This is a genomic window from Pseudomonas sp. FSL R10-0399 (assembly GCF_009600165.1).
In the GTDB taxonomy this organism is placed as follows: Bacteria; Pseudomonadota; Gammaproteobacteria; order Pseudomonadales; family Pseudomonadaceae; genus Aquipseudomonas; species Aquipseudomonas helleri.
The window spans coordinates 1-42,020 of record NZ_WIWK01000047.1 but is presented as its reverse complement, the minus strand read 5'-3'; the positions used below and the strand labels follow the sequence as shown (position 1 = coordinate 42,020).

Below are 42,020 nucleotides of genomic sequence, written 5' to 3'. Positions count from 1 at the left end.
CGCTGAGTTCGGAATAAGACATAGGGGCAGCACCGTACCGGAAAGGTCAGGTGTTGCACTCAGTTTTTGCCGCCGCCTAGGCTTTCGATATCAAGACCCTCACACGAGCTTGGTCTCTACTGAGATAAAATTACAATTTAGTAAGAAAATCTCCAATGTAACTGGCTCACCACAACGATCTATTTTTACGATTGAGTCAGAGGCTGGTTATCGCCTTAAGCAGGGAATTGTTTCAAATCTAATTTACGCGATAGATAAAGCATACCAATCTCGAAATAAAGATGAATACCTACCCCTTATAGCCTGCTCTATTAGATGCATATTCGATGTTTCATGGATAAAAATATCCAAGACTAGAAAAAATTGGTTTAGCAACATTAATAAAAACAATTTAAGCGCCGGATTGAAGAAAGAGCTACAGTCGTCGTTGATGCTTGGCGTCATGCATGTCCTAATTCTTCTAAAAAAGAATCAAAATCTTTTAGGCGAAGTATCAAACATTTCTGGCATCACGTTTACTACATTTAACAACCTACTAGATCTGGCTGCTTTTGAAAGCGCCGTCAGACTTTCCAATGTCGGCGCCCACTCATCCTCTAGCTATTTATCCAAGCCCAAACTAGAGGAGTGTGCCGACAAGTGCGGCTTGTTTGCGGTCATATGTGATATATTAATTGACTTGGACGCCGACAAGGTAAGCTCGCTAAATATTGTGAAACTCGAAGAAAGTGATTTTGAGAGTTACATGGGGTGATAGCACTGGCTAGTGGAGTGTGCCGACACAACATTGGCCAGTACAGATACCATTGCCCTGCCTTCTTCATAGGGGGTGCCGTCGAGGCTACCTATGCTACTGATTTCGTTGAGTTGGCGACCCAGCGCGTCATCAATGTGTACGAGTAGGACCAGCTTTGCAATTCCATCCATGCGGTTCGCCTTTCGATGTTAGGACACAAAGCGGTACATCTCTACCAGCGTTGCCTACCATGTGGCCAGGCTTGAGCGGCTCCCTAGATCGCTTAATCCGGCTCAGGAGCAGAAATTTATACTGCATCTTTTTCTTTCATGCGTCCAGGCATTCCTACATGGGGAACAAGTCGATGGCTAATATACTGCTGTTAGGTACTCTATAAGATTCATTATAGTGCTGTCGCCTAGTAATTTTTCTATGTCTCCCGACACTGAAGCTATCACTGTTACTCGCCACAGGAATCTTCATTATAAAAACCAAAGTTGCACTGCAGGTTTTTTGGGGACATCAACTTAAAAGTTTAGATTTTAACTCGAGATGCATACAGAAGGGCCTTTCTCGCTGCAACAATAAAGCCAAATAACAAACCCGCCTTAGCGGGTTTTAATATCAGGACCTATTCCTGATTAGTAAATAGCTCGATAATAGTGTCTCGTTTGTTGAGATAGGTATGTACGTCAGTAGTTAAATAGGTGCATGCGGTATCGACGGATATTAGTTTCTCGCGCTCTGCACGTGCGACCCATGCAGAAAACTCACCGCGCCTGAGAGCAGGTAAGTCATCAATAACGTAAAACACATCAGTATAAGCTTCGCGACCTTCCCAATCATCTGTAGGTGTTTTGTCAAAGCTATGGGGCTGATCGGAAATTGTAATGCCTTTGATATTGTTTAAGTGATACTTGGCTGAGGTATAGCTAATACCAAACTTAACCATTACTGCGCGTAGCCCCTCACTTTCGTCGTTATAGGCTTCGAATGTTTCCTGGACGGCATTAGGTGGTGCAAGAAAAGCAATTGCAAAAGCATTCGCCCTAGCTTCTACTGGATCAAATTGTGCTGTGCGTTTTTCCTCGATCTCAAAGTAATTTCGGTGGCCGTCGATTTCTTTATAATCGTCGACGCGAACTTCAGTGAGTCGATCCTCTGGCTCCCAAAGTAGATGCCCCAACTCGTGCGCAATTGTAGATCTTCTAATCCAAACGTTAGCATTATTGCCTTCGGTGTTGACTACAATACCCCGATGTCCATCAACATCAACTGTAGCGCCCGCTATACTTTTTGAAAGTGAAGCTTGCAACAAAGGGATTCCAGCAGACTCACAAAGTGCGCGTAACGATGGTATTGCATCATTTGCTGGGATGTTAAAAATCCGCCTCGCTTTTTCTGCCAGGTAGTACCCTTTTTTCCAAGTCGGAAAATTGTAGTCGGAATCTTTTAGGAAAATTTTTGTGACATCTGAGTGAGCCCCTAATGCCTTACGCAGCCTTAATTGAGTCCGAATAACCCAAGAGGCCTCAGCAAAGGATTGAACAGTTTCAGCGCCAAGTTTTATGTTGTTTTTTAAAGCTTTCAGGCGTGCTGCAATATTGTCCGTGACATCAGTTGCATTTCGGGTGGATATGAATCTTTCGTCCAAGCCTAATGCGATAGCTAACTTTTCAAGCGTTTGTATTGGTAGTATACTTGAAGGGTTTTCGCTATTAAGTACGTCGACTTTAGAGATTTTTGCACGTTTGGCAACTGTCTCATGCTTCAAACCAAGGGCGCTTATTTGATTCTTGAAAGTTCTCGACGGCTCAAACTTGTTCATGGGTAAAATTGCACTACTGTAGTCTGCAAGTTCAGCCAGCTTTTCAATGCCGAAATTTTCAAGTGCTTCATATGCTGAAAGTTTACGACCAGTCGCGCCTTCTTTAAAAAACGCAAGGTGGTCTTGACTGCGAACGAATGTAGTATTCGAACGTCGTGCTCTTTCAACTACATCGGCGCCTTTGGTCTCGAAGCCGAACAGGAAGTCTAATGTAAAGTCGTCTACTTTATAGGTGCTAGTCATGGTCATATCCTACGAAAGCGCGCTGGAGCATTAGTCCCGTTGTCCCAGCCAGCTGACTGGACTACGTATCCGCTTTCACGGAATGAATCGACAATCGTTTCAAGTTCTTGCTCGCTCCGGGGAGTATATCGGCTTGAACCACCATTAATACAAATGTAATTACTGTCACTAAACCAAAGTTCTCCACCTGCGAAAGCGTCTTTCCCTCCTGTAAAGTTAGAGTGGGAGAGACGCTCTCTTTGGGTATTTTTACCCGCATCGCCGTATTCTTGCGCGATTTTCACGTAGTCCCCACCGATCACCCACAAGTACTTCTGCTCCTCCGGCAGCTGCTCTACGTCAGTTGCATAGGACGCCTCAGGTAGTGGCGTCGATGCTTCCAGAAGATCCGAGAAGCACGGAAGGTGCGTTAGATTGGTTAACTCGTCGTCGTATCGCTTCCGACTCAGATCAGGGGGCTGCAACGTAAATGCCTCACGGTAGGTATCGAAGCGGGGGGAGGCGAGAATGGTCACGTTCAGCTCTGTAGGAATGTGGTGCGTCATGCTGTATCCCCCCTTCCGTGGGGCTGATTTGATTGGTTTCTTGGGGCGCTATGAGAAAAGGTAAAGCTGTGCCACCAAAATTGATACGTAATCGTATCAAAGTGCCATCGTTTGATCCAATTGTTGCGGTGGCTCTCAATCTCTTTGCCAAGCCTTTGAGGCTACATTGGCAGAACACTTTGATGTGGTAGACGGCACTAGGTTCCCTTTTCTACCGATGCGCCTCCTTTTCCTCACAAGTTAGACAAAAAGGTCTGTCGAATTTATTTCGTTTTTTCGCATTTAATTCGAGAGGCTACAACAATAGCGTTCTGGTTTTGTCGAATGTCGTCGAGTAGCCGACAATCGAGCGCTACGAATTTCGGCTTCTGGCCGGCTTCTGCCTGTCAGCACCTTCACGTAACCTATGTCCCAGTTGTTGCAAGAAGATCACCCCGTATCACAGATGAGAGGCAGGGGTGTCAATCAATTACAAGCTACGAGCCAGGGCATGGCTATCTCGTGTGGTATTCCAATTGGTATTCCAATCAAAATAGAACACGAAATTTAACGATAATAATCAATTGGATAGGATGCGGAATCAGATTACCCCTGCCCACCAAATCCGAAAAAAACGCCCTAGGCCGTCTTTTTTGTGGGTGGGATTTGGTGCTCTCTCCTGCCTGCTCTACCCCCCCCCTCCTCCGACCACCAGTTCAAGGCAACTTAGTCAAACTCAGGATTTCATCCTCAGTGATGGTGACGGCATCTAGTTCCTAGCCAGGAGCAACCCCTCGATGCTATGAAACGTCAACCACCTCGAGCCGGCAATCTAAAATCTCATCTGCATGAGCTTCTATACGTACCCAGAGATCACGCTTCATGTATTTCCTACACCAAACAATACGCCGCTCTCGAAAATCATCCCACCGATGTTCATCAAACTGCTCCCCAAATCGAGGCCTAAGGCAGTCTTAAGACAGTGCAGCGATTGAGCAAACGGCTCAATCAGCCTTCCATTGCTTCCAACCGCTGCTTCAGCCGCGCATTCACCAATGCTCCGAGCACTCCAGAATGAATTTCCCGATGGCAACTCGGGCACACAGCCCCCACATAACGTGGATGATCTAATCCTCCATCCGAGAGTCGGTTTACATGATGCGGCTCTAGATAGGGCGTGCCGTCTTTTTTCAAAAATGGCGCCGGTTTCTCACAGCTTTCGCACACTCCCTTTGCGCGCATAAGTACATAGTGGGTGACCTTTCGGCTTCTCTGATAGATTTTTCGCGGTGCAGATTCGCCTATCTCATCGCTACCGGGCTTACATGCAGCCAGCGCCGCCAACCGAGCAGCAGCCAGGGAGTCGGGAAGGTCAACTTCATCGTCTACTTCGGCCTCAATGATTCCACTAGAAATACCCACAGGCACTAATCGAAAAACAAGAGCCGCACGATCTTTTCCGCCCACATCCGGCTGGGTGCGGGTAAACATGTCGGCGCATGAAAACTCGCCTACGTAGGCGTAGCCATTCCCTTTACCGAGAGACTTAAACAAGTACAGCGCACGGCCATCCTCGGCATGCTTAGCAATAGACCGGTTGCCGCGGGTCAAGGTCATTGGCCCCCGTTGCCCTTCACCTGTGTAAAAGTAAGCGCCCCCCTCCCAATGGTCTGAATATCCGTATTGCTCGCCGGTATCGCCTGTAAACAAGAAAATCGCGGGGTATGCAGCGGATGCTGCAATACCACTCTGACGACTTCCACCAAACGGCCCGTTGATTTCAGTTTTTCGATCGTACACAGCTCCCGACGTGAACTGCAGGACTTGCTCGCCCTTACCTCGCGGCAGCGCCACAGTGGTGAAGCCTCGCTTCGCTAGGTAACTGTTAGTCGGGTGCCCACCGGAAAACTCACCTACGGCAATGCCGGTAGCCAGAGAGACGATTTTCTTCGCGGGATACAGCGCACCATCAACTTGAACAGCGTAACGGTGGGTCTGATTATTTTCCCACCCCTGCCACTCGCGCTTATTTCGATATTTACTGTCAAAGTCCAGCAAGGCTTTGTTAATTCGTTCCTTTGAAACCGCTTTTATCGCCACGAGCCCTACCCTTTGTCGTCGAGCGTTGTAGGAAAACTCCTATCGTCGCCAAAGCACAAAAAGGTTTCAACACGTTGCAGGGCTGAAAGCCACTATCTGAAGAAATTGAGCTCTAGCCTGCCCAATCCTCACGGCATATACATTTCACTGAAAAAACAAAATCCCAAAAACCCTCCTCATAGCCAACAGCCACTAGCCCATCCGCCCTAATTGCCCTCCCCCCAACCACCCCCAATACTCCCAACCTCTACTCCAACTCAAACCCAAAAAAACACCCACGGCGGGCGCGGCCTTTAAACCTTGAACGGTTAGCCAGTAGCTAAAACAGGGCCTGCCCCTTCGATGTTCGGTGCGCCTCATAAAGCCCCGCCAATCCAAAACCCCATCAAAAAACAATCAGCACTCCCCAGAGGTTGCCATGAAGCTTTTTCACTCAATGACGGTTTTTACACTATTCAGCACCTTGGCTATCGCCATGTCCGGGTGCCAGGTGGTCAAGCCTGCGGAAGGTGATCTTAAGAGTCGCGCTCAAACCAGTATTGGTAAGCCGGTTACGGATATTTCGAACATCCGCAACGATTTCAATACCACTTACTTCAGCGTTAAAACCGCTGACGGGGAATATACGTGTGAGTTGCCTAGCGGCCCGATGGTGGCTCTCGCGTCCATGGGGATGGGGGCGGGCGCGCAGTGCATTAAGCAATAAGCTCGCACTTGCTCTGACGGCTGGTTAACCCGTTTGTGTGCGCGCGAGTTCTCGCAATGTTGTGCGTAATTCTGTCGGGCGCACGGGTTTGGAAAGGATGGCGATATCGTTTTCTCGTAGCTGTGCCTGGATTTTATCGGTGTCGTGCCCGCTGAGTATCAACGCGGGCACCGCCCAGCCGCGTTGTTGGCGCAGGGTGTTGATGCACTCGATGCCGGTTGCGTGCTTGCCCAGGTCATAGTCGGCGATGATGACGTCGCAGTCGCTGCTCAGGTTTTGCCCGGTCAATTCGGCCTGCACTGTGCAGCCCCAGCGCTCCAGCAGTGCGCGGGTGGCCATTAATACGTTGTGATCATCTTCGATCAGGCAGACTTTCAAGCCTGTGAGCAGCCAGGCTTTGTGCTCGCCTTCTTGAGGGGCAAGGGTTGGCGGCGGCACTGTCGGCGCTAAACCATTCAAGCAGACTGACGTGCCGTGGCCGATGCGCGAGCGGATAGCAACTTCAAGGTTCATCAAGTGGCCCAGGCGCTTGACGATGGAAAGGCCCAGGCCCACGCCTTCAACGTCTTTGTCGCGCTGATGGCGCACGCGATAAAACTCTTCAAACACTTTTAGCAGGTGCTCTTTATGGATGCCCCGCCCTTGGTCATGAACCTCGATCGCAAGCCCTTGGCCGCGTTTGCGCACGCCGATCAGTACCGGGCGCTGGGCACCGTATTTGAAGCAATTGGACAGTATGTTTTGCACCATGGTTGTGAGCAGCACAGGGTCGATCTGGGCCCAATGCGGGCAAGGCCGCAGGCGCAATTCAACACCGGCCCAACGCGCAGCTTCGGCATTTTGTCGCATCACGTCGGCCAAAAACTCCCCCAAGTGCAGGGGCTGACAGGTGGGCAGTACGCGGCCGTTGTCCAGGGTGTAGAGGTCGAGTATCGAGCGAAAGAGTTGCGAGACGTTGAGGAGCGAGCGGTCGATGCTGTCCACCAGGCGTTGCTCGTCATCCCCTAGGCGGGCTTCGCGCAAGCACGCGGTAAAAAGGCCGATGGAATGGATGGGCTGGCGCAGGTCATGGCTGGCCTGGGCCAGAAAGCGCGATTTTTCCAGGTTGGCAGCCACGGCCTCTTCAGAGGCTTTGCGCGTGCGCTCCAGCAAGAGGTGCGCATACACCGGAATCACCGTGCTGGTGATCATCAGCATCAGCACCATAAACGGTTGCGTCCGCCACCACGGTGTCAGCCAGTAGACGATCATTAACGCCAGCAGCGCCAGCGCGGTGGCGATGGCCAGGTAGCGCGAGCCATAGCGCATGCCGTTACCCAGGTTGATCCAGACCATCACCGCGTAGAGAGGCAGCGCCGCTTCAGCGCCGACGATCAACCCGAACGAGGTCCCGGTGTAGTCGTGAACCATCCCCAAAATCCGGCGCACAGGGTAATGCCCGGGCCAATGAGAAATGGCGTAACGAAAGCCAATGGACGCCAGCAAGAACAGCACGTAATAAAGGATGACGGGGAGATAACGCTCTACCTGGTGCCCAGGCAGAAAGCCCAGCACGCTGATATAGCCAATGGCGCAGAGGGTCACAATGATGCGCAAGTTGGCCTGGTCGAGTTCGGTGTTCTTCTGAAACGTCATACAGAGCATCCTGAACTGAGCATCTGGCAGGCCGTGATGGGCCCTGCGGGTTATCAACAGGCTCGATGCTAAAGCCATCCTTATAAAAAGCCTGACTCAAGGTAAAACACGATATGTCATGCAGAATCATTATTGCCGACGATCACCCCATGTTCCGCGAGGGGATGTTGCGCACCGTGCAACGCCTGTTACCTGAGGCGACGGTCGAGCAGGCGGGCGACTTTCAGACGGTCAAGGCGTTGATACAAACGGGCGAAGAAGTCGACACGCTGATTCTCGACCTGCGCTTTCCCGGTTTGACCTGCATGAGCCTTTTGCATGAGCTGAGACAAACGTTGCGGCGCACCACGCTGATCGTCGTGTCAATGGTCGATGACCCGGCGCTGATTGAGCAGGTGATGGCTTTGGGCATCGACGGCTTTATTGGCAAAAACATCGCCCCAGACGACATCGGGCAGGCGCTGCTGGCCATTCGGGAAGGCAATGTGCTGGTTAAATGTGCGCCCTCGGGCTTGCTGCCACTGCACACCCATGTGCTCACCACTCGCCAGCAAGAAGTACTGCGCCTGATTGCGGACGGCAAGACCAACAAGGAAATTGCCAAAGAACTCTCTATCTCGCCCTTTACCGTGCGTATTCATGTGTCGGCACTCTTGCGCGCCTTGAATGTGCCCTCTCGGGCAGCAGCGGCGGTGAAGTATTCAGGCATCCATTGAGGCCTGACTGTATCAGTGCGCAAGTACGGGGTAAGTAATACAGATGAGCTAATGGCCGATTGATAGGCCGCGCAGAAGCCAACGCCCAAAAAGCATATTCCTGGCGGCCATACGAACTTGAGCGGATCTACGCTGGTATATAAAAGTAAGTTAACGGGACCAAGCGCTTTGTCTCCGGATCAGTCATTGGATAATGCGCCATCAATGTCCGCGCTAACTCATCCAATGTCCACATGGTCAAGTGAACATTGGCTCTTTCGCCTTCATACAGTGCATCTTTGGTAAATCCGCCGGTACTGACGTATAGCCCACGATCATCTTTATGTCGTCCACCGAGAAAACTGCGAATCTCGCTGCTACCCATTCGAGCATTTCGATGTTTGACCTCAACAACGATACGAGGCGGCTCGAAACCGAAGCCATCCGGCGAAGCAATGATGTCTTTGCCTCGATCAGCACCGGCAGGGGAAACCAAAGTTTTATAGCCCATAGCTCGCAGAATACCGGCAACCAGATCCTGCATTTCGGACCAATCCAAACTGTTGATCTGATCTTTAATGCGCTCAAAGGCAATTTCCTGAACACCTTTGAGCGGGTCATCCACTACCTCAGCTTCGATTACGGTGTCATCAGGCACCATAGGTACAGCCTTTCCGGAAGCCAAAGCGAGCAGTTCCTTCTGAGCATCTTCAGCCACGTTAAAGACTGTGAGTGTAGAACCGAGGCTGTTTTTGCTGAGACTACTAAGTTTATCGCGATCAACCTCCTGCCCCAGCCAATGTACCGGCCTGGTCAGAGCCATACCGTCCTCCGCCATATCCTCACGGTATTGGCATGGGCCGGAGAAATGCCCAACAAGATAGGTGCGATTGGCGGGCGAGTATGTAACGACAGCGTCCCCGACCTTAACTTCATTGACGAACCGAAACACTTGGGAGGCGCCCGATACAGCTGTACCGTCTTTTATACCAGGCTGTACTTCTTTATAGGCTTGGATCAAAGCTGCCCGAGAGACTCCGGGCTTAGCTAGAGGAGCTAGTTGGGCCCAGCCGATGGCTGCCAGGTTTCGCTCTCTGAAGTCGTCATAAAGACGACCTCCGTCACCTCGAATCATCCACATGGTTGGCATATTGGCTCGTGCATTGTCCTTAAATTGGGGTAGAAATGTAGCAAGGGTACTGGCCTTTTGAAATGCCGAGAATCAACACTGGCACGCCAAAAGCCAGCAATTAGCCACTATGCACAGGCATTGCTCACCCTTGGGGGGACGCACTGATCTTACTAACCCAAACAAACAGTTAATAAATGTCGACACTCGCACCTTCCATCAATCCCCTGCCCCTATGTCTAGCTAGCAAATCTCCCCATGATCAAACCGCCCTCTCCCCCAATAAAATCGTTTAAGCAAACGAATCTGCTCGATCCCTCTAGAAAATCACACAATCACAGATGATGGCGCCCCCCCATATCCTCCATCAAAACCGCCAACCTAAAATGTTAAATAATGTCCGACACTGCGTTTTACCACCTCTACCCACCCGTCTACGCTCCAACCTCAAAGCGCCCTGGCGTCGATCAAAGCCGCAGTTTCCACCATTAGGAATTAAGCATGGAGTGAAGTAACTCGCCCGTTTAGTGTGCGACGGACCCAGATCGAGGGACACCCAGGGTGCTGATGACCCTGTAAGAACAATCGGCATTCATAAAAGTGTCACACGATTGTTGCAAAGTTCTCGGGCCCGATCTCACACGGAATTTCTTTGATGAAAAGCTTAATGAAGTCTGCTGCACTGGCTGTTGCTGTTTCTCTCTGCGCTACGTCAGCGGCGTTTGCTGCTGAGAGCGTACGTCTGACAGGTTCCGGTGCCAGTTTCCCGGCTCCGATTTACCTGACCTGGTTTAAAGATTTCAGCAAGAAAACCCCTGGTGTCACCGTGGACTATCAGTCCAAGGGCAGCGGTGCGGGCGTTCAGGACTTTTTGAACAAGACCGTTGATTTCGCTGCAAGCGACTCGGCAATGAGCAAAGAAGACATCGCCAAAGTGGCCGAAGGCGTGCAATTGCTGCCAATGACCGCCGGTGAAATCGTCTTGGCGTTCAACCTGCCAGGCAACCCGAAAGAGCTGAAATTGCCACGTGATGTGTACTCCAACATCTTCCTGGGCAAGATCACCAAGTGGAACGACCCACTGATCGCTGCCGCCAACCCTGGCCTGAAGCTGCCTGATCTGCCGATCACTGTGGTGGTACGTGCGGACTCCAGCGGTACCACCGCGGTCTTCACCAAGCACTTGGCTGCCATCAACCCTGAGTTCAAAAAAGACCTGGGTGAAGGCAACACCGTTAACTGGCCTGCCAGCGACAAGTTCATCAAATCGCCTAAAAACGATGGTGTGACTGCCACCGTTCGTCAGACTCCAGGCGCCATCGGTTACATCGAATACGGCTTCGCCAAGTTGGCCAAAGTTGACTTCGCTCAACTGCAAAACAAGGCCGGTGAGTATGTTGTGCCTAACGCTGAAAGCGGCGCCGAAGCCTTGGCTGCGGTGAAGATGCCAGAAGACCTGGTGGCCTGGCTGCCAGATCCGGACGGTGCCAAGTCTTACCCGATCACCACGTACACCTGGATGATCTTCCGCAAGCACAACGAAAACCCGGCCAAGGCCAAAGCCATGCGTGAAATGGTTGAGTACGGCCTGACTGAAGGTCAGAAAATCTCTGACTCGATGGGCTACATCCCGCTGCCACCGTCGGTTGTTGATCAAGTTCGCAAAGCGTCTGCCAACATCCAGTAACACGCGTGAGGTCTCTCCCGGCAGGCGCTTGCCATGCCGGGAGAGTGTCCCCCTAGCTCCGGAATTAGCCAATGAATACACCATTTGTCGTACCGGTTAATCCGGATTCTGCTTGCCAACCACCGTCCACGAAGGACTTTCTGGTTGATCGCACCTTCCGTGCACTCGCTCGCATAGGGGTCGTTTTGATTCTGGCGTTGGTCTTCGCCTTGGTATTCGAGGTAGGACGCAAGGCCCTTCCCGGCATGGAAAAGCACGGCTTTGACGTGATTTTCGGCAGTGTCTGGGACGTTAACCAAGGCAAATACGGCATTCTGCCGGCTATTTGGGGCACGCTTTACAGTGCCTTTATCGCGTTGCTGATCGCAGGCGTGTTCGGCGTCAGCATGGCGATTTTCCTGACCCAGGATTTCTTGCCAGCCAAACTGGCTGCTGTGTTTCGCACCATCGTAGAACTGCTCGCCGCCATCCCGAGTGTGGTGTATGGCCTGTGGGGCATTTACGTAGTGATACCGGCCATTCGCCCGCTGACCGCGTGGTTGAACACTGAGCTGGGCTGGATTCCTTTCTTCGGCACCTCTTTAAGCGGGCCGGGACTTCTCCCCGCGGCACTGGTACTGGCAATCATGATTCTGCCGACCATTGCGGCTGTTTCGCAGGACGCCCTCACCGCCGTCCCGATGAAAACCAAGCAAGCCGCCTACGGCATGGGCACCACCCACTGGGAAGCGATTCTCAAGGTGATGGTGCCATCGGCCGCCACCGGTATTTTCGGCTCCCTGGTACTCGGCCTCGGCCGTGCGCTGGGTGAAACCATGGCCCTGGCGATGCTGGTAGGCAATGCAAACAATATTTCACTGTCCCTGTTTGCGCCGGCCAATACACTGGCCGCCTTGCTGGCACTGAACTTCCCTGAAGCCGGGCCCAACGAGATCGAAGTGCTGATGTACGCAGCCCTGGTGCTGATGTTCATCACGCTGCTGGTTAACGTGTTCGGCTCCATGATCATGCTCTACGCCCAGCGGGGTCATAAGTAATGACAAACCTCACGTCCCCTACCAAGGCGCTGCCAAGCCTGCAACGTCGGCTCGAAGGCCGCTCGTTGCGCAGCCTGATTTTGACCACGCTGGTCTGGCTTGGCGCGCTGCTGGCCAGTGTGCCGTTGATTTCCGTGCTTTATATGTTGATCACCCGCGGCGGTGCTCGCCTGAGCCTTGAAGTGTTCACCGAGCTGCCACCCACCGGCTTTGAGACCGGCGGCGGTTTCGGTAACGCCCTGGCGGGTACGTTTGTGATGGTCGGTATCGCCGCTGCCATCGCGGTGCCGGTCGGCATCCTGGCTGCCGTGTTCCTCGCGGAGCTGGGCCCGGACAGCAAGCTGGCCAACGCCTCGCGCTTTGCCGCCAAAATGCTCACCGGCCTGCCGTCCATTCTGGCCGGTGTATTTGCCTACGCGCTGGTGGTGATGACCACCGGCACCTACTCGGCGCCCGCCGGTGGCGTGGCACTGGCGGTGTTGATGCTGCCAATCGTGGTGCTGACGGCTGAAGAGTCGATGAAGATGGTGCCCAAGATCATGAAAGACGCCGCTTACGGCATGGGCTGCACCCGCTCGCAAGTCATCTGGAAAATCGTCTTGCCCACCGGCCTGCCGGCCATTTTGACCGGTGTGATGCTCGCCGTCGCACGCGCCGCCGGTGAAACCGCGCCGCTGCTGTTTACCGCACTGTTCAGCAACTACTGGATCTACCACGACGGCAGCCTGGCGGTGATGAATCCAACGGCCTCGCTTGCCGTACTGATTTACAACTTCTCTGGCATGCCCTTTGACAACCAGCTCGAACTTGCCTGGGCAGCTTCGCTGGTGCTGGTGATGATCGTACTGCTCGTGAATATCGTCAGCCGTATTTTCGGCAAGCCCAAGTATTGAGATAGGGAGCACCTGATTTTGAACGTATCAACTGCGCAAATAGCCGCTCCGTTTATCACCCAGGCCCCTGTGGTCATGGACTGCAAGCTGGACAAGATTTTCTACGGCAACTTCCTGGCCGTCCGTGACAGCCATGTGCCGATTGAAAAGAACAAGATTACCGGCTTCATCGGCCCGTCTGGCTGCGGCAAAAGTACCGTGCTGCGTAGCCTCAATCGCATGAACGACCTGGTTAAAGGCTTCCGCTTTGAAGGCCATGTGCACTTCCTCGGGCAGGACGTCTACGGCAAGGGCGTTGACCCAGTTGTGGTACGCCGCTACATCGGCATGGTGTTCCAGCAGCCGAACCCGTTCTCGATGAGCATCTTCGACAACGTCGCCTTCGGCCTGCGCCTCAACCGCTACAAGGGCGACATTGGCGACCGCGTCAAACACGCTCTGCAAGGCGCCGCGTTGTGGGATGAGGTCAAGGACAAGCTCAAGGTCAGCGGCCTGTCGCTGTCCGGTGGTCAACAACAGCGTCTGTGCATCGCCCGCGCCATCGCCACCGAGCCAGAAGTGCTGCTGCTGGATGAGCCTTGCTCGGCACTCGACCCGATCGCGACCCGTCGCGTAGAAGAGCTGATGGTCGAGTTGAAAAAGGACTACACCATCGCCTTGGTGACTCACAACATGCAGCAAGCCATTCGTGTGGCGGATACCACGGCGTTTTTCTCGGTGGATATCTCCCAGGGCACCCGTACCGGTTATCTGGTTGAGATGGGTCCTACCACCCAGATCTTCGATAACCCACGCGAACAAATGACCAGTGACTACATCACCGGCAAGTTCAGCTGATTAACAGGCGCCCGCACTTCAGCGGGCATCGGTTTGTTTCAACGTGTTTTTTACTGTTTTTCAGGGATACCAATGCCTGCATCGCGTCGTCTTGATCTGCCAGCCATTGAACACTCACTGCGTGAGGTTCAAAGCGGCTTTGCCGAGCTCAGCCGGCACTTTACCGAGCAGCGCGATCCGCTGACCGACGAAGTGCTCAACAATGTGCTTGAAGGCTATGCGCTGATTGATGACTATGTCGCTCGGGGTGTCGACCTGTTTGACCTTCAGCAACTCAACCTGATGCTGGAGATCAATGCGACCGTGCTGTGTGGCAGCGACCCGCAGCGTCGCCTGGAATACGCTCAGCACCTGTTGGCGACCGAGGAGCATTTCTTCAACAACGTTGAGGGAGGCATAAAGGACTTGTTCAACTGGTACGGCGCGCATCGCAACGAGTCCGTGTGGAAGCGTGCGGCCGGGGTCTATGTACGCATCCTCAGCGAGCCGCAATTGTTTATCGAAGGCAATCACCGCAGCGGTTCACTGATCGTCAGCTATTTGCTCATGCGTGAAGGCTTGCCGCCGTTTGTACTGACGCTGGAAAACGCCGAAGGCTACTTCAACCCGTCATCGGTCATACGCAATTCGGCCAAACATGGCGTCAGAGCGTTGTATGAATTGCCCAAGATCAAGAAGAAGTACGCAGCTTTCCTGGAAGATCAATCACCGGCTCCCAGAAAGTTTTTTCTTAAAGACAAACCCTTGACCGTCATTCAAGGAAGGCACTGATGAACAAGGAATCAACCCTCGCTAACGGCCCTACGGTGGTCGGTCGATTAAAGCAGGCCGTCCAGGCCAGCCTCCCGACATCGCTGCAAAAACGCCAGCGCGTGCGTATTTCGTTTGATATCGATGACACCCTCGCCTGCCAGCTTCACCACTGCGACGTCGAGCAAAGCCGCCTGCCCGATTGCGTCCATCGCTGGTTGGGTGAACCGCTGCGTTTCGGCACCCGCGCCCTCATCCGAGAACTGCGCCGCCAGGGCTGCAGCATTTGGGTCTACACCTCGTCCGGCCGCACCCCGGCCTACATCAAGCGCTGGCTCATGCTGTACGGCATCCGCGTTGACGGCGTGGTCAACAGTGATCGCCACAGCCTTGCGCTGGCCGCTCGCGGGCTGTCAAACGCCCCGTCGAAATTGCCATCGGCCTTTGATATCGACCTGCATGTGGATGACTCCGAAGGCGTGAGGCTTGAAGGTCAGGACCACGGTTTCCGCGTTGTCGTGGTTCACCCCGAGGACGAAAACTGGGCCCGGCAAGTGCTGGACGCCGTCGCCGTGGTCCAGGCGCAACTGGACTGGCAACACTCGTTCAAACGCCCAGCCCCGGCAACACAAACCGCCAGGGCGTTTTCTTCCTGATCCCCTAACCTGGTTTTAAAAACAGAATCAAAAGATCGCGAGCAAGCTCGGCTCCTACAGGTTTACGCCAGACACAAAACCTGTAGCAGTTGCCGAGCACCGCGAGGCTACGTCCGGCCAGCAAACAATCGCGGCCACCTCACCATACCCACCACCAGCGCCAGCAACATCACCCCCAACGACACCGCTTCACTCGCCCCCACCCGATGGCCCAACATCAGCATCGAGCCCACAACTCCGAACACCGGAATCAGCAACGATAACGGCGCAACCCGGGACACCGGGTATTCCCTGAGCAATACATTCCAGCCCCAGTAACAAAAATGCGTCGCGACATAAACCTGAAACAACAGCGACAACACACCCACCCACTCAACGTGCGAAACAACGCTGACAAACGGCGCGCTGCCATGCGCCAGCCACGTGAGTGCAAGCAACGGCAGCGGCGGGAACAGACTGGCCCAGACCACAAAGGCAAAGATTTCGCGCACCTTCGACTGCTTGATGATGATATTGCCCACGCTCCAGCTAAAGGCACTCACCACCAGCAACCCGTAGCCCACGGTCGTCCCATGGCCGGGGCTGCTCAGGATAATGCTGATCAGCCCCAACACCCCGAGCCCTACACCCAGCTTCTGCCCAACACTCAACCGCTCACCAAACAGCAACACGCCCCAGCCCAACGTGAAAAACGCACTGAACTGAATCAACAGAGCAGCGGTGCCCGGCGGCACGCCCATCTCAATGCCCAGGTTAATCAGCGCCCACATCGCCACGCCGAAAATCAATCCATACGCCGCCAGCCATTTAAGGGCGATGGGCGGTCGCTTGATAAAAAACACCCACGGTAGCGCCGCCAGCGTAAAGCGCAGCGCGGTGAGCAACAGCGGATCAATGGCCGCAAGCCCCAGTTTAGTGATGGGAAAGTTAAGCCCCCACATCGCCGTCACGGCGATGGCCAAGGCCAGGTGTTTGTTTTGCATCGTAATGGCGTCCAGTCGTCAACGCGAATGCCTGTCTGCACCCGCTGGACGTCACTATGCGCAATACGCGACATGGCCCGCTTGCACTCCAAGGTCAATATTCATTAAATTCGGGCCATGCGCGAAATAGACATAGATCCTTACGAAAACACACCCCGCGATGCTGTCGTCACGGCCAATGACTACCCGCACGGGCAGCACTTTGCGCTGCACACCCATCAACGCGGGCAATTTGCCTATGCCGCCTGCGGCGTAATCAGCGTGTTCAGCGGTCAAGGCAACTGGGTGGTGCCGCCGCAACGGGCGATCTGGGTACCGGCGGGTGTGGCTCACGAAATGACCATGGCCGGGCCGGTGACCATGCTCAACACTTACATTGCCAACCCGGCCGCCGGGCAACTCGCCCTGCCCGCCCACTGCCAGGTCTTCGGTGTTTCGCCCCTGCTGCGTCAGTTATTGCTGCAAGCCCAGGACATCCCTGCACTGTACGACGAGACCCAGCGTGAGGGCCTGCTGATGCGCTTGTTGCTGCACGAAATCGCCGCCATGCCGCCCTTGTCCCTCAACGCGCCCCTGCCCAACGAACCCCGGCTTGCACGTGCCTGCCGCCACCTGCTGGCGCAACCGTCACTGGAGATCGGGATCGACGACATGAGCCGCCAAGTGGGCATGAGCCGCCGCACCTTCACCCGGCTGTTTCGCCAACAGACCGGCATCAGCTTTGTCGAATGGCGCCAGCAAGCCTGCTTATTGGCCGCAGTAGTGCGCCTGGGCAACGGCGAACCGGTCACACGGGTCGCCACTGACTTGGGCTACAGCAGCCCCAGCGCGTTTACCAGCGTGTTTCGCAAAGTCCTGGGCGAAGTGCCGAGCCGGTATTTTGCGCAATAGCACGAGTAGGACAATACAAATAATTTTTTGTACAAACCCAAAAAATGACCAACAACATAAATTTTTATTTGCATTAAATAGAAGGCCTCTTTTTCTATGGCCTACAATACAAACAAATATTTGGCTTAAAGCTCAAAGCAGCCATTACACAAAGGATTATTTACCTTATGCGTATTCAACGCATGTCTGACGAAGCCATTGCCATTCAGTTGGGTAAAGCCATCCGTGAGCGTCGATTGCGCAAAAACACCACCCAGGAACAACTGGCTGAAGCCATCGGTGTCAGTACGCCGACCCTGCAAAAACTTGAAAAAGGCAAAGGCACCCTTGCCGTCCTGATTGCGGCGTTAAGAGAACTCAATGCTCTGGAACTGCTTATAGCGCTGACTAGTCCTGCGCCAGCCAGCCCTTTGGCAGCGTCTAAAACCCCTTCTTTGCGCCTCAGAGCTAAAGGCCGCCCAAAAAATGCATCAAAGGATGTAAGCCAGAAGTATCCAGGCAGCACTACAGGCAAACTGCTCTTCCCTAAAATAACAACGAGAAAAGACCATGGCGAAAGTCGCTGAGGTATGGATCTGGGACAGGAAAGTAGGCGCCGTTCTCTGGGACGAAACACGTCCGGTGCCGACCGGCACGTTTGAATTTGAGCCAGAGTTTTGCTTGATCGGCCTGCAACTCGCCCCGCTTACGATGCGAGCCGAACCTGAAGTGATCTACGAATTTGCATCGCTTCCAGACAAATCGTTCAAACGCCTGCCGCCATGCTTGTCTGATTCATTACCGGACGACTTCGGTAATGCAGTGATCGATAGCTGGCTGGCCACCCAAAACCGGGACCCCAAGACCTTCACTCCGGTCGAGCGCCTGCTCTACATAGGTAGCCGCGGCATGGGAGCCCTTGAATACAAGCCTGCTGCATTGAAGCCCGCAGACACTATTGAACGCCTGCAGATAGACGCACTGGTCGACCTTGCCGGCAAGATTCTGGCTGACCGCCATGACCAACTCGACGGCCTGCGGCTCGCCCCCCAAACAGACCGCGAAGACGAGGCGTTGAAAAGTCTGTTTAAAATTGGCTCATCTGCTGGCGGCGCACGGGCCAAGGCCATTATTGCCCTCAATGAAAAAAGCGGTGAGATTTGCTCCGGTCAAATTCAGGCGCCAGAAGGCTACAGCTATTGGTTGCTCAAGTTTGATGTCGACCAAAAAGAGAACGCACTGGGTGACCCGCAAGGGTTCGGTAAAGTCGAGTATGCCTACCACCTGATGGCCAAGGCCGCCGGGATCGAGATGACCGAGTGCAGGTTGCTACAAGAGGGGGCGCGGTCTCACTTCATGACAAAGCGCTTCGATCGAATGGAAGACGGCGACAAGCTGCACGTGCAAACCCTGTGTGCAATGGATCAGGCTGACTACAACGCCCCTGGTAGTTACAGCTATGAATCAGCCCTGATGGTATGTCGTGATCTGGAGCTGAGTCGTCTTGAGCAAATTGAGCTCTACCGGCGCATGGTTTTCAATGTCTTGGCGCGCAACCAGGATGACCATACGCGCAACATTGCGTTCATGGTCTGGCGCGACGGTATCTGGAAACTGACGCCAGCCTACGACGTCTGCTGGTCCTACAATCCCAACGGAGACTGGACTGCCAAACACCAAATGACACTCAACGGAAAGCGGGATGACTTTGTGCTCGACGACCTGCTCAGGGTCGCGACTCATATCGCCAACTTTAATCCGCGAACAGTCATCAAAAAGGTTGCTTCAGCCCTCAGTCGCTGGAAAACCTTTGCGACCAAGGCGCAGGTTCCAGACGCGCTTATCGACCAAATTGCAGCGTCTCACCGGCTTTACTTGGCTAAAGATCTATAACTCTGTCCTCTGCAGCACTCTCAATACAAGGGCTGTAAGGCGACGATCTGAACGTCGTTTAACGGCCCTGAAAGCTCCCCGCATCACTGCGCCGTGCTTCCCCCCTCACACCGCCCCAACCCCTGAAAACGCGCCTCAAAATCCTCCGCCAATTGCTCCAGCGTCACACTGCCCAGGCGCTCGATCAGCAGTGCTTGAGCGGCATCGAAAGCATCGGTGAGGGCGGCATTCACGGCTTGCTCAACCAGGCATTCCGGGTGGTCGGTGGATAGGCCAATGGCGAATAGCGAGGCCGAGCCGAGGGCTTCGTGGATGTCCAGCAAGGTCATGTCCGCCAGCGGTTTGGCCAGTGTCCAGCCGCCGCGATGGCCCTTTTCTGAGCGTACGTAACCTTGCTCCTTGAGCAGGGCCATGGTGCGCCGAATGACCACGGGGTTGGTGCCCAGCATCTGCGCAAGGCTGTCGGAGGTCGCCGGGTGTTCGTGGCGCGCCATGTGGATCAGGACGTGCAGCATGCGGGACAGGCGGGTGTCGTTTCTCATGGGCGTTCGTTTCAAGCGTGAAGGTGCGCAGAGTATCGCTCGCCACACTAAAAGTTACGAGAGTGTTGACACGCTCACTTCACGTAACTTACGTTGTATCGAGAAATCTTCGAGGGGTCGAAGAGATAACGTGAGGCGTGATCATGGTTTACGACGTAGTGATTGTGGGTGGGAGCTATGCCGGTCTGTCCGCGGGCTTACAACTGGCGCGGGGCCGACGCAAGGTGTTGGTGATTGATGCGGGGCTTCGGCGCAATCGATTTGCCCAGCACTCGCACGGGTTTCTCGGGCAGGACGGCCGCGCCCCTGGCGATATTGCCGCTCAGGCGCGGGCGCAATTGCTGGCGTACCCGACGGTCGAGTGGATCGATCAATCGGCGGTCAAGGCCGGCCAATGCGCTGAAGGGTTTGCCGTGGTGACGGCCGACGAACAACGCTTTGCGGCGCGGCGCTTGATCATCGCCGCCGGCATGGTCGATGTCCTGCCAGAAATCCCGGGGCTGGCAGAGCGCTGGGGCAAACATGTATTTCACTGCCCGTACTGCCACGGCTATGAACTGGACAGCGGGCCGATCGGGGTGCTGGCAGCCACGCCAGTGGCGTTGCATCAGGCGCTGATGCTGCCGGATTGGGGGCCGACTACCTTGTTTCTGAATGGTGTGTTTGAGCCCGACGCCGAAGAACTGGCCAGCTTGGAAAAACGTGGGGTAACGCTGGAACGCGAGCGGGTTGTGTCCATCAGCGGCCACGCGGATTTAACGCTGGCCAGCGGGCGTGTGGTTGAGTTGGCAGGCGTGTTTACCCAGCCGCACATGCACATGGCCAGCCCGTTGCCCATGCAACTGGGCTGCGAGTTCGAGGCCGGGCCGATGGGAGATTTCATCAAGGTCAATGCCACCCGCGAAACCAGCGTGCCAGGTGTATTTGCCTGTGGCGATGCAGCCGTGGCCGCTGGCAACGTGGCCATCGCCGTGGGTGATGGTGCGCGAACCGGCGCGGCGGCGCATCAGTCACTGATGTTCCGCTAACCCCAACACCCCTGTAGGAGCGAGCTTGTCTCGCGATCTTTTGATCCTTAAAAGATCGCGAGGCAAGCTCGCTCCTACAAGTTTCTACTTAAGAGTGATCTCGTGCCCGTGCGACAAACGCGCGGGTGCGCGGTTCTTTTGGGTGCACCAGCACGTCACTCGGCGTGCCCGCTTCGACGATGACGCCGTGGTCCATAAACGCCACGTGGGTGGCGACTTCCTGGGCAAAGCGCAATTCGTGGGTCACCACGATCATGGTCATGCCTTCTGCCGCCAGATCACGCATGACGGCCAACACCTCCCCCACCAATTCCGGGTCAAGTGCGCTGGTGGGCTCGTCAAACAACATCAGCGAGGGCTTCATGGCCAGCGCACGAGCAATCGCCACGCGCTGCTGTTGCCCGCCGGACAGTTGACGCGGGTAAGCATCAACCTTGGCCGAGAGCCCCACCCGTGCTAACAGCGCGAGCGCCGCCTCGGTGGCCTCTTCGCGACTTTTGCGCTGCACCAGCATCGGCGCCTTGATGATGTTTTCAAGCACGGTCAAGTGACCGAACAGGTTGAAGTTCTGAAACACCATGCCGGTCTTTTCACGCTGCCGGGCAATCGCCCGCGGTGTCAGCCCGAAAAAGCGATTGCCTTTGCGGGTGTAGCCCGCCAGTTCGCCATCCACCTGAATAAACCCGCTGTCGGGGGTTTCAAGCTGGTTGATACAACGCAAAAAAGTCGACTTGCCTGACCCAGAAGGGCCAATCAGGCACAACACATCGCCGCGCTGGACGGTCAGGCTAATGCCCTTCAACACCTCGGTCTGGCCGTAGCGTTTATGAATGCGCTGAGCACTCAGCACCGGTACATCACCGGCCTGTTCACGGGAGGTTTTCATCGCACGGCTATCCCTTTACCAAAGCGGCGCTCAACCAGACGCTGCGCACCAGACAACACCGTCGTTGCCACCAGATACCAAAAGCAGGCGACCAGTAGCAAAGGAATAGTCTGGTAATTTCGTGAGTAAATTAACTGCACCGAATACAGCAGATCCGAAAGCGCGATCACGCTCACCAACGAGGTCATTTTGAGCATGCCGATCAGTTGATTGCCAATAGGCGGGATGATCGACGGCATCACCTGCGGCAACACCACATGCATAAACTTTTGCCAGCCGGTCATGCCAAGGGCGTCCGCCGCATGGCGCTGCCCCTTGTCGAACGACAGCAAACCGCCCCGTACGATCTCAGCCATATACGCCGCTTCGTGTAGGCACAGGCCTAAAATCGCGGCCACATAGGGTGTGATCAGCGTGTTGGTATTGGCGCTCAATAACGTCGGGCCAAATGGAATGCTGATCGACAACGTAGGAAACAGTGAGGCCAGGTTGTAAAGGATGATGAGCTGGACCAGCAACGGCGTACCCCGAAAAATCCACACATACACACCCGACATGCCCGAAATAAACCTATTCGATGACAGCCGCATGATCGCCAGAACAATGCCAATGACCAGCCCCAAAAATGTCGTCACGACCGTCAACCAGCACGTCAGTACCAGGCCGTCCAAAATCGCCGGGTGAAACAGGTAATGACCGACAACGTCCCAGGACATTCTCGGGTTGGAGACCACCGCCCATCCGACCGTACCCAACATCACCAGCATAAAAGCGATAAAGGCCCATTGGCCGTACCGCCGGGCCGGCACGTAGATCACGTCGTCCAATGCTGCCTGCGGGTTGAGGTTCGCCGCTAACGGGTCGTCCTCCAGCCTGCTTTTTAACTCACCCACACGCATACCTCACTGCTCCTGCAACGCACCGAGGTTGATGCCGGGTGCAGGTAAAGCCATGGTCTCGACGTTCCACTTTTTCAAAATACTGTCGTACGTCCCGTCCGCCTGAATAGCCTTGAGACCGGCCAAAATGGCCTCACCCAGCTGTGTTCTGTCCTTGAGGTAAGCAATGCCGATCAAGTCCTTGGGGAACACATCGCCCGTCACCACCTGCACCGGACGCGGGGCTTTGGCGCTTACGTCACCGGCAATAGAAGTCGCGGCCACAATAAAGTCAGCGCGGCCTGAGTAGAGCGACAGGTAGACGGCATCGGCCGAGGCGAACTCCAGCTTTTTAGGCACCGGTTTGCCCAGCGCGGTGCAGTACTTGGAGAAATCCTTTTCGATAAAGTCGACGAAGTTGGTACCCGATTGCAGGCCCACGGTCTTGTCGCACAGGGAACTCAACTCCACGGGCGTGTCTTTGAGCACGAAAGCGCCTTGGGTGAGGTAGGCATAGTCCACAAAACTCAACGTCTTGCGCCGCTCCGGGGTGTCAGAAACGGCCATCATAGCGATGTCATACCGGTTGGCCTGAACCCCGGGAATCATCCCTGAGAACTCAATGGATGTTTGTTTAATGTCCACGCCCAGTTTTGCGCCGATGGCGTTGAGCAGGTCGACCTCAAAGCCTTGCAGCGTTTTACCGTCTTCGCCGACAAAGGTAAAAGGCGGCCACTTGGCATCGGTGACCACGTTGAGGACGTTGGTGTTTTTGATCTCTGTGGGCAGCAAGTCATGCAGCGACTGCGGGTTGGCAGCCACCCCGAGTGATACCCCCAGTGACGCCACCAGCGCTGACGAAACCGCGAACTTCCTGGCAAACGATGCAACGCGAGACGGACTCATCATGCTCATGGTGTTTTCCTGTGGGCGCAGGCGGGCTGCGCCACGTGTTTAGGGTCGGATGGGATTTACAGCACGGCGGTTTTGGCGGGGTCGTTGATCACGCCAACATCGTCACCGGCGACAAAAATCGGCGGCAGTTCATCGTTCAGCAGGTAATCGCCAATCACCCGCGCCTTGTACAAATGCGGGTTGTGTGAGGACAGCGCGCGGGCATTGCGCCAGTGCCGGTCCAGGCCACCTTTTACGTCGATAGCCGTTGCGCCCAGGGTGTCGAACAGCTCTGTCGCGGCGGTCAGCACCAGCGGGATCAAGGTCACTTGCGCCGCCGAAATCTCAAGATCGGCTTTCACGTAAGCCTCATCGGTGGCCGCCGATTGTTCACCTTCAACGTCCCAGACATGCCAGGCGTCCTGGAGCGCCCGGGCAGCGCCGAGCACGATGGAGCGCGCAGAACTGGCCACGGCGCCGATCTTGCCCACTTGCATCTGGATGATCGGGTCATGGCGCGGCAGGCCGCCCGGGCCGGTGTAATAGACCCGCTGACGGGCCGCGACTTTTTCAGACACATCGCGCGCAATCGCGCCTGCGACACCGGCGATGGTGGCCAGGTGCACCAACTGGGCAAACCCGCTGCCAGCCCTGAGCGTGGATTTTATGTGCGCCGAGATTTCGTCGGCATACACCACCACGTCTTCGAAAATCGACGAGCCGGTGGCGGTCAGGCGCTGGCCAAAACCATCCCAGTCGTCGAGCAGGGTCACGCCTTTTCTGTCTGCGGGGACGGTGATGATCACGCGGTTGCCGTGCTCATCAACGCCGATCACCGGGATCCATTGCGCGTAGAGGCTACCGGTGCCGTAGGCTTTTTTGCCATTGAGTCGGAAGTTGCCGTCAGCATGTGGCAGCACCTGCGTGCGAATCTCACCAATCGGAGTGCCCGGCGGCTCGGTGGTGGCGTTGCCAAACAGCTCCCCGCGCACCACACGGTCAATCCAGACTTTTTGCTTGTCGAGTTGATCACCAATCATCAAGCGCTCAACCCGGGAAAAGTGCAGGCGCAGCGCTTGCGGAATATTGGAATCCGCTGCGGCCAGTTCGATCAGCAGATCAAACAACTGCACGATAGAAGCACCGAAACCGCCCTGCTCCACTGGAATCCTGAGCGCGCCAAACCGGGCTTCGCGCAGCCAGCCAACTTGTTCAAACAGCAGCGTACGGCTGCGCTCCCGGGCAGAAGCATCTTGGCGAATGGTGTCGAAAATGGGTTTGAACAATGCGTGCAGTTCAGCCGAACTGTATTCCTTTGGTGTAGCGCTCATACACTTGATCCTTTCAACGTTTCACGTATCAATCGTTGCTTTAGTAAAACCGCTTAACACTTAACGCCCGGCGTAGCGAAACTGCCGACCGTAATGACGCGCTGATAAATGCGGCACATCGGTTCCAAATAACTTCTCGCGCCAGGTGCCTTCGGCATACGCTTCTTTAAAAACGCCACGCTGCTGTAACTCCGGAACAACGAAATCAACAAAGTCTTCGTAACTGTCCGGGGTCACAACGCGCATCAGGTTGAAACCATCAATGTCGGTTTCGCGAGCAAAGTCGGCTAACTGATCGGCCACCTGCGAACCTGAACCCACGATGGGTAACGTGCGGGTGCCCAGCTTCATCTCATCCAGCAAGCGCCGGACGGTCCAGGGTGCGCCGGGGTTGTAACGGGTGATGGAATCGAGGATCGCGCCCATGGCCTGGGTGTTTTGCAGCGTGATCGGCTCATCGAGGCCATAGCGCGAGAGGTCTTCGCCAATCGACGCGCTAAAGTGCGTCAGGCCGCCCGCCGCACTGCCATAGCGTTGGTATTCGCGCAGTTTTTCTTGGGCCAGCGCCTCGGTTTTATCCGTGACCACCACCACGCCCACAAAGATCTTGATGTCGTCGGCCGCTCGCCCGTTCGCCACCGCCCGCTGACGCAGGTCTTGAACGATGCTTCGGGTGACCTCGACGTTCTGGTTGTGCGAAGACATAAAAATGCATTCAGCGTGACGCGCCGCAAACTCGCGGCCCCGCGAGGACGTACCGGCCTGAAAGAGCACCGGGGTGCGCTGCGGCGACGGCTCGCAGAGGTGAATCGCATCCAGTTGATAAAACGGCCCGTCATGCTTGACCCGATGCACCTTGGCCGGATCGGTGAAGCGCTCGGTCTGGCGGTTACGTTCAACCGCGTCGTCTTCCCAACTGCCTTCCCACAGCTTGTAAACGAGGTCCAGATAGTCGTCGGCCATGTCATAGCGATTGTCATGGCGGATTTGCTCGGTCAGCCCCATCGCCCGCGCGGCGCTGTCCAGGTAACCGGTGACGATATTCCAGCCCACCCGGCCATTAGTTAAATGGTCGAGTGTGGAAAAACGCCGGGCCAGCAAGTAAGGCTTTTCATAGGTGACGTTGGCCGTAACGTTGAAACTCAAGTGTTGAGTGGCATACGCCATGGCAGACAGTGGAATGAGGGGATCATTGATCGGGACTTGCACCGCACCGTGCAACGCGGCATCCGCTGAGCCACCGTAAACATCGTTAGTGCCAATGACATCGGCCAAAAACAGCCCGTCAAACTTGCCGCGCTCAAGGGTCTTGGCCAACTTCACCCAATAATCCAGGCTTGAATAATTCTGCGAGTTATCACGCGGGTGCGTCCACATCCCATGGGAGATATGGCCAACGCTGTTCATATTGAACGCGTTAAGCAGTATTTTTTTATTACATCCCATCACTCACTCCAGCAGTGAGAAGCCATTAACTACCGGCCACTGTCTGTTTTAGATTTAGCGTTAAATGGCGCGCAGCCACCCGCTCTAAACGAACGGGTTTAAAGTCCGTCAGCACCTGTACGGTATTGATTCAACGGCAACTAAGGGTTGGTCACCGTGTCGGGCCATCGAAACTGCACCGTGTCATCGCGCGCAATGTCGTGGCCCAAACCGCGCTCCCAGGTGAGGTAATCGCGAAAGATCTGTTCGCGATTGACCTTGGCGCGCATCGTCGAGCCCCAGTCATCATCGAAAGGCGACAACAACTGCTGCGGCTCAAAGGCCTCTTCTACTTCCAGGCCCGCAGCGCGCCAGGCCTGGGTCCCGCCCTTGAGCGCATAAGCCTCAAGGCCAAGGGTGCGGCTGACGTGCGCAGCGGCATAGGCCGCATTGACGCCATCCGGCGAGGTGAATACCAGCGGGCCAGGCGGTTGCGTTTCCAGCCAGGCGGCCAGCGACGGTCGTAGCACAAACTTTGCGCCCGGAAGATGCCCCTGTTCATAGTCCAGGCTCGGGCCCACATCCAGCACCGGCAAACCGGCGGCGAGGTGTTCCTGCACCTGCTGTGGCGCCAGCCAGCGCACAGCGGCCGGCAACGCGTCGGCGGGCGCTTCGGTCACCAAGGTCACACCCGCGTCGTCCAGCGAGAGCACGTAAATGTCGGCGTTATCAAAGTGCGACAGCCAAAACGCAGTCACCGCCGCCCGCTTCAGATGACCATCGTCCACCAGCACAATCCGCGCATGGCGCACCGGGACGTGCGCGTCATACGTCATCAACAATTGGCCACCCGGTACAGACACCGCATGCGCAAGGTGCCCGGCACGGTAGGCCGCTTCGGGGCGTACATCGAAGACATACAGCGTTCTCTGATCGCGCTCTGCATGCAGTTGCAAGAATTGAGCGTGATCAATCACCTTAAGCCCATGACGCTGCACCAGCGTGGCAGTGTGCTGGCGCAACACCTCATCAGGCGCCAGCCGCCCCGGCGACGGTAACTGTGCGTCGCCCGGCCCGGTGGGCAAACCATAAAGGAAGGACGCCATCACACCGTCCTGCAAAAACGCCACGTTCGACACCCCATTAAGCAGGGCCAACGTCGTGGTTGCGACAATGCCCCGCGTGCGGCTGAAGCAACTGATCACATACAAATGATCGGCCTCGTCCGTGCGGCTCAGCTCCTGAAGCGCCAGTTCGACGCCCGGCACATTCAACGCCCGGCCAATGCTGGTTTTTTGGTATTCAAACTCAGGCCGGCAATCAATTACCGTGGTGGGCTGCCCGCGTTCAAAACGCGCTTCCAGTTGCGCGGGTGTGAGGGTCGGCGTTGCATAGTGAGCGTGGGCCAAATCAGCGAATGCCTTGACCAAGGTGTTATAGCCGGTGCCCAGCGAATACCCGCTGGCCTGCCACCCTTTAATGCCGCCCTCAAGCAACCGGACATGGGTAAAAGACAACGCCGCCAGCACTGACATTGCCTGTTCAGCCGCCCCGCCATCAGCGCCGTCATCATCCACTAACACCACACACACTTGCGGGCGCGGAACACTGCGCAACACCTGAAGTTCAAGACTGCTTAATGCACTGTGTGCCGAAAGATTAATGTGACCTTGAGCATAAAACCTGGCTTCACGAACATCGATAACAGCCACTTCTTCACGGCGCATTAACACCGCATAAAGATCACCTGCCGATAATGAAGGGAATGTTTGAAGCCGTGCCATGCTGTTTTGCCCGGAAGTTGTACTCATCGTTAATCATTTTTATAGGCAATGACCTTCACGTAGCAACTCGAATAATCTGTTCTCTGGCATCGGAAATTCTGTTGGGCGGTTATTTAACGGCGGCTCGCTGCTTATTCCTTTAAGGAATAAAACTATCGCTCAACAGCCTTTCTCTTAAACAGGGCAACTTCCTATAATCCCCGCCCATTCGTCTTACGGCACTGAGTTCTCCCATGCTGCGCAACCTACCAAGGGCTTTGCCTGGGTCTGCTACACACAGAGGCCGTCATGTCGTTTAAGTATTCGCTTAAACAACTGCGCTACCTCGTCACCACCATTGAATGCGGCAGCATCTCTGAGGCTTCTCGACGTCTTAATATTTCCAACCCAGCCATTTCATCGGCCATCAAAGACCTTGAAAGTCGATTTAATCTGCAAATATTTATCCGCCATAAATCAAACGGATTAATCCTCACACCTGAAGGTTCCAGCTTCTTTGAGCGCGCAATAAGTTTGCTTCGCGATGCCCGCGAGTTCGAACAACAGGTCAACGGTGACAGTGACAAAGTCAGCGGCGAAATAGTACTCGCCTGTTACGACCCGATTGCGTCCTGCTATTTACCCGAACTCCTGGCTTCATTCAAAGAACGATTTCCCGCAGTCAAGATTTCACTTCACGTGGTTCATCAAAATAAAATAGCCGAAGGTTTAAGGTCTGGTGCCTACGATTTGGCCCTCACCTACTCCGCAGGTTTAAGAGAAACCCATACCTGCATCCCGCTATTGCCCGACCTCTACCCGCGTGCAGTATTGCCAGCGGGCCACAGGCTGGCCTCTTACAACGAAGTGTCGTTATCGATGATCGCCGACGAACCGTTGATCCTGTTAGACATCTGGCCCAGCAACCAATACTTCCTGGGCCAGTTCGAAGACGCGGGCCTGCACCCCAACATCGCCTACAAAGTGCCCTCGATTGAACTCGTTACCGCCTTCGTCGGCCAGGGGCTTGGCGTGTCCATCATGGTGACCTTGCCAGAACAGATCCAGACCCCCAACGGCAACAAAGTCGTCACCCTGCCCATCAGCGACCCACTGGTGGCCTCACGCACCGTCGTCGCCTGGAACCGCGACAAAGACCTCACCCGCCTCACCTCCGAATTTGTGAACCACTGCAAAAACGAGATCAAACTGCCACGGCATATGCGCCCGCTGCAGTGAAAACGAGCGCTTTTTCACCCCCCGTTTAAATCGGCCACCTCAACTCGCCAACCCCTCCGGATGCAGCGGTAACACACCACCCACCTGACGCTCCCACAGTCGACGGTACGCACCATTGGGCCGTTTCAGCAGTTCGTCGTGGGTGCCATCTTCAATGATTTTGCCGTTATCAAAGAACAAGATCCGATCCAGTTGCGCGACCGTTGAAAGCCGATGCGCCACCACGATCACGGTTTTGTCCTGCATCACGTCCGTCAGGGTGTCTTGAATCGCCTGCTCGGTGATGGAGTCCAGGCTGGCCGTTGCCTCGTCCATGATCAAAATGGGCGCGTTTTTGATGATGATCCGCGCGATGGCCACCCGTTGACGCTGGCCGCCTGACAATCGAACCCCGCGCTCGCCCACCAGCGAATGGTATTGGCGGTCCATTTTTGCAATGAAGTCATGGGCGTGAGCCTGCCGGGCGGCCGACTCTACATCCCGTTCACTGGCGTCCGGATTACCGTAGCGGATGTTGTCCAGCAGGCTGCGATGGAACAGCCCGGGTTCCTGCGGAATCAAGCCTATCTGCGAGTGCAAGGAGTGCTGGGTGAAGTGCCGGATGTCTTTGCCGTCGATACAGATGGCGCCTTGTTGCGGATCGTATTGGCGTAATAACAGATTTAGTAACGTCGACTTGCCAGACCCCGAATACCCGACCAGGCCCACACGTTGCCCGGGCGGAATCACCAGGTTCAGGTTGTGAAACAGCACTTGGCCAGCCTGGTAACCAAAGGTCAGATTGCGCACTTCAATACTGCCACTGACGATTTTGATGTCACGCGCCTGTTGGTCATCGACGATCTCATGGGGCACCACAATGGTTTTGACGCCGTTTTCGATGTTGCCGATGTATTCGAACAAATCAAGAAAGCGCCTGCTGATGTTGCGCGCTTCGGCAATGACGACAAATGACAGGGTGGTGCTCATCACGAACTCCGGCACACCGATGCTGCCTTGCTGCCATAACCACAGCGCAAAGCCCAACAAACCGACTTTTAGCACCAGCGAAGCACTCATCTGGAACAGGACAATTTTTTCGTTAAAGCCAAATGACTGTCGCGCCGCCTGGACTTCTCGGGACAAAAACTGCTGCAGATGTGCACGCTCGAAACCGATACGGGCAAACAGCCGCACGGCCGTCAGGTTGCTCACGGCGTCCACGACACGCCCCGTGGTTTCACTGCGCGCCGCAGAAAACGAACGTGAGTACGGCTGGCAACGGCGCGCCAGCAAGTACGAGCACAGTACGAACACCACAGACCAGACAAACGTGAACATGGCTAGCATGGGGCTGGCCGTCGCCAGAATGATCACCGCAACGGTCAGCGTCACCAGCACCGGCAACACATCGAAGATCAACGCCCACAGCGTCATGTTGACGCCCATCGACGTTTCGGAAATGCGATTGGCCAGTGAGCCGGCGAAGTTGCTGCCGATGTAGCGTTGGGAGTGATGCTGGAGGTAGGCAAACAAGTGCGCCGTGACGCGGGTCCGTTGCAGCGGCGCAACGTGCACCCGGCAGAACCCGGCGATGCGCCCGAACACCAGTTCACCCAGATTCAACGCTATGAACAGCGCCAAAGGTGGCCAGATGGCACTTAAATCACGCGGCCCATTGAGGCTGTGGCTGAGCACCCCAACCACCTCACCCAATGCCAGCGACACCGTTACCCCGCAGGCCGAAGACACCACCTGCAAGATCACGATCAACACGTACCAGCGCATGAAATAGCGGGCAAATTGCAGCGTAAAACGAAACGGGCTTGAGGCCAGTTCAGGGATGTGCGAGTCAGAAGTCGTGGTCGACGTCATGGTATTCCTTGGTTCAGACAGGCCGGTTGACCGGTTGTTGTTGGCACAGCCCTCAGAGGGAGGGCTGTGTTATCGAGCGGATCAGGCGCTTGCAACGGGTGGCCATTCGCGGGTTTTGTAGGTGTCATCACCGGGGCGGTAACGCACCGTCCCCGCCAGATGGCGCTGCTGGCCCACCAGCAACACGCTGTTGACTTCGGTCTGCTCACCGGCAAGGCGTTGGGCTTCTTTTTCACGCATGCTGTCGAGCCCCAACTCCAATTGCTTGCCAAACCACAGCGTCAGATACGAATGGTCGATGTAAACGTTTTCGGTAATCGCATGCAGCAGCACGCTCAAGCCTTGGCGCGCTTCCAGCAACCAGTACACATAACGCTCGAAGTCTTCTTTAAGAATCGCGAAGCGAAACATCGGTGAGGGATGCAGCCCATTGGCCTGGTCGAGCCAGCGGTAATCCCAGATTTTGAAGCGGTCCTGAAGCTCTTCATTCAGGCGCTCGGCGATTGCGCGTGTCTCTTCAGAAAAATAAATATGGCTGTGCCAGGCGACGATTTCGTCGATCTCGGCAGGTACATCAGGGACGGTAGGCAAGTGAGTCATGATGCGATCTCGGGCAAGGTTGATAAGGCGCGTTGCGGTGTGGCATCCAGCGAGAACGCTGCATGCTTGCTGGCTTCGGTCATGTGAAGTTCCTTGAAGGGTTGGCTCATAGGGTTTGCTGCCAAAGCGCGCGCAGTTTCGGCACCCACTCTTTAAGGCCGCGGGCGGTTTCCTGGGGGCTGAGCATGTTGAGCCGAGCGGTGTGCGCGGCCTCTTCTGGTAACCCTGGCGGGAGCGGCGCACCCGGCAAATTGCCCAATGAATAGGCTTCGCTGGCCAGCAGGGCCTGGGCGTCAGGGGTCATCAGCCAGGTCAGCAATAAACGCGCAGCGTTAGGGTGCGCAGGCTGCCTGACCAGCCCCTGACCAAAGGGCACCAGCAAGGTGAAGTCCGCCGGGTATTCAATGGCGATCGGCACCCCCAGCCGTTGCTGACGTAGCAACGGTGGCAGGTAGGCCCACGGGTTCAGCGCCCGACGACCTTGGGCGAGGCTGATCACCCCGGCTTCTTGCGCGCCACCCGCCCCGCCGCGATCGCGGAGCTCACGTAACTGCTGAAGATCGATGCGCTGGCGCGTCAGCAGTTGCAGCAGAGCTACGTCGGTGGTGCCTGCACCGCCACCCGGCGCGCCATATTCAAAACTGTTGCGCCACTTATCGTCGAGCAGTTGCGCGACATCCACAGGCAGAGTTTCGCTCCCTACACGGCGCGTGCTGTAACCCAGCCCATACACCTTGTTGAAGGTGAAGTAGACCTGGTCCTTGTAGCGCCAGATGGGCTCCAACGAGGCGCTGCTGCTCGGCGTCCAGCCTTCCAGATAGCCGCGATCGGCGATGTCCATCACCACGTTGACCGGCTGGCTGATCAGATCGCCGTAGTGCGCGCCGGTGACTTTTTCGACGTCCAGCCGATCCGTAACCGCCGTGGGCGACAGGTGCATATAGGTCACGCGAATACCGGGAAAGGCCTGGCTAAAACGCGACCACAACGGCTGCCATTCGTAATCCATCGCAGCCTGATACATCACCACCTGCTGCTCGCCGCCTTTAATCGCCGCGTGATACAGGGCTTCCATGTCGGCCTGTTGCTGGGCGGTGCCGGTCAATGCACGGGTGCGCTGAGTCACCTCATCATCGGTGAACGCCGCTTGGCGGGTGCCGAAGGCAAACACCCCCATCAGCACGCCGACCACCAGCAACAGCCGCACGCTGTAAGGAAGGCGCCTCATGCAGCCTCCCGGCCGGGGGCTACGGGCTCTGCAACAAGGGTTTCGGAGCTCTCGTCGCGCGGCATGAGCACCGCAGCACCCGGCTGGATCAACAGGTTCACCGCGCGCCCGTTCAACGACTCACGGGTGTGGGCCGTGGTGCCCCACACATCCAGCGCCAACGTCACGGCCAAGGTAAGGCCTTGAACCTGTGCTTGCGCCAGATAGCGGTCGCCGGCATAGGTGATCTGCGAAATGACGCCCGCAAGCACCGTCGCATTGGCTGGCGCCGGGTGCTCAAGCGGGACGGCCACCACTTGTGCGGCGCGCAGGGCCAGCCATACCGCTGCACCGGGCAAAAGACCGGCTGGATTACTGGAGGCCAGCCACTGATCGCTACCACTGAGCGGCACCTTTGCCACGCCATCAGATGCGGCGCTGATCTGGCCACGCAGGATATTTTCGAAGCCGACAAACTCCGCGACAAAGTGCGTACGCGGGGTCAGAAATATCTCACTCGGCGTGCCCACCTGTTCCAGCTTGCCGACGTTCATGACAGCGATGCGATCAGCCAGCGCCAAAGCCTCGGCATGGTCGTGGGTGACATAGACCGCCGTGTAGCCCAATTCATCATGAATGCGTCGCAGGTCCTGGCGCAGCCGAATGCGCAGTTGGGCGTCCATGTTCGATAACGGCTCATCGAACAGCATCAGCCCGGGCCGGGCGACCAAGGCGCGTGCCAACGCCACGCGCTGCTGCTGACCGCCGGACAGCTCTGCCGGGTAGCGCTCGGCATGATCGTGCAAGCCGACCAGTTGCAGCGCCTCGATCACTTGGCGCTGCTGCGTTTCACCGAGACGGGCGCGAGTCTTGAGCGGGTAACTGACGTTTTGCCGAACGGTCATGTGCGGCCACAGCGCGTAGTTCTGAAACACCATCCCGATGTTGCGTTTCTCAGGGGCCACAAACAGGCCTTGCTGCACATCGGCCACAGCACGTTCACCGAGCAGGATTTGCCCCCCGTCGGGTTCTTCCAGCCCGGCAATGCAGCGCAGCGTGGTGGTTTTGCCGCAGCCGCTGGGGCCCAGCAACACGAAAAATTCTCCGGCTTCGATCTGCAGATCCAGATGCTCAATGGCATTGACCCGACCATCAAAGGCTTTACGGACATTCTTGAGAGTTACACGGCTCATGCTCAGAGACCTCCCGTTGTACCCGCGGCCAGGGCCAGGGCACGTTGCTTGTTGCGATGGTTATTGAGGTGCCGCGCACGCCGGAAGATCCACAGGGTCAACAGGCTCGCGCCCCACAGGAAAATCGAGAACGCCATCAGCACCATGAGCAGCGCAGCGGCCATGCTGTAGTCGCCTGCGCTTTGCAGGTTGTAGGTGATCACCGCCAAGGTATTCACCCCGGGGGACTTGAGCAGCAGCGGGACTTCCAGGTTGCCCGAGACCATCAACGCACTCATGAACCAACCGGCAATAAAACTCGGAGCTGCGAGCGCCAGCACGATCTCAAAAAAGGTCTGAACAGGTCCGGCGCCACTCATGCGCGCAGCCTCGGACAAGGACGGCGCGATCTGCGAGGTTGCCGACAAGGCGATCTGGCTGGCGAATGGCATGGCCGTGACGATTAACGCCAGCGCCACCAGCCAGATCGAGCCATACAACTGGGCAAAGGCAGGGATGCTCAGCCAGGCCCAGGAGATCGCTACGGTGGTCACCACACCCGGCATGGCCAGCGGGATTAACGTGGCAAAGCGCAACGCTGCCTGGCTAAGACGCCCCAGTTGGCGAGACAGGGTTGCGACGCTGAAGGCCAGGGTCATGACCACCGCACCAACAATCACCCCCAGCACCAGCGTCACGCGGATCGCTTCGATCACTCGGGGTTGCTCCAGCACGCTGATGTAGCGCGCCAGCGACAAATCGCTGTAAACCCCCGGATAAGGCTGGATCGACGAGAACGCCAAAGCCCCCAGCGGCAGTACAAACGAGAGCACTAAAAACAGCAGCACCAGCACGCAGATCAATGAGCGAAAGCCGCGCAAACGCAGGAGCCTGGCACGGGAAAACTTGCCGCTGACTGACACGTAGCCCTTGCGTCCCAGCACCCGCAGTTGCCCCATGTAGATCAACGCAATAAACGCGACAAACAGGCTCGACAAAATGCTCGCCTGTGCATAATCGGCAGGCCCGGCTCCGCCCCCTACCAGGTTAAGCAGCAAGGTCGCCATCACCACAATGTTGTCTGGCCCGCCCAGAATCAGAATCGGCTCAAACACTTGCAGCCCGGCAATGATCCCCAGCAACGCAACGCTGGTCAGCGCCGGGGCCAGGCTGGGCAGGTTGATGCTAAGAAAGGTACGAAATGGCCCCGCCCCCGACAGATACGACGCCTCATCGTGCGAGCTGTCCAATGCGCGGAATGCCCCCACGATAAACAAATACGTCAGGGCGACCTTTTTAAGGATCAGAACCGTGTAAATCCCCCACCAGCCCTGAACGTTCAGCCACGGTGATTCAACGCCCAAGCCATAGCGCAACGCGTCATTGAGCAACCCGGTCCAGGGGTTGGCCAACTGGGTGAAGGCAATGGCGTAGAAAATGCCCGGCGTGACAAACACCAACAGCATGCACGGCATGATCCAGCGGCGTATCCACACGTCCGTGCGCTCGCTGATAAACGCCAGGGCGATGGCAAAAAACAGCGAGGCCACGGTGCTGACCACGGCGATCTTCACGGACGCCCAGATCGCCGCGAGCATGCCCGGGTTGTGGAACGCCACTTGCCAGGCAGCCAACGTCCACTCACCCGGCAGAAACGGCGCACTGCTGCGAAACGCGCCGACCACCAGCATGATCAAAGGCCACACAAACAAGACCGCGATCACTGCAAAAAACGGCACGAACCACACGCTTTTAATCAGCGCACGCGGACTGGCGCGGTTCCCGCTCAGGCGGGCCAGAGACATCAACAAACGCTGCCTGAGCCCCGGTTCAAGCGCTTCGCGAGGCAACGTTGCGCCTGGATTAATACGACTCATGCTCCTGCTCCCTGTTTAGAACTGGTAGTTCAAACCCACGTAATAAAAGGCACCAGAGGCACCCGCCGGGGCGATGAAGCCGTAGCGGTTGATCCCGTTGACCTGGTTGTACGATTTGTATTTCTCGGGGTAGGTATCGAACAGGTTGTTAGCGCCCGCGTTCAGGCCCAGCTCGCGGGTCAGTTGGTAACGCACATCAAGGTCCACGACCCATTGCGGGCTGAACGTCTGGTCGCGGCTTTCGAGGGTCGGGTGGTTGTAGGTGTACTCGCCAAAGCGCGTGGCTTGTACGTTTACGCCCCATTTGCCGAGGGTGTAGTCGCTGGACAAAATGAGCTTGTTTTCCGGCGTGCCGTTTTCCGGGTTGCGCAGCACGTCACGGGTAAACAGCGTGGTCCCGGTGCGGGTCAGGACCGAGCCCTGTTTTACGTTGCTGACCTTGGTGTCGATCACGCTCAGGCCCGCGCCCAGGTCCAGCCTGCCGTACTGTTGCAGGTCGAGCCGATGCTTGAGTTGGGCGTCAACGCCGGTAGTCCGGGTGTCGTAGCCGTTGGTGTAGAACGAAGCGCCAGAGAAGTTGCTCAGCCCAGCCTTGGCCAAAATATCGCGCACGGCCGTCGAGCTGTTGTCTGCCGGGTCTTGCAGGGTCTGGGTCGCGAGGATGTTGCCATCGATGTCGATACGATAAGCATCGACCGTCAACGATGTCCGCTCATCAGGGGTCCAGACAAAACCAAGCGAGAAGTTTTTGGCTTTTACCGGGTCCAGGTCTTTGGCGCCAAAGGCCGCCACTGCGCTGTCACCGGGGCGAAACAAGCGGGTACGACCGGGTGCTGCCGCGCCGCCGTCGAAGCTCCAGTTGCCCGTGTAGGTGGTGGTTTGCGTGGACAACTGCCCCAGGCTCGGCGCCCGGTAGCCGGTGCTGAACGTCGAGCGAATGGCAAACGCCGGAGTGAACGTATACCGCGCAGACAGCTTGCCGTTCACGGTGTCGCCAAAGTCTGAATAGTGCTCGGCCCGCAGTGCGGTGCCTATTTCTAGTTTGTCGGTCAGGTGGCCTTCAAGCCCGGCATACACGCCCGCCACATTGCGCGACAGGCTCCCCAAGTCATCAGGGTTGATACCGGCAATGTCCACTGCGCCAAACCGTGCCCGTTGCCCCGCGCCCTGTTGCCCGACGGGAATCAACCCGCCGCCGTAGTCCCAGGACTGTTCATCACCAATGTCGTTGATGGCAAAGTTTTCATGCCGATAAGCCGCGCCGCCCGACAGCGTCCAGGGTGAAGGTGCCCAGTTGAAATCCAGGTCATGGGTCCAGTCCAGCGCCAGGTTGGTGGTCTTGCTTTCACTGGCCCCGCGATAGAAAGAGGTGGCCGACGCCAGCCCATAGCTGGGGCTCAGGCTGTTCTCCAGATAGCCGCGGACCTCGTTCTTGCCATACGACAACGACAGGTCAAAGTTACCGAGGAACGCCTCGGCATACTTCACACCGACCACAGCGGAGGTGTCGTAGCGCTTCTCGGAGACACGCGGCTGAAAGCCGTCCGGGTAGATCGCCTTGATGTTGTCCCGCGAGGTGGAGTAGTTGGGGTTAACGTCGTTGAAGTTGTTCGAGTAGGCGTAATTGAGCGTGGAGTACAGCCGGGTTTCATCGTTCAAGCCCAGCTCCGCGTTGGCCAGCAGCGAACCCTGATCTCGACCGCCCTGCCCCCATCGACCTGTGCGCAAATCACCCGGCGGGCCTGCGTTGACGTACTGGTTGTCGACCCCGCTGCGGTCGACCGGGTTGTTACTCAGGCCATCGGCACTGAGGGTCAGAAACCCGTCGCCCGGCAAGCTGGTGCCCCACCATCCATTGGCATTGCGTGTCTCGCCGTCACCTTTTTTGTATTGCCCATAACGGGTTTGCAAGCCGCCCCCGCTGTCCTTCTCTTTGAGGACAACGTTAATCACCCCGGCAATCGCATCCGAGCCGTACTGCGCCGAGGCACCGTCGCTCAAGACTTCAACACGCTCGATACCGCTGATAGGAATGTTGTTCAGTTCTACCAGTTGGTCCGCGCCCCACGGGTCGACGCCCGACAAGCGCCCGGTAGGGTTGCGGCGCTTGCCGTTGACCAGAATCAGGGTGTACGCCGGGCTCAGCCCGCGCAGTGAGGCCGAGCGCACGGCGCTGGTGCCCTTGGAGGCGTTTTGACCTTGGGGAAAGTTGAACGAGGGCACCAGCAACGTGAGCGCCTGATTGAGCGTTACGGCCCCCGAATTTTGAATCTGTTCAGGGGTGATCAGCTCCACCGGCGCCAGGCTTTTGAGCGCCGTGACATCCTGGCGGCGAGTGCCGAGGGTCACCACCGTGGCCAGCGTCGGATCAGCGCCATGAGCCGCTTGCACCGGCGCGGTTTTAGTTGGCGCCACGGCAGACGTTTTAGCGCCCGCCTGCGTAATCACAATCGCTCCGCTGGCGGTGCGGCTGGCACGCAAACCAGTGTTGTGCAGGGCCCGATCAATCGCCTGGTCACGGCTCAGCTCACCCTGAATGGCGACGCTGTCCAGACCTTCCAGTGAGGCTTGGTCAAAGGAAATCGGCGTGCTGGTTTGCCGAGAAATCGCCAGCAGGGTATCTGCCAGCGGACCTGCTTCAAGGGTGAAGTGTTCGAGGCGCTGATCAACCTTCGCAGGGTCATCTGCCAACGCGGCAGACGGCAATGCACCGAGGCTCAACAGCAGCGCGCAGGCAAGAGGGGCAAGGGCAAAGTTACGAGTGGGTATCGGCATTTCGAATTCACTGTGCTCAAGGAGGATTACCTTCCATGAGCAACTGCTTCAGTGAATTTTCAGGGTCGCCCTAGATCGTTTACGCCTATCGATAGAACTCGCTCACGCACGCTCAATGCTGATCCAGTAAGGGCCGAAGCGATTGACCCGAATCGGCAACTGCTGCTCCAGCATTTCCAGGGTCTGGTCGCTGTTGTCCAACGGATACAGCCCGCTGACAGACAGGCTCGCCAAACTGTTATCCAGGCGCACGATGCCACGTCGATAGGTGCGAAGAGTATCCACGACCTCGCCCAAGGGTTGATTGCGCGCTTCAAGCCAGCCACTGAGCCAGGCCGTCTCGCCCTTGCGCATGGCTTGCTGTTCAACAACCACCCGGTCATTAAACAGCACGCTGCGCTGCGGCTCGATGGTAATGCTCGGGCCTTTACCGGGCGTCAATCGCAGGGATCCTTCCAATGTACTCAGACGGGTGGTATCAGCGTTCTGGCGCACCATCAGCCGCCCACCGGTGCTGCTGATGACACCTTGAGCGGTACGTAAGGTAAAGGGTGTATGGGAGTCTTTAGCGACATCCATGACCAGTTCGCCCTGATACAGCTGCAACCGGCGCTGGTTGTCGACAAACGCCGTCGCCACCCGGCTCCGAGCATTGAGCTGCACATGACTGCCGTCGGCCAATTGCCAGGTACGACGTTCAGCCGTGCCGGTTTCCAGCTCATCCACAGACGGCCATGACACGCCCGCCGTACGCCCCAACACGCTGATCGACAACGCCAGACCACCAAAGGCCAGCGCATTGCGCAAGAACGTGCGGCGCCCGGAAGGCGCATTGATCGCCTGCAGGATCGGCGCACTGGAGCGACCACGCCAAGGCGAACTCTGGGCGGCCCCCAAACCCTTTTGAATCCGGCTGAACGCGGCAGCATGCCGGGGGTCCGTCGCCAGCCAGACTTCAAAGGCGTGGCGCTCTGCGCTGGCGACCTCACCCGACTGCAAACGCACCATCCACAGGACGGCCTCTTCAGCCACACTGTCTTCAAGCACGGCACCTGCGCCACGACTCACGATTCAAATACCTGATAACAGCAGCGCAATGCCTGAGCCATGTAGGTGTGTACGGTGCCGAGCGAAATACCCAAGTGCTCACAGATACGGGTGTACGTCAGCCCTTCAATCTGATTGAGCAAGAACACCGCTTTGGCCTGGCTGGTGAGGCCATCAAGCAACTGGTCAATGGCCAGCAAACTCTCGATCAGCATCAACTGCTCTTCGGGCGCCGGTTGGAACTGTTCAGGGATGTTCTGCATGGTTTGCAGGTACGCCCGCTCCAGATCGCGGCGGCGCCAGCCTTCATACATCAAGCGTTGGGCAATGGTCGTCAACAGTGCCCGAGGCTCACGGAATGAGCCGGGGTCCGGGAGGGTCAAAATGCGCGCAAACGTTTCTGCCGCAATGTCTTCAGCACCATGCGGGCAGTCCATACGTGAGCGCACCCGGGCGCACAGCCAGTGGTAATTAAGCTTGAACAACTCGCCGATTCGTTCGCGATTTTGCGCACCTGAAACGCTCATTTCTATCACGCCAAAAAGCGGCTGCCCCGCTCCTTGGTAGGGTGTTCAGCCAGCGGTTTACTGTCGGCGTCCTTGAGTTTTGGTGCGCCCTGTCGCCTTGGGCAACAGTGCGTGGACTATGACTGAACGCTGTTTAGCGGAGAAAGAATAAAAAAATCGGCTGTGTTTAATTTTGGAATAAAAGCCCCCACCGACAGGTTTTCGCGAAGGCTATTCAGTTTTTCGAAACACCAGCATTGCGGCAAATACAGCCCCCACAGCAGCGATGCACAGCATCAGCGCCTGATCACTGATGTACGTCGCCACGGCCCCGGTGGCGATGGGGCCCAGTACGCCGCCCAAGGTGTAGAACAGCGCTATTGCGGTCATGGCGGTCGACACTTGATGCTTGGCCACGCGGTCGGCGGCTTCGATCACGGCCACGGTGTTCATGCCGCCAATCGCTCCGCCCCAGACAAACACCACCAGCGCCGCCAGCCACGGCAAAGGCTGGCTGAAGGGAATGGCCAAGGTGCCCAGCAAGAGCAGCAGGCCGCAGATCAATTGCGCGGTTTTGTAGGAACTGCGGTCGGCCATCCAGCCGATGGGCAGTTGCAGCAAGGTGCCGCCCAGCCCGAAGACGGAGATCAGCAGCGTCGCGGCCGTCAGCGGGTAGCCCGCTGCCAGGCTGTAGGGCGCGAGAAACGACACCGTGGAGGTTTCGGCAAACCCTGCAATCAAGGCGGCGCCCAAGGCGATGGGGATGAGGCCGTAGAATTTGCCATGGGCTTTTTCTTGCGGTGTTTGCGGCTGCGAATCGTGGCTTTTGAGGGTCAGCGCCAGCGCGCCCGATAGCAGCACGATCGCCGCGCAGGCGTAGTACGGCAGCGCGCCGTCAACACCGAACACCACCAGCAGCAACGGGCCAATCGCAATGCCCAGGCCCATCAGGGTTTCATGCACACCAATGGCTCGCCCGCGGCCGTCGCGCGACGACACGGCAACGATCCAGGTGTCACAGGCGATCCAGCGCAAGATCAATCCCACGCCCAGCACAAAGTTCAGCCCGAAGATCAGCACCAGATCCTCAGTCAATGTCATGCCCAGCAACGCCAGGCTGGTGAGCAGCGCGCTCAGCACGTTGGCCTTGACCAGGCCGAGTGAACCCAAAACGCGCGGGACGACTTTGTAAAGCAGCAAAATCGCGATCCACGAAGCGCTGACCACCACGCCGATTTTCGCCGCGCTGACGCCTCGCTGCTCCAGTGACATGGACAGCAGCGGCGTGATGGTGCCGATCTGCACAATCTGCGACAGCACCGACAGCGCATTGATCTTGGCCAGCACGAACCAGCGGGGTGGATCGGTGTATTCCGCACTCGGCGATTGCATGCGCACAACCCTTCCCTGGATGACCGCTCGGCGATGGCGGCACGCGCAATCATGCGCTTTTTTTGACTCATTGAAAGGGGCATCCCTGGCGCTTAATCGCTGAACACTTGCTATGGGCACTTCTCGTTGGCGAAGTTCTAGACGCATCGAACAAAAAATCACATATATCTTTATCGAATATTTAAATACTAATTAAGACTTTTTTAGTCTATTGAAATATCGTGCATCATCCTTTGACGCTCGCTCCTGCAGAGGGTGTAACACGAACATTTTTTAAACGGAGTCAGTCAATGGGTAAAGTCCACACCGCGAGCGCTGTGCCGGACGCGTTATGGCGCCCGGCACCGGTCGGCGACTTGCTCGATCTGGGCCGCGCCTATCGCGAACCGCTGGCGCTGGGGC

The 42,020-nt window shown here is 56.6% G+C and carries 36 protein-coding genes; 14 read left to right on the top strand and 22 right to left on the bottom strand.

Going from position 1 to position 42,020, the window contains the following annotated elements; genetic code table 11:
• The coding region (locus GHO41_RS29835) for a hypothetical protein (RefSeq protein ID WP_218580262.1) at positions 1 to 754 on the top strand (754 nt) is incomplete at its 5' end.
• 613 nt (positions 755 to 1,367) lie between these two features.
• Here GHO41_RS29835 and GHO41_RS15075 read toward each other — a convergent pair.
• The 3 genes from GHO41_RS15075 to GHO41_RS15065 all read right to left on the bottom strand — a co-directional run bounded on the left by GHO41_RS15075 (position 1,368) and on the right by GHO41_RS15065 (position 5,431).
• Positions 1,368 to 2,807 carry an ImmA/IrrE family metallo-endopeptidase gene (locus GHO41_RS15075; protein ID WP_178126520.1) on the bottom strand — a complete coding sequence of 480 codons (1,440 nt, stop codon included), beginning with the start codon at positions 2,805 to 2,807 and terminating at the stop codon, positions 1,368 to 1,370.
• Positions 2,808 to 2,809: 2 nt separating this feature from the next.
• Positions 2,810 to 3,352: a hypothetical protein gene (locus tag GHO41_RS15070; RefSeq protein WP_153434022.1), complete on the bottom strand. Its 543-nt coding sequence runs from the start codon at positions 3,350 to 3,352 to the stop codon at positions 2,810 to 2,812.
• Positions 3,353 to 4,339: 987 nt separating this feature from the next.
• The gene (locus tag GHO41_RS15065; RefSeq protein WP_371928938.1) at positions 4,340 to 5,431 is read right to left on the bottom strand and encodes an HNH endonuclease; all 1,092 of its coding nucleotides are present in this window, start codon (positions 5,429 to 5,431) and stop codon (positions 4,340 to 4,342) included.
• A gap of 418 nt (positions 5,432 to 5,849) precedes the next feature.
• Between GHO41_RS15065 and GHO41_RS15060 the strand changes: the two genes are divergently transcribed.
• Entirely contained in the window at positions 5,850 to 6,137 is a 288-nt protein-coding gene (locus tag GHO41_RS15060; RefSeq protein ID WP_153434021.1) for a hypothetical protein, read from the top strand.
• Between the two features lie 24 nt (positions 6,138 to 6,161).
• On the opposite strand, the gene GHO41_RS15055 is transcribed toward GHO41_RS15060, so the two are convergent.
• The gene (locus GHO41_RS15055; RefSeq protein WP_153434020.1) at positions 6,162 to 7,772 is read right to left on the bottom strand and encodes a hybrid sensor histidine kinase/response regulator; all 1,611 of its coding nucleotides are present in this window, start codon (positions 7,770 to 7,772) and stop codon (positions 6,162 to 6,164) included.
• A gap of 113 nt (positions 7,773 to 7,885) precedes the next feature.
• Between GHO41_RS15055 and GHO41_RS15050 the strand changes: the two genes are divergently transcribed.
• On the top strand, positions 7,886 to 8,488 hold the full coding sequence (locus tag GHO41_RS15050; RefSeq protein ID WP_153434019.1) for a response regulator transcription factor: 603 nt from the start codon (positions 7,886 to 7,888) through the stop codon (positions 8,486 to 8,488).
• Between the two features lie 127 nt (positions 8,489 to 8,615).
• On the opposite strand, the gene GHO41_RS15045 is transcribed toward GHO41_RS15050, so the two are convergent.
• Positions 8,616 to 9,617 (bottom strand): restriction endonuclease, encoded by a 1,002-nt coding sequence (locus tag GHO41_RS15045; protein ID WP_153372945.1) that lies wholly within the window; start codon positions 9,615 to 9,617, stop codon positions 8,616 to 8,618.
• Between the two features lie 634 nt (positions 9,618 to 10,251).
• Between GHO41_RS15045 and pstS the strand changes: the two genes are divergently transcribed.
• From pstS to GHO41_RS15015, 6 genes are all read left to right on the top strand, one after another.
• Positions 10,252 to 11,283 carry a phosphate ABC transporter substrate-binding protein PstS gene (pstS, locus tag GHO41_RS15040; RefSeq protein ID WP_048372862.1) on the top strand — a complete coding sequence of 344 codons (1,032 nt, stop codon included), beginning with the start codon at positions 10,252 to 10,254 and terminating at the stop codon, positions 11,281 to 11,283.
• A 71-nt stretch (positions 11,284 to 11,354) separates the two neighbouring features.
• On the top strand, positions 11,355 to 12,320 hold the full coding sequence (pstC, locus tag GHO41_RS15035) for a phosphate ABC transporter permease subunit PstC (RefSeq protein ID WP_048372864.1): 966 nt from the start codon (positions 11,355 to 11,357) through the stop codon (positions 12,318 to 12,320).
• A complete protein-coding gene (gene pstA / locus GHO41_RS15030) occupies positions 12,320 to 13,213 on the top strand; it encodes a phosphate ABC transporter permease PstA (RefSeq protein WP_153434018.1) in 894 nt (297 codons plus the stop codon). The genes pstC and pstA overlap by 1 nt, the downstream gene beginning before the upstream one ends.
• Positions 13,214 to 13,288: 75 nt before the next feature.
• The gene (gene pstB, locus GHO41_RS15025; protein WP_019410462.1) at positions 13,289 to 14,050 is read left to right on the top strand and encodes a phosphate ABC transporter ATP-binding protein PstB; all 762 of its coding nucleotides are present in this window, start codon (positions 13,289 to 13,291) and stop codon (positions 14,048 to 14,050) included.
• Positions 14,051 to 14,122: 72 nt separating this feature from the next.
• Positions 14,123 to 14,821 (top strand): hypothetical protein, encoded by a 699-nt coding sequence (locus GHO41_RS15020; RefSeq protein ID WP_048372868.1) that lies wholly within the window; start codon positions 14,123 to 14,125, stop codon positions 14,819 to 14,821.
• Positions 14,821 to 15,456, top strand: a complete 636-nt coding sequence (locus GHO41_RS15015) for a hypothetical protein (protein ID WP_048372871.1) — start codon at positions 14,821 to 14,823, stop codon at positions 15,454 to 15,456. The genes GHO41_RS15020 and GHO41_RS15015 overlap by 1 nt, the downstream gene beginning before the upstream one ends.
• 107 nt (positions 15,457 to 15,563) lie before the next feature.
• Here GHO41_RS15015 and GHO41_RS15010 read toward each other — a convergent pair whose 3' ends face one another.
• Positions 15,564 to 16,439 carry an EamA family transporter gene (locus tag GHO41_RS15010; RefSeq protein ID WP_048372873.1) on the bottom strand — a complete coding sequence of 292 codons (876 nt, stop codon included), beginning with the start codon at positions 16,437 to 16,439 and terminating at the stop codon, positions 15,564 to 15,566.
• Between the two features lie 117 nt (positions 16,440 to 16,556).
• Between GHO41_RS15010 and GHO41_RS15005 the strand changes: the two genes are divergently transcribed.
• The 3 genes from GHO41_RS15005 (at position 16,557) to GHO41_RS14995 (ending at position 19,202) form a co-directional block, all read left to right on the top strand.
• Entirely contained in the window at positions 16,557 to 17,330 is a 774-nt protein-coding gene (locus GHO41_RS15005; protein ID WP_153434017.1) for a helix-turn-helix domain-containing protein, read from the top strand.
• 182 nt (positions 17,331 to 17,512) lie between these two features.
• On the top strand, positions 17,513 to 17,896 hold the full coding sequence (locus GHO41_RS15000; protein WP_174479345.1) for a helix-turn-helix domain-containing protein: 384 nt from the start codon (positions 17,513 to 17,515) through the stop codon (positions 17,894 to 17,896).
• Positions 17,880 to 19,202, top strand: a complete 1,323-nt coding sequence (locus tag GHO41_RS14995) for a type II toxin-antitoxin system HipA family toxin (protein ID WP_153434016.1) — start codon at positions 17,880 to 17,882, stop codon at positions 19,200 to 19,202. Before GHO41_RS15000 ends, GHO41_RS14995 begins: the two co-directional genes overlap by 17 nt.
• Positions 19,203 to 19,285: 83 nt before the next feature.
• On the opposite strand, the gene GHO41_RS14990 is transcribed toward GHO41_RS14995, so the two are convergent.
• The gene (locus tag GHO41_RS14990; protein WP_153434015.1) at positions 19,286 to 19,744 is read right to left on the bottom strand and encodes an Rrf2 family transcriptional regulator; all 459 of its coding nucleotides are present in this window, start codon (positions 19,742 to 19,744) and stop codon (positions 19,286 to 19,288) included.
• Between the two features lie 143 nt (positions 19,745 to 19,887).
• Here GHO41_RS14990 and GHO41_RS14985 point away from each other — a divergent pair, with 143 nt between their 5' ends.
• Positions 19,888 to 20,772: an NAD(P)/FAD-dependent oxidoreductase gene (locus GHO41_RS14985; protein WP_048372886.1), complete on the top strand. Its 885-nt coding sequence runs from the start codon at positions 19,888 to 19,890 to the stop codon at positions 20,770 to 20,772.
• Between the two features lie 88 nt (positions 20,773 to 20,860).
• On the opposite strand, the gene GHO41_RS14980 is transcribed toward GHO41_RS14985, so the two are convergent.
• From GHO41_RS14980 to GHO41_RS14955, 6 genes are all read right to left on the bottom strand, one after another.
• Positions 20,861 to 21,658: an amino acid ABC transporter ATP-binding protein gene (locus tag GHO41_RS14980; protein WP_153434014.1), complete on the bottom strand. Its 798-nt coding sequence runs from the start codon at positions 21,656 to 21,658 to the stop codon at positions 20,861 to 20,863.
• The gene (locus GHO41_RS14975; RefSeq protein WP_218580261.1) at positions 21,655 to 22,557 is read right to left on the bottom strand and encodes an amino acid ABC transporter permease; all 903 of its coding nucleotides are present in this window, start codon (positions 22,555 to 22,557) and stop codon (positions 21,655 to 21,657) included. The genes GHO41_RS14980 and GHO41_RS14975 overlap by 4 nt, the downstream gene beginning before the upstream one ends.
• Positions 22,558 to 22,560: 3 nt before the next feature.
• Positions 22,561 to 23,451, bottom strand: a complete 891-nt coding sequence (locus tag GHO41_RS14970) for an ABC transporter substrate-binding protein (protein WP_153434013.1) — start codon at positions 23,449 to 23,451, stop codon at positions 22,561 to 22,563.
• Positions 23,452 to 23,507: 56 nt separating this feature from the next.
• Complete coding sequence (locus tag GHO41_RS14965; protein WP_153434012.1) at positions 23,508 to 24,761, bottom strand: acyl-CoA dehydrogenase family protein; 1,254 nt, start codon at positions 24,759 to 24,761, stop codon at positions 23,508 to 23,510.
• A gap of 60 nt (positions 24,762 to 24,821) precedes the next feature.
• Positions 24,822 to 26,207 carry an LLM class flavin-dependent oxidoreductase gene (locus tag GHO41_RS14960; protein ID WP_153434011.1) on the bottom strand — a complete coding sequence of 462 codons (1,386 nt, stop codon included), beginning with the start codon at positions 26,205 to 26,207 and terminating at the stop codon, positions 24,822 to 24,824.
• Between the two features lie 140 nt (positions 26,208 to 26,347).
• A complete protein-coding gene (locus GHO41_RS14955; protein WP_153434010.1) occupies positions 26,348 to 27,997 on the bottom strand; it encodes a rhodanese-like domain-containing protein in 1,650 nt (549 codons plus the stop codon).
• Between the two features lie 261 nt (positions 27,998 to 28,258).
• On the opposite strand from GHO41_RS14955, the gene GHO41_RS14950 reads away from it, so the two are divergent.
• Entirely contained in the window at positions 28,259 to 29,188 is a 930-nt protein-coding gene (locus tag GHO41_RS14950; RefSeq protein WP_153434009.1) for a LysR family transcriptional regulator, read from the top strand.
• Positions 29,189 to 29,227: 39 nt separating this feature from the next.
• Here the strand turns inward: GHO41_RS14950 and GHO41_RS14945 are convergent, their stop codons facing one another.
• From GHO41_RS14945 to GHO41_RS14905, 9 genes are all read right to left on the bottom strand, one after another.
• The gene (locus GHO41_RS14945; RefSeq protein WP_153434008.1) at positions 29,228 to 31,042 is read right to left on the bottom strand and encodes an ABC transporter ATP-binding protein; all 1,815 of its coding nucleotides are present in this window, start codon (positions 31,040 to 31,042) and stop codon (positions 29,228 to 29,230) included.
• A gap of 81 nt (positions 31,043 to 31,123) precedes the next feature.
• On the bottom strand, positions 31,124 to 31,642 hold the full coding sequence (locus tag GHO41_RS14940) for a DOPA 4,5-dioxygenase family protein (RefSeq protein ID WP_153372926.1): 519 nt from the start codon (positions 31,640 to 31,642) through the stop codon (positions 31,124 to 31,126).
• Positions 31,643 to 31,748: 106 nt separating this feature from the next.
• The gene (locus GHO41_RS14935; RefSeq protein ID WP_153434007.1) at positions 31,749 to 32,870 is read right to left on the bottom strand and encodes an ABC transporter substrate-binding protein; all 1,122 of its coding nucleotides are present in this window, start codon (positions 32,868 to 32,870) and stop codon (positions 31,749 to 31,751) included.
• Complete coding sequence (locus GHO41_RS14930; RefSeq protein ID WP_153434006.1) at positions 32,867 to 34,042, bottom strand: ABC transporter ATP-binding protein; 1,176 nt, start codon at positions 34,040 to 34,042, stop codon at positions 32,867 to 32,869. The genes GHO41_RS14935 and GHO41_RS14930 overlap by 4 nt, the downstream gene beginning before the upstream one ends.
• Before the next feature lie 2 nt (positions 34,043 to 34,044).
• Positions 34,045 to 35,898 (bottom strand): iron ABC transporter permease, encoded by a 1,854-nt coding sequence (locus tag GHO41_RS14925; RefSeq protein ID WP_153434005.1) that lies wholly within the window; start codon positions 35,896 to 35,898, stop codon positions 34,045 to 34,047.
• 15 nt (positions 35,899 to 35,913) lie between these two features.
• Positions 35,914 to 38,673 (bottom strand): TonB-dependent receptor, encoded by a 2,760-nt coding sequence (locus tag GHO41_RS14920; protein ID WP_153434004.1) that lies wholly within the window; start codon positions 38,671 to 38,673, stop codon positions 35,914 to 35,916.
• Between the two features lie 102 nt (positions 38,674 to 38,775).
• Positions 38,776 to 39,741 carry a FecR family protein gene (locus tag GHO41_RS14915; protein WP_153434003.1) on the bottom strand — a complete coding sequence of 322 codons (966 nt, stop codon included), beginning with the start codon at positions 39,739 to 39,741 and terminating at the stop codon, positions 38,776 to 38,778.
• Positions 39,738 to 40,247, bottom strand: a complete 510-nt coding sequence (locus tag GHO41_RS14910) for a sigma-70 family RNA polymerase sigma factor (RefSeq protein WP_048385783.1) — start codon at positions 40,245 to 40,247, stop codon at positions 39,738 to 39,740. The genes GHO41_RS14915 and GHO41_RS14910 overlap by 4 nt, the downstream gene beginning before the upstream one ends.
• 210 nt (positions 40,248 to 40,457) lie before the next feature.
• Entirely contained in the window at positions 40,458 to 41,618 is a 1,161-nt protein-coding gene (locus GHO41_RS14905; protein ID WP_153434002.1) for an MFS transporter, read from the bottom strand.
• Positions 41,619 to 42,020 lie beyond the last annotated feature (402 nt).

Bases quoted from the DNA above. Each gene is read 5' to 3' on its own strand.
- GHO41_RS15075 (WP_178126520.1), bottom strand. From the start codon at position 2,807: ATGACTAGCACCTATAAAGTAGACGACTTTACATTAGACTTCCTGTTC.
- GHO41_RS15070 (WP_153434022.1), bottom strand. From the start codon at position 3,352: ATGACGCACCACATTCCTACAGAGCTGAACGTGACCATTCTCGCCTCC.
- GHO41_RS15060 (WP_153434021.1), top strand. From the start codon at position 5,850: ATGAAGCTTTTTCACTCAATGACGGTTTTTACACTATTCAGCACCTTG.
- GHO41_RS15055 (WP_153434020.1), bottom strand. From the start codon at position 7,772: ATGACGTTTCAGAAGAACACCGAACTCGACCAGGCCAACTTGCGCATC.
- GHO41_RS15050 (WP_153434019.1), top strand. From the start codon at position 7,886: ATGTCATGCAGAATCATTATTGCCGACGATCACCCCATGTTCCGCGAG.
- GHO41_RS15045 (WP_153372945.1), bottom strand. From the start codon at position 9,617: ATGCCAACCATGTGGATGATTCGAGGTGACGGAGGTCGTCTTTATGAC.
- pstS (WP_048372862.1), top strand. From the start codon at position 10,252: ATGAAAAGCTTAATGAAGTCTGCTGCACTGGCTGTTGCTGTTTCTCTC.
- pstC (WP_048372864.1), top strand. From the start codon at position 11,355: ATGAATACACCATTTGTCGTACCGGTTAATCCGGATTCTGCTTGCCAA.
- pstA (WP_153434018.1), top strand. From the start codon at position 12,320: ATGACAAACCTCACGTCCCCTACCAAGGCGCTGCCAAGCCTGCAACGT.
- pstB (WP_019410462.1), top strand. From the start codon at position 13,289: ATGGACTGCAAGCTGGACAAGATTTTCTACGGCAACTTCCTGGCCGTC.
- GHO41_RS15020 (WP_048372868.1), top strand. From the start codon at position 14,123: ATGCCTGCATCGCGTCGTCTTGATCTGCCAGCCATTGAACACTCACTG.
- GHO41_RS15015 (WP_048372871.1), top strand. From the start codon at position 14,821: ATGAACAAGGAATCAACCCTCGCTAACGGCCCTACGGTGGTCGGTCGA.
- GHO41_RS15010 (WP_048372873.1), bottom strand. From the start codon at position 16,439: ATGCAAAACAAACACCTGGCCTTGGCCATCGCCGTGACGGCGATGTGG.
- GHO41_RS15005 (WP_153434017.1), top strand. From the start codon at position 16,557: ATGCGCGAAATAGACATAGATCCTTACGAAAACACACCCCGCGATGCT.
- GHO41_RS15000 (WP_174479345.1), top strand. From the start codon at position 17,513: ATGTCTGACGAAGCCATTGCCATTCAGTTGGGTAAAGCCATCCGTGAG.
- GHO41_RS14995 (WP_153434016.1), top strand. From the start codon at position 17,880: ATGGCGAAAGTCGCTGAGGTATGGATCTGGGACAGGAAAGTAGGCGCC.
- GHO41_RS14990 (WP_153434015.1), bottom strand. From the start codon at position 19,744: ATGAGAAACGACACCCGCCTGTCCCGCATGCTGCACGTCCTGATCCAC.
- GHO41_RS14985 (WP_048372886.1), top strand. From the start codon at position 19,888: ATGGTTTACGACGTAGTGATTGTGGGTGGGAGCTATGCCGGTCTGTCC.
- GHO41_RS14980 (WP_153434014.1), bottom strand. From the start codon at position 21,658: ATGAAAACCTCCCGTGAACAGGCCGGTGATGTACCGGTGCTGAGTGCT.
- GHO41_RS14975 (WP_218580261.1), bottom strand. From the start codon at position 22,557: ATGCGTGTGGGTGAGTTAAAAAGCAGGCTGGAGGACGACCCGTTAGCG.
- GHO41_RS14970 (WP_153434013.1), bottom strand. From the start codon at position 23,451: ATGAGCATGATGAGTCCGTCTCGCGTTGCATCGTTTGCCAGGAAGTTC.
- GHO41_RS14965 (WP_153434012.1), bottom strand. From the start codon at position 24,761: ATGAGCGCTACACCAAAGGAATACAGTTCGGCTGAACTGCACGCATTG.
- GHO41_RS14960 (WP_153434011.1), bottom strand. From the start codon at position 26,207: ATGGGATGTAATAAAAAAATACTGCTTAACGCGTTCAATATGAACAGC.
- GHO41_RS14955 (WP_153434010.1), bottom strand. From the start codon at position 27,997: ATGAGTACAACTTCCGGGCAAAACAGCATGGCACGGCTTCAAACATTC.
- GHO41_RS14950 (WP_153434009.1), top strand. From the start codon at position 28,259: ATGTCGTTTAAGTATTCGCTTAAACAACTGCGCTACCTCGTCACCACC.
- GHO41_RS14945 (WP_153434008.1), bottom strand. From the start codon at position 31,042: ATGACGTCGACCACGACTTCTGACTCGCACATCCCTGAACTGGCCTCA.
- GHO41_RS14940 (WP_153372926.1), bottom strand. From the start codon at position 31,642: ATGACTCACTTGCCTACCGTCCCTGATGTACCTGCCGAGATCGACGAA.
- GHO41_RS14935 (WP_153434007.1), bottom strand. From the start codon at position 32,870: ATGAGGCGCCTTCCTTACAGCGTGCGGCTGTTGCTGGTGGTCGGCGTG.
- GHO41_RS14930 (WP_153434006.1), bottom strand. From the start codon at position 34,042: ATGAGCCGTGTAACTCTCAAGAATGTCCGTAAAGCCTTTGATGGTCGG.
- GHO41_RS14925 (WP_153434005.1), bottom strand. From the start codon at position 35,898: ATGAGTCGTATTAATCCAGGCGCAACGTTGCCTCGCGAAGCGCTTGAA.
- GHO41_RS14920 (WP_153434004.1), bottom strand. From the start codon at position 38,673: ATGCCGATACCCACTCGTAACTTTGCCCTTGCCCCTCTTGCCTGCGCG.
- GHO41_RS14910 (WP_048385783.1), bottom strand. From the start codon at position 40,247: ATGAGCGTTTCAGGTGCGCAAAATCGCGAACGAATCGGCGAGTTGTTC.
- GHO41_RS14905 (WP_153434002.1), bottom strand. From the start codon at position 41,618: ATGCAATCGCCGAGTGCGGAATACACCGATCCACCCCGCTGGTTCGTG.